Source organism: Bradyrhizobium ontarionense, from assembly GCF_021088345.1.
Classification (GTDB): domain Bacteria; phylum Pseudomonadota; class Alphaproteobacteria; order Rhizobiales; family Xanthobacteraceae; genus Bradyrhizobium; species Bradyrhizobium ontarionense.
This window is the reverse complement of sequence record NZ_CP088156.1, coordinates 7599398-7655898: the sequence shown is the minus strand read 5'-3', so window position 1 is coordinate 7655898 and position 56501 is coordinate 7599398. Positions and strand designations below refer to the sequence as shown.

General features: G+C 65.0%; 52 protein-coding genes, 1 pseudogene and 1 riboswitch (2 of these 54 running past the window's edge). Of the genes and pseudogenes, 24 read left to right on the top strand and 29 right to left on the bottom strand.

What is annotated here, in order from left to right; all coding sequences use genetic code 11:
- The 3 genes from LQG66_RS33620 to LQG66_RS33610 all read left to right on the top strand — a co-directional run.
- Positions 1-1294, top strand: the 3' portion of a protein-coding gene (locus tag LQG66_RS33620) for a hypothetical protein (protein WP_231320090.1). Its footprint begins 185 nt before the window's first position; the window shows 1294 of its 1479 coding nt (coding positions 186-1479); its start codon lies beyond the left edge, outside the window; the stop codon is at positions 1292-1294.
- A 386-nt stretch (positions 1295-1680) separates the two neighbouring features.
- Complete coding sequence (locus LQG66_RS33615; RefSeq protein WP_231320089.1) at positions 1681-3228, top strand: serine hydrolase domain-containing protein; 1548 nt, start codon at positions 1681-1683, stop codon at positions 3226-3228.
- A gap of 246 nt (positions 3229-3474) precedes the next feature.
- A complete protein-coding gene (locus LQG66_RS33610) occupies positions 3475-4152 on the top strand; it encodes a PAS domain-containing protein (protein WP_231320088.1) in 678 nt (225 codons plus the stop codon).
- A 184-nt stretch (positions 4153-4336) separates the two neighbouring features.
- On the opposite strand, the gene LQG66_RS33605 is transcribed toward LQG66_RS33610, so the two are convergent.
- The 3 genes from LQG66_RS33605 to LQG66_RS33595 all read right to left on the bottom strand — a co-directional run bounded on the left by LQG66_RS33605 (position 4337) and on the right by LQG66_RS33595 (position 5863).
- On the bottom strand, positions 4337-4516 hold the full coding sequence (locus LQG66_RS33605; RefSeq protein ID WP_231320087.1) for a hypothetical protein: 180 nt from the start codon (positions 4514-4516) through the stop codon (positions 4337-4339).
- A 60-nt stretch (positions 4517-4576) separates the two neighbouring features.
- Positions 4577-4768, bottom strand: coding sequence for a hypothetical protein (locus LQG66_RS33600; RefSeq protein WP_231320086.1), 192 nt, complete (start codon positions 4766-4768; stop codon positions 4577-4579).
- Between the two features lie 204 nt (positions 4769-4972).
- Positions 4973-5863, bottom strand: coding sequence for a gluzincin family metallopeptidase (locus tag LQG66_RS33595; protein WP_231320085.1), 891 nt, complete (start codon positions 5861-5863; stop codon positions 4973-4975).
- Positions 5864-6388: 525 nt separating this feature from the next.
- On the opposite strand from LQG66_RS33595, the gene LQG66_RS33590 reads away from it, so the two are divergent.
- The 3 genes from LQG66_RS33590 to LQG66_RS33580 all read left to right on the top strand — a co-directional run bounded on the left by LQG66_RS33590 (position 6389) and on the right by LQG66_RS33580 (position 11915).
- Positions 6389-7936, top strand: coding sequence for a serine hydrolase domain-containing protein (locus LQG66_RS33590; protein ID WP_231320084.1), 1548 nt, complete (start codon positions 6389-6391; stop codon positions 7934-7936).
- A gap of 406 nt (positions 7937-8342) precedes the next feature.
- A complete protein-coding gene (locus LQG66_RS33585) occupies positions 8343-10649 on the top strand; it encodes a TonB-dependent siderophore receptor (RefSeq protein WP_231320083.1) in 2307 nt (768 codons plus the stop codon).
- Between the two features lie 87 nt (positions 10650-10736).
- Complete coding sequence (locus tag LQG66_RS33580) at positions 10737-11915, top strand: PepSY-associated TM helix domain-containing protein (RefSeq protein WP_231320082.1); 1179 nt, start codon at positions 10737-10739, stop codon at positions 11913-11915.
- 22 nt (positions 11916-11937) lie between these two features.
- On the opposite strand, the gene LQG66_RS33575 is transcribed toward LQG66_RS33580, so the two are convergent.
- Together LQG66_RS33575 and LQG66_RS33570 are read right to left on the bottom strand one after the other, a co-directional pair.
- Positions 11938-12501, bottom strand: coding sequence for an HXXEE domain-containing protein (locus LQG66_RS33575; protein ID WP_231320081.1), 564 nt, complete (start codon positions 12499-12501; stop codon positions 11938-11940).
- Positions 12502-12648: 147 nt separating this feature from the next.
- Positions 12649-12939, bottom strand: a complete 291-nt coding sequence (locus LQG66_RS33570) for a hypothetical protein (RefSeq protein WP_231320080.1) — start codon at positions 12937-12939, stop codon at positions 12649-12651.
- Between the two features lie 160 nt (positions 12940-13099).
- Here LQG66_RS33570 and LQG66_RS33565 point away from each other — a divergent pair, with 160 nt between their 5' ends.
- Complete coding sequence (locus LQG66_RS33565; protein ID WP_231320079.1) at positions 13100-13729, top strand: TetR/AcrR family transcriptional regulator; 630 nt, start codon at positions 13100-13102, stop codon at positions 13727-13729.
- Here the strand turns inward: LQG66_RS33565 and LQG66_RS33560 are convergent, their stop codons facing one another.
- Positions 13730-13960: a hypothetical protein gene (locus LQG66_RS33560; RefSeq protein WP_231320078.1), complete on the bottom strand. Its 231-nt coding sequence runs from the start codon at positions 13958-13960 to the stop codon at positions 13730-13732.
- Positions 13961-14079: 119 nt separating this feature from the next.
- Between LQG66_RS33560 and LQG66_RS33555 the strand changes: the two genes are divergently transcribed.
- Entirely contained in the window at positions 14080-14805 is a 726-nt protein-coding gene (locus LQG66_RS33555) for a Crp/Fnr family transcriptional regulator (protein ID WP_231328050.1), read from the top strand.
- A gap of 17 nt (positions 14806-14822) precedes the next feature.
- Here the strand turns inward: LQG66_RS33555 and LQG66_RS33550 are convergent, their stop codons facing one another.
- Positions 14823-15452 (bottom strand): CAP domain-containing protein, encoded by a 630-nt coding sequence (locus LQG66_RS33550; RefSeq protein ID WP_231320077.1) that lies wholly within the window; start codon positions 15450-15452, stop codon positions 14823-14825.
- 1 nt (position 15453) lies between these two features.
- The gene (locus LQG66_RS33545; RefSeq protein ID WP_231320076.1) at positions 15454-15774 is read right to left on the bottom strand and encodes a YqfO family protein; all 321 of its coding nucleotides are present in this window, start codon (positions 15772-15774) and stop codon (positions 15454-15456) included.
- Positions 15775-15988: 214 nt separating this feature from the next.
- Here LQG66_RS33545 and LQG66_RS33540 point away from each other — a divergent pair, with 214 nt between their 5' ends.
- Positions 15989-17236, top strand: a complete 1248-nt coding sequence (locus LQG66_RS33540; RefSeq protein WP_231320075.1) for a multidrug effflux MFS transporter — start codon at positions 15989-15991, stop codon at positions 17234-17236.
- Between the two features lie 986 nt (positions 17237-18222).
- Here LQG66_RS33540 and LQG66_RS33535 read toward each other — a convergent pair.
- Positions 18223-18903 carry a Crp/Fnr family transcriptional regulator gene (locus LQG66_RS33535; protein ID WP_231320074.1) on the bottom strand — a complete coding sequence of 227 codons (681 nt, stop codon included), beginning with the start codon at positions 18901-18903 and terminating at the stop codon, positions 18223-18225.
- Positions 18904-19153: 250 nt separating this feature from the next.
- On the opposite strand from LQG66_RS33535, the gene LQG66_RS33530 reads away from it, so the two are divergent.
- Complete coding sequence (locus LQG66_RS33530; protein WP_231320073.1) at positions 19154-20506, top strand: transposase; 1353 nt, start codon at positions 19154-19156, stop codon at positions 20504-20506.
- Positions 20507-20691: 185 nt separating this feature from the next.
- Here LQG66_RS33530 and LQG66_RS33525 read toward each other — a convergent pair whose 3' ends face one another.
- Together LQG66_RS33525 and LQG66_RS33520 are read right to left on the bottom strand one after the other, a co-directional pair.
- Positions 20692-21240: a DUF6714 family protein gene (locus LQG66_RS33525; RefSeq protein WP_231320072.1), complete on the bottom strand. Its 549-nt coding sequence runs from the start codon at positions 21238-21240 to the stop codon at positions 20692-20694.
- Between the two features lie 223 nt (positions 21241-21463).
- Positions 21464-23266 carry a ShlB/FhaC/HecB family hemolysin secretion/activation protein gene (locus LQG66_RS33520; RefSeq protein ID WP_231320071.1) on the bottom strand — a complete coding sequence of 601 codons (1803 nt, stop codon included), beginning with the start codon at positions 23264-23266 and terminating at the stop codon, positions 21464-21466.
- A 128-nt stretch (positions 23267-23394) separates the two neighbouring features.
- Between LQG66_RS33520 and LQG66_RS33515 the strand changes: the two genes are divergently transcribed.
- Both LQG66_RS33515 and LQG66_RS33510 read left to right on the top strand, forming a co-directional pair.
- Positions 23395-24672: a FecR family protein gene (locus LQG66_RS33515; protein WP_231320070.1), complete on the top strand. Its 1278-nt coding sequence runs from the start codon at positions 23395-23397 to the stop codon at positions 24670-24672.
- 155 nt (positions 24673-24827) lie between these two features.
- The gene (locus LQG66_RS33510) at positions 24828-27596 is read left to right on the top strand and encodes an EAL domain-containing protein (RefSeq protein ID WP_231320069.1); all 2769 of its coding nucleotides are present in this window, start codon (positions 24828-24830) and stop codon (positions 27594-27596) included.
- Between the two features lie 359 nt (positions 27597-27955).
- On the opposite strand, the gene LQG66_RS33505 is transcribed toward LQG66_RS33510, so the two are convergent.
- From LQG66_RS33505 to LQG66_RS33485, 5 genes are all read right to left on the bottom strand, one after another.
- The gene (locus LQG66_RS33505; RefSeq protein ID WP_231320068.1) at positions 27956-28885 is read right to left on the bottom strand and encodes a polyphosphate kinase 2 family protein; all 930 of its coding nucleotides are present in this window, start codon (positions 28883-28885) and stop codon (positions 27956-27958) included.
- Positions 28882-29598: an NUDIX hydrolase gene (locus LQG66_RS33500; RefSeq protein WP_231320067.1), complete on the bottom strand. Its 717-nt coding sequence runs from the start codon at positions 29596-29598 to the stop codon at positions 28882-28884. Before LQG66_RS33500 ends, LQG66_RS33505 begins: the two co-directional genes overlap by 4 nt.
- A gap of 3 nt (positions 29599-29601) precedes the next feature.
- Positions 29602-30630, bottom strand: a complete 1029-nt coding sequence (locus LQG66_RS33495) for an ABC transporter substrate-binding protein (protein WP_231320066.1) — start codon at positions 30628-30630, stop codon at positions 29602-29604.
- Positions 30631-30851: 221 nt separating this feature from the next.
- On the bottom strand, positions 30852-31637 hold the full coding sequence (locus tag LQG66_RS33490; RefSeq protein ID WP_231320065.1) for an ABC transporter permease: 786 nt from the start codon (positions 31635-31637) through the stop codon (positions 30852-30854).
- Positions 31637-32446 carry an ABC transporter ATP-binding protein gene (locus LQG66_RS33485; RefSeq protein WP_231320064.1) on the bottom strand — a complete coding sequence of 270 codons (810 nt, stop codon included), beginning with the start codon at positions 32444-32446 and terminating at the stop codon, positions 31637-31639. The genes LQG66_RS33490 and LQG66_RS33485 overlap by 1 nt, the downstream gene beginning before the upstream one ends.
- 159 nt (positions 32447-32605) lie before the next feature.
- On the opposite strand from LQG66_RS33485, the gene LQG66_RS33480 reads away from it, so the two are divergent.
- From LQG66_RS33480 to LQG66_RS33455, 6 genes are all read left to right on the top strand, one after another.
- Complete coding sequence (locus LQG66_RS33480) at positions 32606-33400, top strand: ATP-binding cassette domain-containing protein (protein WP_231320063.1); 795 nt, start codon at positions 32606-32608, stop codon at positions 33398-33400.
- Positions 33397-34953 (top strand): ABC transporter permease/substrate-binding protein, encoded by a 1557-nt coding sequence (locus LQG66_RS33475; protein ID WP_231320062.1) that lies wholly within the window; start codon positions 33397-33399, stop codon positions 34951-34953. Before LQG66_RS33480 ends, LQG66_RS33475 begins: the two co-directional genes overlap by 4 nt.
- Positions 34954-35055: 102 nt before the next feature.
- Positions 35056-35511, top strand: coding sequence for a MarR family winged helix-turn-helix transcriptional regulator (locus LQG66_RS33470; RefSeq protein WP_231320061.1), 456 nt, complete (start codon positions 35056-35058; stop codon positions 35509-35511).
- A 54-nt stretch (positions 35512-35565) separates the two neighbouring features.
- Positions 35566-36132: an isochorismatase family protein gene (locus LQG66_RS33465; protein ID WP_231320060.1), complete on the top strand. Its 567-nt coding sequence runs from the start codon at positions 35566-35568 to the stop codon at positions 36130-36132.
- 1 nt (position 36133) lies between these two features.
- Entirely contained in the window at positions 36134-36463 is a 330-nt protein-coding gene (locus tag LQG66_RS33460; RefSeq protein WP_231320059.1) for a hypothetical protein, read from the top strand.
- The gene (locus LQG66_RS33455) at positions 36460-37689 is read left to right on the top strand and encodes an MFS transporter (RefSeq protein ID WP_231320058.1); all 1230 of its coding nucleotides are present in this window, start codon (positions 36460-36462) and stop codon (positions 37687-37689) included. The genes LQG66_RS33460 and LQG66_RS33455 overlap by 4 nt, the downstream gene beginning before the upstream one ends.
- Before the next feature lie 2 nt (positions 37690-37691).
- Here the strand turns inward: LQG66_RS33455 and LQG66_RS33450 are convergent, their stop codons facing one another.
- From LQG66_RS33450 to LQG66_RS33440, 3 genes are all read right to left on the bottom strand, one after another.
- Complete coding sequence (locus tag LQG66_RS33450; protein WP_231320057.1) at positions 37692-38087, bottom strand: rhodanese-like domain-containing protein; 396 nt, start codon at positions 38085-38087, stop codon at positions 37692-37694.
- A gap of 126 nt (positions 38088-38213) precedes the next feature.
- On the bottom strand, positions 38214-39920 hold the full coding sequence (locus LQG66_RS33445) for an LTA synthase family protein (RefSeq protein WP_231320056.1): 1707 nt from the start codon (positions 39918-39920) through the stop codon (positions 38214-38216).
- A 204-nt stretch (positions 39921-40124) separates the two neighbouring features.
- Positions 40125-41069: a DUF2380 domain-containing protein gene (locus LQG66_RS33440; RefSeq protein WP_231320055.1), complete on the bottom strand. Its 945-nt coding sequence runs from the start codon at positions 41067-41069 to the stop codon at positions 40125-40127.
- Positions 41070-41265: 196 nt separating this feature from the next.
- On the opposite strand from LQG66_RS33440, the gene LQG66_RS33435 reads away from it, so the two are divergent.
- Both LQG66_RS33435 and LQG66_RS33430 read left to right on the top strand, forming a co-directional pair.
- A complete protein-coding gene (locus LQG66_RS33435; protein WP_231320054.1) occupies positions 41266-42696 on the top strand; it encodes a sensor histidine kinase in 1431 nt (476 codons plus the stop codon).
- Positions 42693-43334: a response regulator transcription factor gene (locus LQG66_RS33430; RefSeq protein WP_231320053.1), complete on the top strand. Its 642-nt coding sequence runs from the start codon at positions 42693-42695 to the stop codon at positions 43332-43334. The genes LQG66_RS33435 and LQG66_RS33430 overlap by 4 nt, the downstream gene beginning before the upstream one ends.
- 31 nt (positions 43335-43365) lie before the next feature.
- Here the strand turns inward: LQG66_RS33430 and LQG66_RS33425 are convergent, their stop codons facing one another.
- Positions 43366-43665 (bottom strand): hypothetical protein, encoded by a 300-nt coding sequence (locus LQG66_RS33425; protein WP_231320052.1) that lies wholly within the window; start codon positions 43663-43665, stop codon positions 43366-43368.
- Positions 43665-44522: an SDR family oxidoreductase gene (locus LQG66_RS33420; RefSeq protein ID WP_231320051.1), complete on the bottom strand. Its 858-nt coding sequence runs from the start codon at positions 44520-44522 to the stop codon at positions 43665-43667. Before LQG66_RS33420 ends, LQG66_RS33425 begins: the two co-directional genes overlap by 1 nt.
- Here LQG66_RS33420 and LQG66_RS33415 point away from each other — a divergent pair.
- Together LQG66_RS33415 and LQG66_RS33410 are read left to right on the top strand one after the other, a co-directional pair.
- Positions 44506-44694: a hypothetical protein gene (locus LQG66_RS33415; protein WP_231320050.1), complete on the top strand. Its 189-nt coding sequence runs from the start codon at positions 44506-44508 to the stop codon at positions 44692-44694. The genes LQG66_RS33420 and LQG66_RS33415 overlap by 17 nt on opposite strands.
- A gap of 363 nt (positions 44695-45057) precedes the next feature.
- Positions 45058-46170, top strand: coding sequence for a DUF2336 domain-containing protein (locus LQG66_RS33410; RefSeq protein WP_345778969.1), 1113 nt, complete (start codon positions 45058-45060; stop codon positions 46168-46170).
- Positions 46171-46566: 396 nt separating this feature from the next.
- On the opposite strand, the gene LQG66_RS33405 is transcribed toward LQG66_RS33410, so the two are convergent.
- From LQG66_RS33405 to LQG66_RS33390, 4 genes are all read right to left on the bottom strand, one after another.
- Positions 46567-47226 (bottom strand): hypothetical protein, encoded by a 660-nt coding sequence (locus tag LQG66_RS33405; protein WP_231320048.1) that lies wholly within the window; start codon positions 47224-47226, stop codon positions 46567-46569.
- Positions 47223-47798 carry a histidine phosphatase family protein gene (locus tag LQG66_RS33400; protein ID WP_231320047.1) on the bottom strand — a complete coding sequence of 192 codons (576 nt, stop codon included), beginning with the start codon at positions 47796-47798 and terminating at the stop codon, positions 47223-47225. The genes LQG66_RS33405 and LQG66_RS33400 overlap by 4 nt, the downstream gene beginning before the upstream one ends.
- Before the next feature lie 21 nt (positions 47799-47819).
- Positions 47820-48590 carry a CbtA family protein gene (locus tag LQG66_RS33395; RefSeq protein ID WP_231320046.1) on the bottom strand — a complete coding sequence of 257 codons (771 nt, stop codon included), beginning with the start codon at positions 48588-48590 and terminating at the stop codon, positions 47820-47822.
- Positions 48591-48657: 67 nt separating this feature from the next.
- Entirely contained in the window at positions 48658-48867 is a 210-nt protein-coding gene (locus LQG66_RS33390; protein WP_231320045.1) for a CbtB domain-containing protein, read from the bottom strand.
- Between the two features lie 217 nt (positions 48868-49084).
- A riboswitch (cobalamin riboswitch) is annotated at positions 49085-49301 on the top strand.
- A 188-nt stretch (positions 49302-49489) separates the two neighbouring features.
- Here LQG66_RS33390 and LQG66_RS33385 point away from each other — a divergent pair.
- Together LQG66_RS33385 and LQG66_RS33380 are read left to right on the top strand one after the other, a co-directional pair.
- The gene (locus tag LQG66_RS33385) at positions 49490-51493 is read left to right on the top strand and encodes a TonB-dependent receptor plug domain-containing protein (RefSeq protein ID WP_231328049.1); all 2004 of its coding nucleotides are present in this window, start codon (positions 49490-49492) and stop codon (positions 51491-51493) included.
- Between the two features lie 75 nt (positions 51494-51568).
- Positions 51569-52144 (top strand): hypothetical protein, encoded by a 576-nt coding sequence (locus LQG66_RS33380; protein ID WP_231320044.1) that lies wholly within the window; start codon positions 51569-51571, stop codon positions 52142-52144.
- A gap of 321 nt (positions 52145-52465) precedes the next feature.
- Here the strand turns inward: LQG66_RS33380 and LQG66_RS33375 are convergent.
- From LQG66_RS33375 to ilvC, 4 genes and pseudogenes are all read right to left on the bottom strand, one after another.
- Positions 52466-52639, bottom strand: a pseudogene (locus LQG66_RS33375) (ketol-acid reductoisomerase); the annotation flags it as partial.
- A 1-nt stretch (position 52640) separates the two neighbouring features.
- Positions 52641-53213 carry a pentapeptide repeat-containing protein gene (locus LQG66_RS33370; protein ID WP_231320043.1) on the bottom strand — a complete coding sequence of 191 codons (573 nt, stop codon included), beginning with the start codon at positions 53211-53213 and terminating at the stop codon, positions 52641-52643.
- A gap of 4 nt (positions 53214-53217) precedes the next feature.
- Positions 53218-55416 carry an NACHT domain-containing protein gene (locus tag LQG66_RS33365; RefSeq protein WP_231320042.1) on the bottom strand — a complete coding sequence of 733 codons (2199 nt, stop codon included), beginning with the start codon at positions 55414-55416 and terminating at the stop codon, positions 53218-53220.
- Positions 55417-55868: 452 nt separating this feature from the next.
- Positions 55869-56501: the 3' portion of a ketol-acid reductoisomerase gene (gene ilvC / locus LQG66_RS33360; protein WP_231320041.1), read on the bottom strand. The gene runs 387 nt beyond the window's last position; only the last 633 of its 1020 coding nucleotides appear in the window; its start codon lies beyond the right edge, outside the window; the stop codon is at positions 55869-55871.

Here is a 56501-nt window from a genome sequence, read left to right as displayed (position 1 = left end):
TCGCAACAGGCCCGGCGTGGCGCTGACCAGCCGCTTCGCTGGCCTGAGCTACGAGAAGGACAAGCTGCGAGAGCCGATGTTCACGCCGGGCAACGGCGCCCTGCTCAGGCTGTACCAGCTGCTCGGCCCGGGCGTCCTGCGCATCGGCGCCAATGCGGTGGACCGCTGCGCCTGGCTCGGCGGGACGCCCGGGCTCGCGCCGATCCACCCCGAGATGGTCGACGCGCTTGCCGCCTTCGCCAGACGAGCCGACTGGCAGGTGATCTACGGCATCAACCTCGCCAACAACACCACCGCGCTCGCCGCCGCCGAGTCTTCCTACGTGGCCCGCGCCCTGGGCGACAACTTGTTGGCGTTCGAGATTGGCAACGAGCCCGACCTCTATCCCCACAACGGCCATCGCCCGCGCAACTGGGGCTACGGCGACTATCTCACCGAGTGGCGCGCGATGGCGAGCGCAATCGCGGCGGCGGCGCCGATGGCCCGCCTGGCCGGCCCCGTCTCGGCCTCCTTCGCGACCGGCTTCACCCTGCCCTTCGCGCGTGATGCCGCCGGAGAGATCAGCCTGCTCACGGGGCACTACTACCGCGCGGATGGCCGCGACCCTGGATCCACGCTGGATCTGCTGCTGCAGCCCGACCCGGCCCTGCCCGAGCAGCTCCGATCGGTCAGCCAGGCCGTGCGCGACAGCAGGCTGCCGCTGGGCTGGCGGATGGGCGAGTGCAATTCCTTCTTCAATGGTGGCGCGCCCAACATCTCGAACACGCATGGCACAGCACTATGGGTGATGGATTTCATGTTCCGCTGCGCGCTCGATGGCTGCAGCGGCGTGAACCTGCATGGCGGAGGACATGGCCCCGGCTACACGCCGATCGCTGATGACAGCGGGCAGATCGTCGAGGTGCGCCCGGTCTACTATGGCCTGCTGCTGTTCGCGCTCGCCGCGCAAGGGACGAGCGTTCCCGGACTGATCGACGGTCCCGTGCGCCCGCGCTTTTCTGCGCATGGCGTGCTGCGAGACGACCGCGGCGTCAACGTGCTGATGATCAACAAGGAGGCCGCGACCACCGTCGATGCCGAGCTGCAGCTCGGCCAGGCCGTCTCGGGACTGGAGCCGTTCTGGCTGACCGCCCCTGATCTGGCCGCCACCAGCGGACAGGCTATCAATGCCGCAACCGTTGCCGCAGACGGCACCTGGGCGCTGGAGGCCCAGGCCACCGTGCCAGTTCGTGCGGAGACGGCGGCGATCCGCCTGCCGCCCGCGAGCGCGGTGCTGCTGCGCTCGCGCCCGTGATATTTGGCGTTCGACGAGCCACAGGACGACGCGCGAACGTCCGTCGTGGTTCCACTCTCACCTCCGTCGCATCTATGCCCCGTCGAAATTGACGCCGTGGCATTGCCGGGCGGAAGGCGTCGCGAAGCAATCACGTTACGATCTCGATCAGCCGTCGAGATCGACCAAATACGCATATCTTGTCGCGCGAAACTGCCATTAGGGCTCGGGGCTCTCTTCCATGCACCCGACGGCACTTCATCGGACCTCTCGCCCGTCAACCAGTGATCCGTCACCCCGGCTCAGCTAGACGTGATCGAACGTAAGGCTGTTGGCGCTGACACAATCCTTGATAGTCTCCCGCGGCGTGCGCGCGAGACCCTCATTCCCTGCGTTGGAGATCACGGATGTCGAAGACCGGACCGAACCTCTTTCGGCTCGTACTGTGCGGCTTTCTTGCGCTTGCAGCTGGCAGCGCATGGGCCGATGAGAAAGTCTGGCCCAAGCCCGACTGGCAGACGGCCACGCCGGAAGACGAAGGGATGGATTCCGCGGCGCTGGCGAAGCTGGTCACTTCCGGCAAGACGCTCCGGTTCGACAGCCTGCTGATCGCGCGTCATGGCCGGATCGTGCTCGACGCCGCCTACGATCCCTACAAGACGGACGATCTGCACATCATCAATTCGTCGACCAAGGCGGTGGTCAGCACGCTGATCGCGATGCTGCACAAGGATGGGACGCTCGACAGCCTCGATCATCCGGTGCTCGATTTGTTCAGCGATCGCAAGGTCGCCAATGTCGACGAACGCAAGCGCGCGATCACCGTGCAGCACCTGCTCAACATGACCTCGGGCCTCGACTGGGACGAGGGCTACAATGGCGGCGCCGAGAGGTCCATCGTCGAGATGACCGCGAGCCCCGACTGGGTGCAGTACATCCTCGACCGGCCGATGGCCCATGCGCCGGGTGAGACCTTCTACTACGACAGTGGCAACTCGCATCTGCTCTCCGCCATCGTCACAAAGCTCACAGGCCGGAGCGCGGAGGAGTTCGCCAGCGAAAGGCTGTTCGCCCCGCTCGGCATCACCAACCACGCCTGGTTCAAGGATCCGCAGGGCGTCTCCGGCGGCGGCTTCGGGCTGGCGCTGAAGCCGCGCGACATGGCCAAGATCGGCTATCTCTATCTGCGCCGCGGCCGTTGGGGCGAGCAGCAGTTGCTGCCGCCCGACTGGATCGAGGCCGTCAACCACGCCACGACCAGCATGGAGGCGACGTTCGATCCGGGCCTGAGCTATGTGGACCAGTTCTGGGCGCTGCCGGACCGCAACGTCTTCATGACCGTGGGCTATCACTGCCAGGTCATCATGGTTCTGCCCGATCCGGATATCGTAGCCGTGATGACCGCGCGCGACTTCTGTTCGTTGCGCAAGCTCGCGAACGAGATTTCGGCAGCCGTCAAATCCGACAGTGCCCTGCCCGCCGCGCCGGAAGCCGCGGCGAATCTCGCAACGGCCGTCAAGGACGCGACAACGGAGGTTCCGAGCCCGGTCGGCGCGGTGCCGGAAATCGCGGCAGCCATCTCAGGCAAGACCTACACTTTCCCGCCCAGCCCGGTCGGCATCAGGGCGATCACGCTTTATCTGGACGCCGATCCTCATGTTGCATGGGACATCCCGGAGCGGGGCTCGGAGAATGGCATTCTGCACCTGCAAAGCCCGATCGGCCTGGACGGCATCTTCCGCAAGACCGCCCAGAGCCGCCCCTGGCAACCCTTCGCCTATCGCGGCATGAAAGGCAGCTGGATCGACGCCACGACATTCGCGATCGACGTGCAGTTCATCGGCCAAGGCGAAGAACGAAGTTGGCTCCTCACCTTCGCCGGCGACAAGCTGACGATGAAGACCCGGGGACGATACGGCAAAGATGTGACGGTCGAAGGCAACGTAGTCCAGTAGCCGCGAGAACGTCACGTCGTCCGCCGCGCGAGGTAACACCAGGGTGTCGCCATCCATCGGGACGGCCCTGACCGTCTGTCGGGGCGCCTACGGATCGCCAGCGACGATGAGATCACAAGCTCGGCGCTGCAGATCGGCCGACTTGAGATGAGGCCGGTTCGCCCATCTGCGAGAGAGGCTCAGACCGGATTGGCCGCGCAGTCTGCACCGAACGGTGCGGCATTCGGCGCCACGTCGGCACCACACATGACATCGAAGCTGCGTCCCGCTAGACCGGTCTCCCGTACAAGGAACGCGCTCAGAGCATCCGGAATGATGAAACGGTTCATCTGCGAACAGAATGTCGCCCACTTCGAAAGACTTTTGGCCGAATCGAAAGACGCTGCTCTGTTGCGCACGCTCCGGGTCCTGCTTGCGAGCACCAGGCGCGAGCTTGCCTTGCTCGAAGCCACGGACTTGGGTGCCGACTCCTCGCTGCCGGAGCCGCACCGGCGGCCGGTTGCCGATGCGGTCGCGATCAAGCGGCATTTCCAGCAGGGGTTCGATGCCTCGCATCACCCCTACATGCTGATCGATCCAGGCCCGGGGCTGTACATCGCCGACATCAATGCGGCCTACGCCGCCGCGACATTTACGGATCGCCAAGCGATCGCGGGCAAATCGCTGTTCGACGTGTTTCCGGACAACCCCGACGACCGTCTCGCCGACGGCGTCAACAATCTCTATGCCTCGCTGCGAACGGTGGTGCAGACCGGGCGCCCCCACGCGATGGCGGTCCAGCGCTACGACATCCGCGATGCGGACGGCGTGTTCGTGGAGCGGCACTGGCAGCCCATCAACACGCCTCTCCACGACGATCAGGGGCGCCTCGCCTTTATCCTCCATCATGTCGAGGACGTCACGCAGGACGTCAAAGCGGGCTAGGACTGCAGCTCCCGCGACCGCTGTTTCCGGCTTCGTGATTGACGATTCAGCCTCAGAGCCAGCTTCAATTTAAGACAAAGGCGGCGGCTCCGTCACGGACCGAAGGTGCGAGCCGCCGTGATCAGCAAGGCCGCGACCGAAGACCGCCAACGTAAGGCAGGCGCGACGGAGATAAGGCGCTCTATCAGGGACCGAAGCTGCGAACCGCCGTGATCAGCAAAGCCGCCAAGACGGCAAGCGATACCGACAGGGCCAGGCCTTTCGCCAAGCCCGTCATCCGGCCGCCTGGGAAGACGGCGAAGTTCGTTGCGAACAGCGCCAGGCCGGCCAGAATCAGCGCCATCCGGAAAGCGGCTGAAGACATCTGCATGTCCTTCGATCTGCATGTCCGTCAAAGGCCGCGCTCAACGCCGCGGCGACGGACTTAGACCCTCGTCTCCTCGCGCAGCCGAGGCATTAGCGCCAAGGCGATGTATGGCAGAGGATAGAACAAGGCGCCCCAGATGAACCAGGCCAGCTTGGAACGCCCCCTCTGCCCGGCGTAGTCCGCCGTGTAGTAGCCGCATGCGCACAGGAAACTGAGATAGAGGAGTGCAGCCAAGATCAGCGGAAGCATGAGACGGCTCCAACCACTGCCGTTCGATAACATATGAGATGAGAGTGCCGGCGCAAGACACGGTCTCGTCAGCGGGTCGATCCTCGGACGCCTGGCGGGAGTCTGCCCGAGATCGGCACGCAGTTTGCCGCGGCGCAAACGTGGACGGACCGGCCAGTCGACCCGCCGGCCCTCGGATTCGTGAGCCGACCGACATGCGAAAGATCAGGGCGGGAGATTCGGTTGCGACCCGAGCTCAGCCTTTCGATGAGGGCTCGACTCGACGAACCGCAGCCAGAGCGACCGAACGTCATCATGGTAGGCAACGGTCACCGCATCCGCGAATGCGCGACCGTCCAGGATTGCGTTCATCATGCGGTCGAACGCCGCCTCATCCGATGCGCGAAGATAGGTCACGAACATGCCGGCCTGGCGATACGCGAGCACGACGGGGTACCAGGACGGATCCTGCCTGGCAGGCGCCGTGGCGAAGCGGATCTCCCAGCTGAGCAGGCTGCCAGCATCGTCGATGGCGATCTGCCCACCGTCCTGGATGGCGGCCCAGGCCTCGTCTGCGCCGACCAGTTCGGCGCCTCCGCCTCCGGACACCATGACCGCCAGCCCCTCCTTGAACCAGTTTGGCAGCAGGACGTATCGGTTGCCGATCCATCCCTCGATGTGCGCATGCGAAAGCTCGTGGGTGAGGATGGCCGGCAGCCGCCGGTGCTGCGGCCACGATAGCTTGGGAGAAAGATTCACCCGGCCGAAGATCGCGGTGCCAACGGGAGCCGTCGAGCCTGTGCCGTTGGCTGCGACATAGGCGTCCATGCTGTCATAGACGCCGAGAGTTACAGGATGCGCGAAAGGCCGACCATGCGTGGCTTCGACCCGCGCGAGGGCGGCCGGCAACAGCGTCGCGACGTCTCGCGCATAGTCTTCCGCACCTGGCTCGTAGTGCACGAGGCCGTTGTCCGAGAGCGCCGGCAACCGATCGGGGAGATACCACCAGGCCGAGACGATATGGCGTGTCACCGGCCAGGACAAAGCTGCTCCGGTGCCGATGGCGAACAGCGCCGGCGGAATGCAGATGATCACCCAGAGGATACGGCGCAACATCCCGCAAAGCTCCCGTCGTGGCCTTCGTGACCGCGCGCCCGGCGGACCATGCTCGGCGACGCGCAATGACGTGTGCCGATGGGCTCAACCGGTGCCTATCGTCCATCGTAGCGCTACAATCCGTAGCAGTCAACGGCGATCGATGCGACTGCGGCGGCAAGGCTCCTAGGGTTATGAATCCCGGATCGGCGCGCGCGTTGAGCGCTTGTCCGGGACCACGCCGAACATGAGACAAACGCCGGCGACAACATAACATCATCAATAGACGCTCAGTCGTGGATGCTCCGTTGGCCCACGACGCCAGCCTATCGCTCGCTGCTGCGCAATCTCGTCTACCAGGCTCTGATCGAGTAGCGGCGGATCGGGAGTTAAGCAGCTGTTCACAAATCGGCGCTGCGCAAAGATCGCTCCCGCAAAACGCCGCTTTTGCGGGCGGGCATCGATCATCACGCAATCTTTGATTGATCGACGCTCCCCGATAGCGTGTCGTCCGCGCCGCGCATCGTTCATCGAGGGGAGTGTGACATGTCCGGAGTCAGGACCAGCGTCTGGTTTGCCACCACCCTGCTGTTCGCCGGCCTGTTCACCAACCACGCCATCGCCGAGGACGCGGGCCGAGCCGGCTTTCCGCAAGCCGACTGGCCGACTGCCGCCCCCGAGGACGAAGGGATGGATTCGGCGGCACTCGTGAAGCTGATCGCCTATGGCAAGACGAGAAGCTTCGACAGCGTCCTGGTCGTGCGTCACGGACGGATCGTGCTGGATGCGTCCTACGCGCCTTATGCCAGCGACCGTCCGCACGTCGTCAAGTCGACCACCAAGGCCGTCATCGGCACGCTGATCGCGCTGCTGCTCCGCGACGGCGTGCTCGACAGCCTCGACCACCCGGTCGTGGATTTCTTCCGTGACCGCAAGATCGAGAATCTCGACGACCGCAAGAAGGCGATCACGGTCCGCCACCTCCTCAACATGACGAGCGGGCTCGACTGGGACGAAGGGCTCGATGGCGGCCACGAGCAGTCGCTGATCGATCTCGGCCGCAGCACCAACTGGGTTCAGTACGTGCTCGACCGTCCGATGGCGCTGGCCCCGGGCGAAGCATTCTACTACAGCAGCGGCGGAACGCATCTGTTGTCCGCCATCATCACCAAGCTGACCGGAAAACCGGCCTCCGACTATGCCAACGACAAGCTGTTCGGTCCGCTCGGCATTGCCCCACCCTTCTGGCAGCGCGATCCGCAGGGCATCACCGCCGGCGGCTTCGGGCTTTCGCTGAAGCCGCGCGACATGGCGCGGATCGGCTATCTCTATCTGCGTGGCGGCCGATGGGGCGATCAACAGGTTGTGCCGCCGGACTGGATCGAGACTGTCAATCACGCCACGGTCGACATGCGCGCGCGCTTCGAGCCGGGCCTGCGCTATGCCAACCTGTTCTGGGCGCTGCCGGAGCGCCATGTCTTCATGTCGGTCGGCTATCACTGCCAGATGATCATGGTGATGCCGCAGCAGGATATCGTCGCGGTGACGACCGCGCGCGACTTCTGCGGCTTCCGCAAGGTCGCCGAGACGGTCGCAAGCGCCGTCCAATCCGCCGACGCGCTGCCGCGCTCGCCGGACGCAGCGGCCAGCCTCGCGCGCGCCATTGCCGATGTCGCCGCCGAGAAGGAGGAGCGCGCCGGCGCAGCGCCGGAGACCGCGGCGAGCATCGCCGGCAAGGTCTACAATTTCCAGCGCAACCCGATCGGCCTGAAATCGCTGGGCTTGACCTATGCCGGCACCGAGCTGCAGCTGGTGTGGGAGGCTTATCGGTTCGACAGGCTGGGCGAGCTTATACGGCGCGAGAGCCCGATCGGGATGGATGGCCGTTATCGCCGCGGCAGTGCCACCGAGCCGGGAACGCCGATGGTCAAAGGCGCCTGGACCGACGCGCGGACATTGCTCGTCGACCTTCAGACCCCGGGCCAGGACGACCAGCGCAAATGGGCGCTCACTTTCGCCGGCAGCAAGGTGACGCTCAAGACCAGGGTTCGCTACGGCCAGGAGCTGACGATCGAAGGCGAAGCTTTCAACTGAGCTCTCGCCGCGAGCCATCATGTCCATCTCGACCGAGCCCGCATTCGGGCACGATCAATCCCAAGCGATGACGTTCGCCGTTCGTAGTCCCGACCGTTCCGAAAACCGGGACTGGCGGCCTTCGCCGCGATTCCCGTGAAGGGCGGTTGCCATGGACGCGCGCATGGCACCCATGCGCATCATTCTGCACAGATTGTCGCAGGCTGTGCCGACGCTGCTGGAAAATCGGTGAATGCACCATCGCGCCGCATTTCTGCGCGGCTTGGAACAACCCCTCGGCGCGTAAACTCCGCGGTGCTTAGAGCAATTCAACACCACCCACCATGTCCTTCGATCCGGCGCGTTGATAGATCGAATGCCGTTCAGGGCGACGCCTGAACGACTCGACGTGGAAGTGAAGTGAACGATGACGAAGTGTGAAGGCCGGCGCGATCCTCGCTGCGATCGAACCGGCATGTATGGCGCCCTTGCCGTTGTGGGTGCCTTGACCGCCGACCTGCTCTGCTCCCCAACTCCCGTGCATGCCCAGGCGACGCTGCCACCGGTGACGGTGGATGCGCCGGCTGCAAAGCGCAAGCTTCCGAGCGCCGCCGCCGCGCAGCAGCGCCGTGCACAGGCGCGGCCAGCACCACGACGCGTTCAGACCGCGACGCTGCCGACGCGCGCGGAACGCGCAGCGGCGGAGGCCGCGGTGCTGAACGCAGCCAAGCTCAACTACCGCGCCATGCCGAGCGCGACGACCCTGCGGACCGGTGCCTCGCCGCTCAATACCGCGCAATCGGTCAACGTCGTGCCCGAGCAGGTGATGAAGGACCAGCTGCCACGCAATCTCGACGACGCGCTCGCCAACATCAGCGGCGTCACCCAGGGCAACACGCTCGCCGGCACCCAGGACGCCGTGATGCGGCGCGGCTTCGGCGACAACCGCGACGGCTCGATCATGCGCAACGGCATGCCGCTGGTGCAGTCGCGCGGCCTCACGGCCGCCGTCGAGAGCGTCGAGGTGCTGAAGGGACCGGCCTCGCTGCTCTATGGCATCATGGATCCCGGCGGCATCGTCAACACGATCGGCCGGCGCCCCGAGCTCTATCAGCACGGCTCGGTCACGCTGCTCGGCTCGGCCTATGCCAACGACAAGACCGGCGCCGACGGTACGCTCGACGTCACCGGTCCGATCGGCGACAACGGCCTCGCCTATCGCTTCATCGGCTATGGCGTCAGCGAGGACTACTGGCGCAATTTCGGCCGCCACCGCGAGATGCTGGTGGCGCCGTCGCTCGCCTGGTACGGCGATACGACGACGGTGCAGCTCAACTACGAGCACCGCGAGTTCATCAACCCGTTCGATCGCGGCACCGCCTTCGTCAACGGCGCACCGCTGGCGATTCCGGCCACGCGGCGGCTGGACGAGCCCTACAACAACACGTGGGGGCAGTCCGACCTGGTCCAGGCCTCGATCGAGCAGAGGCTCAACGAGGACTGGAAGCTCAACGCGGCCTACAGCTACAACACCGAGACCTCCAACGCCAATCAGCTGCGCATCACCGCCATCAAACCGACCACCGGCGCGGAGACGCGCAGCAATGACGGCACCTGGGGCTCGCTCAGCCGCGTCAGCTATGGCACGTCCTATCTGCAGGGCGGCTTCTGGATCGGCGGCCTGCGCAACGAGGTGATGTTCGGCGGCGATGCGCAATATCGCACGATCTACCGCCAGGACCTGATCCGCCAGACAGTCTCGACGCCGTTCAACGTCTACAATCCGACCTACGGACTGCTGCAGCCGGGCACGACGATCTCGCCTGGTGACAGCGACCAGACCGACAAGCTCGGCACCTACTCGCTGTTCCTGCAGGACACGCTGCATCTCACCGACAGGCTCGCGCTGGTCGGCGGCGTGCGCTACATGGATTATGAGCAGATCGCCGGGCGCGGGCGTCCGTTCACGACCAACACGAATGTCGCCGCCGACAAGGTGCTGCCGCTCGGCGGCGCCATTCTCAAGCTCAACGATCAGCTCTCGCTCTATGCGAGCTACACGCAATCCCTGAAGCCGAACTCGACCATCGCCCCGCTCACCGGCGGCGTCGTGCTCGGCTCCAACATCGCGCCGGAGGAAGGCACCTCCTGGGAGACCGGCTTCAAGTTCGATCTCGACAAGCGGCTGTCCGGCACGGTCGCCGTCTACGACATCGACAAGCGCAACGTGCTGGTGTCGCAGACCAACGCCAGCAACGTGGTCGAATACACCACCGCCGGCAAGGTGCGCTCGCGCGGCGCCGAGGTCGACGTCACCGGCAAACTCTCCGAGAGCTGGAGCATGATCGGCAGCTACGGCTACACCGATGCCCGGGTCACCGAGGACCCCGTCTATGCCGGCAAGCGGCTGCAGAACGTCGCGCTCAACACCGCTTCGCTCTATCTGGTCTACGACTTCGGCACCGCCCTGCCCGGCAAACTTCGTCTGGGCGGCGGCGCGCGCTATGTCGGCGACCGCGCCGGCGACGCCGCCAACAGCTTCGTGCTGCCGTCCTATGTAGTCGCCGACCTGTTCGCGACCTACGAGACCAAGCATCAGAACCTGCCGGTGGTCTATCAGCTCAACGTCAAGAACCTGTTCGACAACGTCTACTACCCCTCGGCCAACAGCGCGCTGAACGTCGCCGTCGGCGATTCCAGGCGCGTGTCGTTGTCGGCCACGGTGAAGTTCTAGCATGGCGTTCCGCCAGGGCATGTCTGCGCGGCGCGATGGCGGCGCAGAGATCGGCATCATCCGTTCCACGTCAGGGTCGCATCGCTCATGAGTAAATTCCCGATCAAGCCCCTCCTGCTGCAGATCCACTCCGTCGCGGGCCTCGCCGCGGCGCTGGTCCTCGCCATGATGGGCATCACCGGCGCGATCATGAGCTTCGAGGACGAGATCCAGGCCGGTCTCAACGCCTCGCTGGCGCACGTGCCGCCGGGTGCGGTGGCGCCGCTTGCGCCGGGCGAGCTCGTCGCGCGGCTGCAGGCCGATCCGGACGGCGGCAAGGTGGCCGCGATCACGTTGTCGCGCGATCCGTCGGCGGCGGTGCGCATCCGCTTCGCGCGTGGCGAGGATGGCGCACGACCGTCCTCGGTGTTCGTCGATCCGCGTGACGGCCACGTGCTCGGCACCCCCCGCGGCGAAGCATTCTTCGCGACCGTACGACGGCTGCATCGCTGGCTGCTGCTGCCCGGCGACGGCAACGGCGCCGGCCGGCAGATCACCGGCGCCGCCGTGCTCGGGCTCGTCGTGCTGCTGATCACAGGCCTGGTGCTGCGCTGGCCGCGGCGGGCCGGCAGCGCCGCCCTGTGGCTGAAGCCGCAGCTTGGATTGAGCGGGCGCGGCCTGCACCGCTCGCTCCACACCGTCATCGGCACATGGCTGCTGCCGGTCTATCTGGTGATGGCGCTGACCGGCCTGTCCTATTCCTATGGCTGGTACAAGGACGGTCTCACCTGGCTGCTCGCACCGGCTTCGCCGCCCATGCAGATGTCATCGCCGAAGGCGCCGCGCGACGGCCGGTCGGAATCCAGGCCGGAGCCGCAGCCCGTGGCGCTCGATCTGGTGTGGGCCACCGTGCTGCGCGAAGCCGGCGATCGCTTCTCCACCGTTCAGCTCACCCTGCCGGCCGGCGCCGGCACGGCCGTGCGCGTGCGATCGTGGCTGCACGACGCCAATGACGGCGCGCGCGACGAATTTCGCGTCGACGGCGTGAGCGGCCGGCTGCTGGCGGCCGAACGCTACGCGGACAAGACGCCGGGCGAGCGGGCGCTGGCTCGCATCCTGGACATCCACCGCGGCAGCATTCTGGGCCTGCCCGGCCAGATCGTCTTCATGATGGCGGGCGCGCTGATGCCGCTGTTCGCCGTCACCGGCGTGCTGCTCTATGTCTCCCGCAGACGCCTGCGCCGTCCGCGGCAGGCCCCGTCCATCCAGCTCGTTCCGGGCGAATGACGCCCCCACGCAGGCGGGCGGGTCACGCCGCCGCGCCGGCGTGCGCCGCGCGGCGGATCGCATTGGCGGCGATGATGACGTGCAGCAGCAGCGACACGCCGAAACCCAGAGCATGCTGGGCCGCGGTCGCCGGGATGCTGAGGACCGTCAGCATTCCAAGCGGAATGAACAGGATGACGCCGGTGACGAGACCCGGATTGTAGCCGCGAAAGCGCAGCGCCGGGCCGATATGGCCGATGGCGTTGACCAGCATCAGATAGGGCGCGACCAGCGCCCAGGCGGGACCGGCCAGCCAGGCGACGTAGAGCGCGATGAGATCGATGCCCCAGACCGCGCCGCAATTGACCCAGAGCACGTCGGTCGTGGTCAGCGCCTCGCGACCGCCGAACATCACGTCGTTGACGAAGCTGCGGAAGCGGTCGCCGGTGTGCTCCTCGACCTGGTGGATCATGTAGCCCGGCGAATGCAGGAAGATCAGCAGCAGCGGCCACGGCCACCCGGCCGCGAGCAGCGGCACCAGGACTAGCAGCGCCGCGGCCATGAAGCCTGCGGCGGCGACCCAATGGCGGGTGAGAATGTCCAGCATCACCTATTGATGCGCGAGTCGGACGGGCTTGCCAAGCCGGCCTTCCACGAGCGGAAACGCCGGAAGCCGGTCAGAGCGCGCGGACGACCCCCGGGTGCGACCTCATGTCCGGCCGCGCGCGTTTAACCGGCCGCCGCGTCAGCCGACCTATTTGAGCAGCACCAGGCACTCGCCGGCGGGCGTGGCATTGGTGCGCGCGGTGTCGCGATCGAACTTGCCGGCCATCACCAGCGGCCTGACACGCTCGACGATCACGTCCTTGACGACGCTGTCCGGACCGATCGCAGGCGCCGACACGTCGTAGATCTGCCTGGCCACCGGCGCCAGCTTGGCGGCGCAGGACTCGGCGGCGGCGCGGTTGCCGGCGAGAGCGCTCTGCGACAGAAGACACAGGGAGACGGCGATGAATGTGACAAACGGGAATACGACGCGCAGCATGGCAATCAGTCCTTCGTTCAAATGAGGTTCAGTCGGGTGCAAGCAGGTTCAGCCGTGAACTCGTCGACAAATCACCGGCTTCCCGCTGCGGGCTATGAATTAGCCCGGGATTCCGGGAATGCCTACTCGATTTCCAGAACTGCGAACCGAGAGCCGATCGATGCAGGAAGCTCCTGAGATTCTTCGCAAAAACCCGGTGCAGAGGCGCACGCGCCAGACGCTGGACGTGATCTTCGAGGCGACTGCTCAACTTCTGCAGAGCGGCGGCGGCAAGGGCCTCAGCACCAACGCCATCGCCGAGCGCTCAGGCTTCTCGATCGGCACGCTCTACAGCTACTTCAAGGACAAGACCTCGCTGCTGCGCGCGTTGGCGCTGCGCGAATTCGCCCGCCAGGAGGCGCAGTTCGCGGAGGCCTTGGAAGCGCATCGCGGGCGCGGCCGCGAGGCGATCGTGCGCGCCGCGGTGCGCCAGGGCTTTGCGCCCTTCGCCGGCCGCCACCGTGTGCGGCGCTATTTGCTCGTGCTGTTCGGCAACGACGCCGAATTGCAGAAGGCGCTGCACGACGTGGTCGAACGGATGACCGAGGGCCTGATCGCCGCGGTTGGCCTCGATGGCGAGGCAATGCCGCCGGCGCGCCGCTTCATCCTGATCCGATCAGCACTCGGCCCGATCCGGGCCGCCGTGATGCGCGAGTCGCGGCTGGTCGAGGCACGCGAGCTCGAGGACGAGCTGGTGCGGCTGGTGCTGTTCCTGCTGGAGCCTGACGCCGCACCGGCGCGATCGGTCTAGTCACGAGGGGTTGCGCCCGCCATGCGGCGGACGCCGTGCGAGCCCGTCCGGCGCCGTCTCGGACGATCGATGGGTCCGGAGCTCGCGGATCGCGCGCGACAGCTCCCGATCCGACATCGGATGCACGGGCGGGCCGGAGCGGCCGGCAGCCGGAACCTCGCGGCGCCCGCCAGCGGTATCAGCACCGACGAACAATCGCCGGACCAGATCGAGGAACGCAATGTGGGGCACGACTGTTCTCCCGAAGCGGCGCCCGGCAACCACCCGCATCTCCAGCGTCCAATTGTAGTTCGGAACTGCCGGCCGCGTCGTCTCATTTGATACGCATGAGGACGACGGATACGATTGCGATGGAGGCGAACCGGACCGTCATCACCAAGCTCAAGGAACATTCGCGGCTCGCGAGCGACGACCTCGCCGAGATCAGGACGCTCGGCCTCGCACCGCGCGAGCTATCCGATCATGAGGACCTGATCCGCCAGGGCGACGAGCCGGACAAATCCGCCGTGGTGCTGTCCGGGTGGGTGGCGCGCTATCACCTGCTGCCGAGCGGCGCACGGCAATATCTCTCGTTCCACATGCCGGGCGACTGGCCGGATGCCCAGGCGCTGTTCCTCGACCGCATGGATCATTCGGTCTGCGCGATCGGACCGGCCACCGTGGCCAGCGTGTCGCACAAGGAGCTGATCCGGGCGATGAGCCGGCGCCCGGCGCTCGGCTTCGCGATCTGGCGCGAGACCCTGATCGACGCGGCGATCTTCCGTGAGGCAATCACCAACAACAGCGCGCGCGGCAAGCCGGCGCGCATGGCGCATCTGTTCTGCGAGCTGTTCTACCGCGCGCGCTCACTTGGCCTCGTACGGGACGACCAGTTGCAACTGCCGGTCAGCCTGATCCAGCTCGGCGAGGCCCTGGGCATGGCGATCGCAACCATCAACCGTACACTGGTCGAGCTGCGTGCCAGTCGCGCCGTCGATTTCCGCAGCGGCACGCTGATGGTTCACAACTGGCCGCGGCTCCGCGCGATCGGCGAATTCGATCCCTGCTATCTGCACCTGAAAAAGCAGCCGCGCTGAGACGCGACGTGCGGCTCTCAGATGCAGAGGCCGATCACCTTGATGCTGAGATGGCAGTCCTTGGACGAGGATGCCGGTGGCTTGGCGCCCCAGCGCGTCGCCGGCTTGGCCTCGCTCTTGCTCCCCGCTTTGGATGCAGTCTGCGCGACCACGGCCTTGCCCTTGCTCTTGCCTTTGGGCTTGTCCGTCTCGTAGTCGCCCGCAATCACCATCGCCCAATAGACGCGCTTGCCGCTGGCGGTCCTGGCGCTGGCGATGCCGACCTTGGTCGCCTGGTGCAGCAGCAGGTTCTTGCGATGGCCCGGCGAGTTGATCCACTGCCCGAGCGTCTTGTCGAAATTGTCATAGCCATAGGCAATGTTCTCGGCGGCGCGGCCGGCCTGGGAGGGCGCGACGCGGCGCGTGAACGGTCCGAGCACCTCGTGGCTGAGATCGTCCTTCTCGGCCATCGCGCGCGCCTGCTCCGCCGCGATGCGATCGAGCGTAGTGTCGCGCGTCACGCGGCCCTCGCCATTCTTGAGCCGGAACGCCGAGATCTGGTCGGCCGGCGCGGTGTCCTCGGCAAATGCCGCATGGGCCGACAGCGCCAGCAGCGCTGCGACCAAGACCGCGCGAACGCCGCGCGACGTGAAACGAAGCTCCCGCATGCTAATCAACCACCTCGATCGGATAGACGTCGATCGCCGGCTCCTCATAAGGATGCGCGGCGCGGATCGCCTTGATCACGGCCTCGAGCCTATCCCCGGCGCAGACGGTCTCGATGCGCTCCTCCTCGACGGTCTCGAGCCGGCCGACCGCGCCGATCGTGGGATTGGCCCCGGCGAGCGGGCGAAACCGGCCCATGCCTGTTACGGTAAACGAGCAGTCACCGTACTTGCCGATACGCCCGGCGCCGGCCTCGCCCATCGCGTGGCGCACGGCCTCACCATCCGCTGCGGGGACATAGACGACGATCTTGTAGGTCTTCATCCGCTGCTGATCCGCCAATCGATCACACGGGCGTTACCATCGCGGCCGGAGCGGCGCAATTTTCACCAGGCCACGCGCAGTCACAATTGCGCCAGCGGTGGGCTCTTCGCCGGTGACCAGCCATTCCGAAACGCCCCTTGTGCGGCGCAGCAAGTCCGATACTTATCGTCAGCATCATTCTCCCCGCGTTACAGACCTCACGGAAGGCCCCGCCTTGGCTGATACCAGTGCCGACACCATCGAGATCGTCCGCCACCGGCCGATGGGCTTCACGGAATTCGTCATCGTGATCGCGGCCATCATGGCGCTGAATCCGCTGGCGATGGACATGATGCTGCCGGCGCTGCCGAACATCGGCGCCTCGTTCCATATCGACGTCGCCAACCGGCTGCAGACGGTGCTGTCGGCCTTCGTCATCGGCTTCGGCCTCGGCCAGTTCGCGATCGGCCCGTTGTCGGACAGCTTCGGCCGCCGCCGGGTCCTGATCGGCGGCATGGTGGTGTATGCGGTCGCCAGCCTGCTTGCGATCGCCGCGCCGTCGTTCGAGCTGCTGCTGCTGGCGCGCGCGCTGGAAGGGCTCGGCACCGCCGCGACGCGCGTGATCGCGACCTCGATCGTGCGCGACTGCTATGCCGGCCGCCGCATGGCGAGCGTGGTCTCGCTCGCGATGATGGTGTTCATCGCCATTCCCGTGATCGCGCCCGCATTCGGCCAGGCCGTGATGCTGCTGACGCAATGGCGCGGCATCTTCGTCGTGCTGACGATCTATGGCATCGTCGCGCTGCTGTGGACCGCGGTGCGGCTGCCCGAGACGCTGCCCGAAAACGAGCGCAAGCCGTTCTCGGTCGCCGCGATCAGCACCGCCTTCCACGCCACGCTGACCAACCGCCAGACACTTGGCTACGCGCTGGCCGCCAGCGGCATCTTCGGCGCCGTGCTCGCCTATGTGCTGTCGTCGCAGCAGCTGTTCACCGGCGTCTATCATCTGGGACACTATTTCCCGCTGGCGTTCGCAGCGATCGCGGTAACCATCGCAGTGGCCGGGTTCCTCAACGCCCGGCTGGTCGGCCGGCTCGGCATGCGCGTCATCTCGCATGGCGCGCTGATCGGATGCGTCGTGATTGCGCTCGTCAGCTTCACCGCGGCGCGGCTCGACATGCTGCCGCTGTGGCTGTTCATGACCCTGTCGGCCGGGATGATGTTCTCGTTCGGACTGATGTTCGCGAACTTCACGGCACTGGCGATGGAGCCGCAGCGCGCCAATGCCGGCACGGCGTCCTCACTGTACGGGTCGATCACGACCCTGCTCGGCATGGCCGCCGGCGCGGCGGTGGGTCAGGCGTTTGACGGCACGCCGCTGCCGTTCGCAACCGGCTTCCTGGCCTGTACCGCCAGCGCGCTGGTCATCGTGCTGATCACCGAGAAGGGCCGGCTGTTCCACGGCCATGGCAAGCCGGTCTAGATCTGATGCACTTGATCGACCCGAGCGCCAGCCGCGGTCTCGTTTCACCTCACCCGTCGGGAGAGGTCGGCGCGTAGCGCCGGGTGAGGGGCCTAGTACCTCAGCACAGAGATTTTGATCGGTCGCACGGGCAGACTGCGTTGCAGTGCTGTCAGCCGAAAATCAGACTGGTGGAGCGCGCAGCCTGCTTCGCCCGACTCCACCAGCTCGCGCATTGCAACAAGTCGGCAGCTATCTTGGGGCGCCGCAGTCGAGATGCCAACCTCATCGGCGCGGCGGCTTATGATCTGCGCGCGCAATGTCGGCTTCCGGACCTCGACCGAGTAAGCAGTTCAGGGACCGATAGGCCGCTTTTGACCCACTATGGACTTCGGAGTGAGCGCAATGCCCAGATTCAGGAGTTGTTCTCGACCCACTCATGGGCAGGAGGGTGGTGTCCGTATTTGCCGTCCCGGTGTCCTGGGTTGAATCTGGGAGCTTCCTGATTCGTTAAGTTTTCGATAATGAGCAAAATGAAACAGCACGGGAACGACGAAGGTTCCACAGTCGCGGCATCACCGCCCCCATGACGGCATCGATCGGTGACTGAGAGTTCTGTAGTGCTCCCGCCTAGTAAAGGCGTGCATCATGTTCACCTATCGACCGACAAAATGCCCTCGCTGCCGGAAGACAGCTATGCTCGCGCGAACTACCGCCGGCGCCTCATCTGGCTTTGAGATCCAGACATTTGGGTGTCCTGCGTGCGATCATGTTCATCAGCGGGTAGCCGAAGTCGATCCAATGAAATGCAAGAGAAACGCGGGATGGCTCAGAGGCGAATTACGCTCACCAACGTGAGGCCGCTGAGTTGGCGGCCTCTTTCGTTTGGGTCACCGAGTCCCGTAGTGCGGCTCGGTGAGAGGCGTTCGAGGCGCCAGCCTGCCGCAGAATCAACCGTCCGCAGCGAGAGCACCATTCGGAGCGGAAATCAAATGCGATCAGCAGAGCTACTTGGTTGAGGGTCGGATTTCCTGTTTCTCATCTAGAACGAGATTCAGTAGAGAAGGGTGGACCTCAATTTGACCATTGTAATTGATAAGACCCAATTTTCGGAATTTATTCATGAAGAAACTGACGCGAGATCGCGTCGTGCCAATCATTTCCGCGAGTGTCTCTTGGCTGATATTCGCGATGACGGGCTGCGCCTGCTCCCCTTGGCCAAATTTTGCCAGAAGCAGAAGGATTCGTGCCAAGCGCTTTTCGCTGGAATTGAACAATTGATCAACCAAATCCTCCTCCACTCGGACGTTCCGAGCCAAAAGGTGGGCGATAAACAGCTCGGCAAACGCTGGTTCTTCGTGGATCACGCGGGTGATGTCTGTCTTTGTGATTCTTACGAGCACGCACTTGGTCATGGCTATGGCAGTGGACAGACGCAGCGATTGTCCAGTCAGGCATCCTTCGCCGAAGAAGTCGCCGGTTCCTTGAAGCGCGATCACGGCTTCCTTCCCTTGCGTGGAGAGCACCGTACTCTTCACCTTACCTTCCTGAATGTAGAAAACAGAATCAGCAGGATCGCCCTGAGCATAGATGATTTCGTGCTCTTGATAGTTAGCTTTGGTTCGTCCGCCATCTACTTTCGATAGAAAGATTGTAGGGTCGAACGGCGGCTTCTCTTCGAACTTCATGGCGGCGGCCTTTCGTGCCAAATAGAATAAGCACTTTTGGCACTCCTTGGCTCTTTGATCCGTTCCAGCCCAATTGTGTTGATTTCGATCAAAGGCCAAAAAACTATGTTGGCTAATGTCAACCATTTCGAGTTGGAGGCCGCCGTTCGTTTCAGGATGTCCCTTCGTGGCCGATTCCGTTGAAAAAGTTGGCAGTTGCGACGCAGGGATATCGGTGATTCAGTCTGTCTAGTTGGTAGGACTGAAGGTCATGATGGGGCATCGGCAAGTCGAACAGGCTGCGTTGTTCTATGAGTTCTCGCTGGAAAGGCACATCCCAGTCGACCACCTCCTGCGGTCGATCGACAGGTTCGTCGACTTCGAGGACCTGCGACGGGAGATAGCACCGTTCTACAACAACATCGGGCGGCCCTCGATCGATCCGGAGCTGATGATCAGGATGCTCCTGATCGGCTATTGCTTCGGCATACGATCGGAACGGCGCCTCTGTGATGAAGTCCACCTTAATCTGGCATACCGCTGGTTCTGCCGGCTGGGTCTGGATGGAGCTGTCCCCGATCACTCGACGTTCTCGAAGAACAGGCACGGCCGCTTCCGTGAGAGCGATCTCTTCCGTCGCGTGTTCGAGACTGTCTTGCGCCGCTGCATCCGGGAGCGGCTGGTCGGCGGCGAAGGGTTCGCAGTCGACGCGAGCCTGATCAAGGCGGATGCCAATCGGCAGAAGGGAATCGAAGGCGATAAGGGGCTTCCGCCGGAGGCCGCGGGCCGAGCGATCGACGAGTATCTTGCGGTTCTTGACGATGCCGCGTTCGGTGCCGCGACGGAGGTCACGCCCAAATTTGTGTCGCCCTCCGACCCGGCGGCGCGCTGGACGGGAGCGCACGGCGGCCAAGCCTTCTTCGCCTACTCGACGAACTATCTGGTCGACGTCGAGAACGCGATCATCGTCGATGTCGAGGCGACCACGGCGATCCGTCAGGCAGAAGTTTTGGCGGCCAAGCGCATGATTGAGCGTTCACTCGAAAGGTTCGATCTTTATCCAAGCCGGCTTCTCGGCGACAGCGCCTATGGCTCAGCTGAGATGCTTGGGTGGCTGGTCTACGAGCACGGGATCGAGCCGCACGTGACCGTCTTCGACAAGTCGGCCCGCACTGACGGGACCTTCTCGCGCGAGCATTTCACCTATGACCATGCCGGGGACGTCTATCGCTGCCCCGCTGGCAAAACCCTCACCACTACAGGGACGCCGGTGAACAACGATACGACGGTCCTCTACCGTGCGAGCAAACACGATTGTCAAGCATGCTCTCTAAGAAGCAGGTGTTGCCCCAACACGCCGGCCCGGAAAGTGCCACGCTCGATCTACGAGGGCGCTCGCGACATGGCACGCGAGATCGCAAGCTCATGGGAAGGCCGCACTTCACGCCGGCTCCGGAAGAAGATCGAGATGCTGTTCGCGCATCTCAAGCGCATTCTCAAGCTCGATCGACTGCGACTAAGAGGGCCGAACGGCGCACGCGACGAGTTCATCCTCGCTGCAGCCGCTCAGAATCTTCGTAAGATGGCAAAGCTGATCCCGATGCCCGCACCGACGCCCGCGTGAACCCCACCAAGCCAACGGGCCCTCGGAACAGCGCGCGCTCACGACGAAACTACTGCCGACTTTTTCAACGGAATCGGCCCATCTCGGACCTTCCGGTCGCCCCCCGGGTGATGTCGGCTGCTGGGGCTCAACCGGAAGTGAGCCGTCGGACCGTCGGAAGGCCGCTTTTGGCGTAGCAGAAGAATTCAGCGCTCTTGAGACGTCGCCGCTCGATCATACCAATATGTTCCCAGCGCCTCGACGATGCTGCTATCGACGATATAGACGAGGTCTCGCCGATCTCGCAGTACGCGCCATTCAAGATAATGAACTATCGCGACAGCCTGCGCGTGAGTTAGCCGGCTCCAACGGTTGCGACAATATTCGGTCCAAGTCTCCTCGCTTTGTGGCCTGATCCGCTTATTGTGTGATCTTCGGTCAAAGCCGCAAGTGAGCGTGAAAGTTGGATCGACCATCTGCAAAGAGGTCGTCATATCCGCAACAATGTAAGCTGGGATGTAGAAGCAAATGGCTTGATCGGACAGAAAGCTCAAAGCTGATCCAAGCCCGCTTGGTACCATGTCCAGCCATTCAGGCGCGAGCTTTGTCCAGTCATCCTTATCGTCGAATGCTGCTATGACCCGCAGTGGTTCATCGCCTTGGGCACTATTGACCAATGGGAGGAATCGACTTTGCCGGCTTGCGGGAAAGGCTTGCCCTATTTCGTCGATTACAGCATCGGTAGAAATCCTCATCGTTTGCCTGTCTCTAGGATGGTGGCGCAGCGTAACCGCTGCGGAATTTCGCGTTTGCCTGTCTTGACTTGTCGTTCATATCGCAATTTAGACTCGGGGCGCGGCGTTCACACACGAGACGGGTAGTCACGATTAACGCATTGTTGATCGCATCTGACGATGCAATCCGACCTCTCCCAATGGGAGAAGTGGACCTCTGCTGCCGCACCAATCCCGCAATTACTTAGATGCACGGCCCCTGCCCGCGCTGCGGGCACAGCTTCAATGTGCTGGACAGCGACAGCAGCAGACGTGCGCTGCGCGTCGAATTGTCGGGCGCGCGGTAGCCGAGCGGGACGGCGACGCCGAGATCGGCGCGCCAGTCGTTCGGGAAGGTGAAGCGCACGCCCGCCCCCGCCGAGGTCAACGCCACGCCGTCGGACGGCCGGAAGCCGTCGTTCCAGGCGAGCCCGGCATCGAAGAAACCATAGAGCTGATAGCTCTTCAGGTAGGTCCAGTCCGGCTTCTGCTCGAAGCGGACCTCGAACGTGCCCGCGACGCCATTGTCGCCGCTGATCTCGGCGCTGCCATAGCCGCGGCCATAGGCAAGGCCGCCGAGATAGAACTGCTGTGAATTGTACAGCGGACCCGAGGCGACCTGGCCGGCGGCCGCGAGCTTCAGCGACCACGCCTCCGGCAAGGTCTGATAGCGGGTGAACCAGCCGTTGAACACCGAGAAGCTCGGCGACGCGCCGGCGCGTGATGCCAGGGGATCATCGGTCGGCGTCGCGCCGAACACGCTCAGCCCCTGCTTGTAGGCGACCGTCAGATAGCTGTCGCCGCCGGCATCATCCTTCCAGCGATAGTCGGCGGTGAAGGTCAGTGTCCGGATGTGATCGCGATACCAGATGCCGAACAGGTCGCGCTCGGTGACGTCGCTGAAGGCCGCCGCCAGCGCCAGGTTGAGCGAGGCCCGCTGCGACTGGATCGGCGCGAGGCCGCCGCGCAGCTCGAACGTCTCGGTCACGGTGCTGTCGTTGAACAGTCGCCTCACGTCGCCGGGCCGCACCTCGCTGTACAGCGCCGAGGCGCCGACATGGACCCCATCGGTGCCGACCGGCACATCATAGGACAGCCGCCCGAAGGCGAGCTGGCGCGGATCGCCCGGCGTGGTCGACATGTTAGCCGTGAGCGTGTCGCCGGGCAGCAGATACGAGTTGAAGGCGGCCGTGGCATAGCTCTGCCACGGGCCGACGGTCGACGATCCCAGATTATCGATCCCGGCGAAGCCGTAGACGTGCCAGGTCTGCAGCTCGATCACCAGGCGGAAGCGGCCGGTCGTGCCGCCGATCTCCTCGAGCGAGGAATCGACGAGGCGAACGCCGCCGCGGCTGTTGATCAGCAGCAGCTGCCGCTCCAGCGTCGCGAAGCGCGACGGCTGCTCGGCGAGCACGGGGCCGAGCAGCGGCCGGATACCGAACTCTTCCGCGCCGGCCCCCTTCAGGCTCACCTCGGTGACGCTGCCCTCGATGATCTGGATCCGCACTCGTCCGTTGCTGATGTCCTGCGGCGGGACGATCGCGCGGCTGAGATGAAAGCCGGCGGCGCGATACTGATCGCTGATCGCGGTTGCGATGGAAGCGAGATCGGCCTGCGAGACCGGCTTGCCGAGATAAGGCTGATAGCTGGCTGCGAGCTGCTCGGCGGGCAGTGCCGTAGCTCCCGTCAGCGTGACACCGCGCATGGTAAACAAAGGCTTACGGTCGCCACCACCCTCCTGGGCCGCGAAGTGCGGCGCACGCGGCGGCGGGGGGGCCGGCTGTGACGAGCGGGACTGCTGATCGTCGAAATATTTCTCGGTCTGCCGCGGATCGAAGCCGGGCTGGCTGACCTGCTGCGCATGGGCCGTGGCTGCGAACAGGAATGCGGACAAGCAGAGGCTGACGGCGACAACGGTCCCATTCAGCCGCGGCAACGCGTGCGGTGCGGTCGCCCTGTCGCGCCGGCCCGCAGTCCTCCCAGTTCCCTCGACACAAGAAGCACGCATGCTTCGTTCTTAATTTGTTAAGGTCAATGAAGCGTAAATGCGTGAAGAAAACGCGGCCGCAACTCCTAAGGGTCTCTTGAAACATTTCGATTAGTTTCGCGATCGGCCAAACCGACGCGAGCAGCACCATGTCATCCAAGCGTTTCCTGTTGCCGGCACTGATCGCCGCGTGTGTTCTCGGCGCCACGCCCGCCGCATTCGCCGCCGACGGCGAGCCGTGGCTGGTGAGCAAATCGTCCGGCGATGTCTGGGTCGCAAGCCAGGGCGCTGAACGCGTGTCGCTTGGGCAGGAAGATGCGCTGAAGCCGGGCGACACGATCCGCACCGGTCCGAACGGGCGCGTGCGACTGACGCGCGGCGCCGAGACCATCGTGGTCGCGCCGAACTCGGAAGTCGGCCTGCCGACTGCTGCCAAGGACGGCATGGCGACGACGATCCTGCAGCGCGCCGGCTCGATTCTGCTCGATGTCGAGAAGCGCAACGTTCAGCATTTCGAGGTCGAGACGCCTTACCTCGCTGCCGTTGTGAAAGGCACGCAGTTCAGCGTCACGATCAGCGGCCGCAGCACCAAGGTCGAGGTCAGCCGTGGCCAGGTGCAGGTGTCCGACTTCAAGACCGGGCAGATCGCCCAGGTCCTGCCCGGCCAGGCCGCCACCACGTTCGCCAATGGCGGGTCCGGCCTCAGCCTGTCCGGCGCAGGCACGTTCAGCCCGATCGAGCAGGGCCGTCCGCGCACCCCGACCATCGATCGGGTTCCGGTGCCCCGGGACGGATTGCATGCGCCACGCGAAACCAAGGGCAGCGTGATCCACGCGCTCAATGCCATTGGCGCCGCGCCCCGCACGGCGGCGTCAGCGTCCCCTCAGCAGCACTCCGCCACGACCTCCGCCGGAGCGAAGCCGAACGTCGTGCGGATCTCGACCTCGATCGGCGAGGTCAATCTGAACATCCAGAAGGCGACGCGCGGTCTCGCCCATGGCGCCCACGCAGCGTCCGGCGGCACCGGACGCAGCACCGCCTGGAGTGAGGCGAGAAGCGGCAACGGCAACACGCCGAGCAACGCGGCGACGAGCAACGGCACGTCGGGAGATCCCTCGGTCGCGGCCGCGGTCACCGCCGCAATCGGTTCGCCGACCGCATCGGCCACCACCAGCCTCGCCACGGTCAATAGCGGCGGCGACAGTGGAAATGGCAGCAGCGGCGGCAAGAGCAGCGGTGGCGGCAACAGCGGCAATAACGGTAACGGCGGCAACGGCGGCAACAGCAACGGCGGTAGCGGCAACAGCGGCCATGGCAACGGAAACAGCGGCAACAACGGCAACGGCAACGGCAACGGCAATAGCGGCCATGGCAATAGCGGCCACGGCAACGGCAACGCCTACGCTTACGGCCACAACAAGAATTGATGGGACCATCTTCGAGCGTGGCGCCGCGCGTCGCGCTTCGTCATGCGGCGAGCGGAGACCTGCGGGGCAGCTGATGGTCCTGCAGTCGGAGGCAAGGTGAGTTTGGGATCGCGAGCGCGGACGGAAGCCTGGCACGCGAACATTCGGGAGAGGGCATGTTCAGGCGGTTCATGCCGCATATTCTGGTCGTCGTCGCACTGCTGACGGTCGGCGTATCCGGCTCCTACGAGCTGCTCAGCCATGCGCTGGTCGATCTGCGCTTTCGGCTGGATGCGCGCCCCGCCAGCGGGGAGATCGCGGTCGTCGCCATCGACCCGCGCTCGATCGAGGCCATCGGCGTCTGGCCGTGGCCGCGGACATATCATGCACGCCTGCTGGAACAGCTGCAGCGGGCCGGCGTCCGCGACGTCGCCCTCGACGTCGATTTCAGCACGCCGTCAGATGCGGCCTCCGATCAGGCCTTCCTGAACGCGCTGCAGAATGCCAAGGGCTCGGTCGTGCTGCCGGTCTTCAAGCAGCTGGACGCCGCGGGAAAGGGAACGGCCATTCACGTGAACCGGCCGTTGCCGCAATTCGAACGGCTGGCATGGTCGGCCTTCGTGAACATCGAGGTGGCACGGGACGGCCGCGTCAGAAGCTACGCCTTCGGCGAATTCTGCGAGAACGACCATGAGAAAACATTCCTGCAGTCGATGGGAACGTTCCTCGCCGGCAGCGATGCGGTCAAGGACAGCTCGTTCCTGGTCGACCACGGCATAGATCCATCGTCGCTGCCGAGGGTGTCGTATGTCGACGTACTCCGCGGCAACGATGCGGCGCTGGCCCAACTCAAGGACAAGCGGGTGATCGTCGGCGCAACCGCCATCGAGCTCGGCGACTATTACAGCGTGCCGAATGGCCGGGTTCTGCCCGGCGTCGTGGTGCAAGCGCTGGCGGCTGAAACAATCATTCAGCATCGCACCTTGCTCACGACCACGACCGCGGTCACGGTGGCCGGCCTGCTGCTGATCGTCGCGATCATGCTGGCGAGCTGGCAGCATCTCTCTGCGGCACGGCGCGGCCTGTTGATCGCGTTTCTGAGCATCAGCATCGAGGCGATCGCGCTGGTGCTGCACGACCGCTATGCCCTGGTGCTCGACACCTCGCTGCTGCAGATCGCGCTCGTCGCCTATCTCACGGCGACGGCGCTCGACGAAATCGACTTCCGTGGCCTGCTGCGGCACGTCGCCGAGAGCCGCTTCGAGCGGATCGCAATGTCGATCGGCGACGGGCTGGTGTGCACCGACCAGGACAAGCGGATCACCGTCTGGAATCCGGGCGCGGTCGCGATCTTCGGCTACGGGGTGGACGAGATCATCGGCCAGCCCTTCGCGCGCCTGCATGCCGACGGCGTCGGAACCGACGATCTGTTTCCGCAGCAGGAGGCCGCATTGCCGGCGACATTGCTGCCCGGCGGCGCGACCGTCGAGTTCGAAGGCCGCCGGAGGGATGGCGAGGTGTTTCCGGTCGAGGCGAGCTTCTCCGCCTGGCACGGCGCCGACGGCCTGCAATATGGCGTGATCCTGCGCGACATCTCGGTGCGCAAGCGCGAGGCCGAGCGCATCCGTTACCTCGCCGAACACGACACGCTGACCGCACTGATCAATCGCAATACGCTGCAGATCGAGCTCGCCGCCATGATCGCGGCGGCTGATGCCGCCTCCGACCATGTCGCGCTGCTGGTCATCGGCCTCGACGGCTTCCAGCACATCAACGACATGCTCGGACACGCCTATGGCGACCGCGTCCTTTGCGCGGCGGCCGAACGGCTGCGGGCTCAGATCGGCAGCATGGGCTGCGTCGCCCGGCTCAGCGGAGACGAGTTCGCCATAGCCCTTCCCTGCTCCGCCATCGGCAGCACCGTGACCGAGCTTGCCGAGCAGCTTTCGCGCCTGTTCGACGCACCGCTGGAAACCGGCGCGCGGCAGCAGCGCGTCAAGGTCAGCCTCGGCGTCGCGGTCCATCCCGAAGGCGGACAGACTGCGGACGAACTGCTCAGCAACGCCCACCTCGCCTTCTGTCGCGTGAAGACGGACCGGCGGGGCAGCCACGTGATCTTCGAGACCGCGATCCGCCACGAGCTCGAGCAGCGGCTGACCCTGGAGGCCGAGCTCGCGCTCGCCGTCGAGCGCAAGGAATTCGAGCTGTTCTACCAGCCGCAAGTGGACCTGTTGAGCGGCCGCGTGATCGGCGCCGAAGCCCTGATCCGATGGCGCCATCCGAGCCGCGGCCTGGTGCCCCCCGGCGATTTCATTCCTGTCGTCAACACCTCGCCGCTGTCCGAAGCGGTCGCGACCTGGGTCATGACGACCGCCTGCCGGCAGGCACGGGAATGGCAACTCGACGGCCACGACATCCGCGTCGGCGTCAACCTGTCGCCGTCACAGTTCCAGTCGGGCGACCTCGCGGCCTTCGTCGGCAAGCTGCTCACGGCGACGGGCCTGTCGCCGGGCCTGCTCGAGCTCGAGGTCACCGAGGACATCCTGCTGCACGACGAGCCCGGCGTGCTGCAGACATTCAACCGGCTGCAGGCGCTCGGCGTCAGCCTCGTCTTCGATGATTTCGGCACCGGCTATGCGAGCCTGAGCTACCTGAAGAAGTTTCCGCTCGACGGCCTCAAGATCGACCGTTCCTTCGTCCGCGATGTGCTGACGCAGGCCGACGATGCCGCGATCGTCGGCTCGACCGTGAGCCTCAGCAAGCAGCTCGGGCTGTCGGTGATCGCGGAAGGCATCGAGAACCAGGCCACGGCCGACTTCCTGCTCCGGCTCGGCTGCGAGCACGGCCAGGGCTATCATTTCGGCAGGCCGATGCCGGCGGCCGATTTCGCGCGGCAGTTCCTCGCGGTGGACGCTACCGACAGGCGGCAGGCGGGCGCGGCGTGAGGCTGGAAGATTGGGAACAAATTCGCGACCCGTTCAGACGAGGTCCGTGCGTCACGAATATGAGCGCCGGTCTATCCCCGTCATTCCGGGGCGTGCTTCCGCCGTAGCTCGAAGAGCGGAGGCGGAAGCGCGAGCCCGGAATCCATAACCACGACTGCCTTTGAGGCGGGAGGTGCCAGCAACAGCGACCTCGCTCACCAATACCCGCCTGTGGTTATGGATTCCGGGCTCATTCGCTCAGATCAAAATGGCGTTGCCATTTTGATCTGAGCGAATGCCCCGGAATGACGAGTGGAAGGATCGCGCTCCGGGTTTGGTGTCGTAGCGAGAACCATTGCTCGGGAGGGCGCGCCCTCACCTCACTTGCGGCTCTTCTTGCCGCCCGTGGCTTCCTGCTCCAGCGCCTTGCGCACCGCCTTGAACTCCTCGCGCGAGCCCGGGTCGACGCGCGGGAAATGCAGGTCAAGGCTTTCGAGCGCGGCGACGATGGTCGAGCCGATCACGACGCGGGCGAACCATTTGTGGTCGGCGGGCACGACGTACCACGGCGCAAACGGCGTCGAGGTGTGGCGCACGATGTCCTGGTAGACCGCCTGGTAGCGGGGCCAGCGCGCACGCTCGGTGACGTCGCCCATCGAGAACTTCCAGTTCTTCGCCGGCTCCTCCAGGCGGTCGAGGAAGCGCTGGCGCTGCTCCTCCTTGGAGATGTTGAGAAAGAACTTCAGGATCACAGTGCCGTTGCGCGTGAGGTAGCGCTCGAAGGCGGAGATGTCCTCGAAGCGCTCCCGCCAGATGTGCTTGGTGACGAGCCTCGGTGGCAGCTTCTCCGCCTTGAGGATGTCCGGATGCACGCGCGTGACCAGGCATTCCTCGTAGTAGGAGCGGTTGAAGATGCCGATGCGGCCGCGCTCGGGCAGCGCGATCGCGCTGCGCCACATGAAGTCGTGGTCGAGTTCCTTCGACGTCGGCTGCTTGAACGAGGTCACCTCGCAGCCCTGCGGATTGACGCCTTCGAAGATGCTCTTGATGGCGCTGTCCTTGCCCGAGGCATCCATGCCTTGCAGCAGCACCAGCACCGACCAGCGGTCCTGCGCATAGAGCTTCTCCTGGAAGTCGGAGAGCCGCTTGCGGTTGTCGGCGATGAGCGCCTCGCCCTTCTCCTTGTCGAGGCCGCCCTTGGCATTGGTCTTGTACGACTTGAGATGAAACTTGTGCCCGCCCTCGACCCTGAACGGCGAGATGAAAGGCTCGAGCTCGTCGGCAAGCGTGCGGACCGTCGTCTTGCTCATGAGGATGGCTCTTGGTCGCTGAACTGGGTTTCGAGGAAGGCGGTGACGAACCGCGGCATCGCCGCAGTCAGATCGCCCCTGCTCCGAACCAACTGGATCGCCGAGAGTTCCGGCTCGGCCTGGGCCGCCAGATTGGCCTCGATGCGGCGTTGCAGGACGACGCCCGTTTCGGGCGCGTCGAGCACCCGCATCAGCGCGATCGAGGCGCCGGTCACGACGCAGTCCCAATGCGCCGACGCACGATAGTCCGCCGGCGTGAGGCCCGTCTCCTCCTCGACCTCGCGTGCCACATTGGCGGCAAGATCGAGCATGCCATCGGCCACGTCGGCGAGATCGGGCGTGCCGGCCGGAAAATACAGGCGCCCGGCATTGGCCGTATGCGCGCCCATCTCGCCAAGCACGAAGGCGCCGTCGGCCGTGCGCAAGGCGCCCATACCGAAGCCGTTGAACACCGCGCGGTCGGGATAACCCCAGTCGCGCCACGCCAGCAGGCTCGCAAAGTCGGTCTCGAAATAGCGCGCCGACATCCGTCCCTCCAGGAACGCAGCGTCGCGCCCGAGCAGGATGCGGCCGTTCCACAACGCCGGCTTCTCGCGCTGCTTGTCGGCGAAATGCGCGTCGATCTCGGCGCGGCGCTGCACTGAAAACGGCCAGTCCCACGGCTCGACCGTGAGGTCGAGCGTGGTGACGCGGTGGATGACGACGTCGGTCATCCCCTATTTCGTGCCCGTGCCGGTCGTGCCCTTGACCTGCTCGACGAACTTGTTGGTGAAGGTCTTGCTGACGTCGACATTGGCCTTGGCGACCTCGGGCGAGCCGGTCGAGAACACGGCGAGCACGGCATCCGCGCCCTTCGGATCCATCTTGCCGGTCTGCGAATACATCGGGATCGTGTTCTTCAGCGCGGCGAGGTAGAGCGCCTTGTCCTTGCCGACCAGTTCCTCCGGCATCTTCGCCATGATCTCTTCCGGCGTATGCGCATGGATCCAGGCCAGCGTCCCAACGATGGCGTTGGTCAGCGCCTGCGTCTCCTTCTCGTGGCCCGCGATCCAGGCCGAGGTCGAGTACAGCGCGCCGCCCGGATATTCGCCGCTGAACACCTCGAGCGTGTCGTGCTGGGTGCGGGTGTCGCTGAGGATTTTCAAATCCGCATGATTGCCCTGCAGCACCGTCACCGAGGGATCGAGCATCACGGCGGCATCGATCTGGCCCTGCTCCATCGCGGCCACGGCCGTGGCGCCGAGACCGACGCCGATCACCGCGGTCGCCGTGGGATCGACGCCGTTCTTCTTCAACATATACTTCAGGAAGAAGTCGGTCGAGGAGCCCGGCGCGCTGACGCCGACCTTCTTGCCGGCGAGATCCTTGACCGAGTTGATCTCCTTGTTGTGCGACGGCGCCACCACCAGCACGAGGCCGGGATAGCGGTCATACACGACGAAGGACTGCATCTCCTGCTTCTTGGCGGCGAGATTGACGCAGTGGTCGAAATAGCCGGAGACGACGTCGGCGCTGCCGCCGAGCACGGCCCTCAGTGCATCCGAGCCGCCCTTGAGGTCGACCAGCTCGACCTCGAGCCCGGCCTTCTCATACTCGCCGAGCTGCTTGGCCAGCACCGTCGGCAGATAGCACAGGCAGGCGCCGCCGCCGATTGCGATCGTGACCTTGCTCGCGGCCGTGGCCAGACCGGTGCTCAGCGTCAGCGCGAGCAGCGCGCCGGTGACCCGGCCCAACATCTTGTTCATTTGTTTCCTCCGTTCATGTCGTCGATCAGATTAGGCGCGTATGCCGTGAATGAGAAGGCCGCCACACACTCGCTGTCGTCCCTGCGAACGCAGGGACCCATACCGCGTGATGTCGCGGTTGGAACAAACTGGTCGTTCCGCGTGCCACGAACCACGCCCAGTGGGTATGGGTCCCCGCGTTCGCGGGGACGACAGCGGTGGCTGTGGCGACACCGCGCCCATCATCGTCCATCCGCCGCATCCGGCCGCCATACCAAGAGCCGCCGTTCAACCAGGGTGACGCAGATGTCGATCAGGATGACGAACGCCGACAGCACGAACATGCCGGCGAACACGCCGGCGACGTCGAACACGCCTTCGGCCTGCTGGATCAGATAGCCGAGCCCGGCCGCGGAGCCGAGATATTCGCCGACGACGGCGCCGACCACCGCAAAGCCGACCGAGGTGTGCAGCGAGGAGAACATCCAGGACAGCGCCGACGGCCAATAGACATGGCGCATCAGCTGCCGCTCGCTCATGCCGAGCATGCGGGCATTGTCGCGCACCACGGTCGAGACCTCCTTCACGCCCTGATAGACGTTGAAGAACACGATGAAGAACACCAGCGTGACGCCGAGTGCGACCTTGGACCAGATGCCCAGGCCCAGCCACAGCGTGAAGATCGGCGCCAGCACCACGCGCGGCAGCGCGTTGGCCATCTTGACGTAGGGATCGAACACGGCAGCGACCAGGGGTTTGCGCGCGAACCAGAAGCCGACCAGGACGCCACCGAGCGAGCCGATCGCGAACGCCAGGATCGATTCCCACAACGTGATCGCAAGGTGCTTCCAGATCGCGCCGGTCGCGAACCACTTGATCACCTGGTCAAAGACATCGACCGGGTTGGAGAAGAAGAACGGTGGCAGCCAGATGCGCCCGAACACCGGCACCGTAGCGAGCAGCTGCCACAGCGCGAGCGCGATGATGGCGACGAGCAGCTGGAGTGCGAGCAGACCGAGGCGCGACATCACACCGTCTCCGCCTGCTTGTAGGTCTTCTCGACCTCGGCCTTGAGCGTCTGCCAGATCTCGCGGTGCAGCTCGTGGAACTCGTGTTTCATGCGCACCTCGAAGATGTCGCGCGGGCGCGGCAGCGTGACGCGCCAGTCGCCGATGATGCGCGAGGCCGGCCCCGCCGACATGATGACGACGCGGTCGGCGAGCGCGATCGCCTCCTCCAGATCATGGGTGACGAACAGCACCGCCTTGCGGTCGGCATTCCACAGATCGAGCAGCAGATTGCCCATGATCTGCCGCGTCTGCGCATCGAGCGGCCCGAACGGCTCGTCCATCAGAATGATGCGCGGATTGCGGATCAACACCTGGGCGAGCCCGACACGCTTGCGCTGGCCGCCCGACAGCATGTGCGGATAGCGGTTGCCGAACGCGCCGAGGCCGACCGAGGTCAGCCATTGCTGTGCCTTCGCCACGGCCTCGGCGCGCGCGGTGCCCGCGACCTCTAGCCCGATCGCGACGTTGTCCAGCGCCGTCTTCCACGGGAACAGCGAATCGGCCTGGAACAGGTAGCCGGCGTCGCGATTGAGGCCGACCAGCGGCTGGCCGAAGATCCGCACGCGTCCAGCGGCCGGCTTCAGCAACCCTGCCGCGACGTTGAGGAGGGTGGATTTTCCGCATCCGGTCGGCCCGACGATGGCGACGAACTCGCCGTCGGCGACGCTCAGATCCGCCGTCTCGACGGCAGTATAGGTGCGCCCACCGGCGAGACGAAATGCGACCGTCGTTCGCTCCAGCGAGACCGCGGCAGTGCCTGCCTGCATAATGTACAGTTCCTCCCCAGAATGGCCGGGACGGCTTAGCCGCTTGCGCGGCGAAGTTCAACGCAAGGGCCGGACGTGCTAGGTGCTATCTGGCGCAGCTTCTGACCCTCCCCCCGGAGGGTGGGCAGCGCACGAGCTTCGAGATCGCCGAAAGGCCGCATGCAGCCCCCGCCCCTCATCACCTACGCCAACGTCCGCAAGTGCTTCCCCACCCCCGCTGGCGCCGTGGTCGCGGTCGATGATGTCTCGCTCGAGATCGCCGAGGGCGAGTTCCTGGCGATCGTCGGCGGCTCCGGCTCGGGCAAGACCACGCTGCTGCGGCTCACCAACCGGCTGATCGAGCCGGACGGCGGCACGATCCGGATCGCCGGCGAGGACATCAGCCGCATCGATCCTGTCGGCCTGCGCCGCCGCATCGGCACCGTGTTCCAGAATGGCGCGCTGTTTCCGCACATGACGATCGCCGCCAATATCGGCATCACCCCCAGGCTGCTGGGGACGCCGCCGGGGGAGATCGCGACGCGGGTCGACGAGCTGCTCGACCTCGTGCAGCTCGACCGCACGGAGCATCGCGACCGCCTGCCGCACGAGCTCTCCGGCGGCCAGCGCCAGCGTGTCGGCGTGGCGCGTGCGCTCGCCGCAGCACCGCACATCGTGCTGATGGACGAGCCGTTCGGCGCGCTCGATCCGCTGACGCGCGATGCGCTCGGCGGCGACTACCGCGCGCTGCACGACAAGCTCGCGCTGACCACGATCATGATCACGCACGACATCACCGAGGCGCTGCTGCTGGCCGACCGCATTGCCGTGATGCGCGGGGGACGCCTGGTCGAGGCCGGCCCGCCGGCCGCGGTCGCGACGAGCCAAGAACCTTATGTCGCGGAGCTGATGACGACGCCGCGCCGGCAGGCCGCGCGGCTGGCGGCGTTGCTGCCCGGGAGCGGCACGGCATGAGCGCGCTGTCAGACCCGCGTTTCGCCGAGGCGCTGTCGCATCTCGCCGATTATCTCGGCAGCCATCTGCGCGTCAGCATCGCGGCGCTGGCACTCGGCCTCGCCTTCAGCTTTCCCCTGGCGCTGCTGGCGCGCAACCGCCCCGCCTTGCGCAACCTGCTGCTCGGATTTGCCAGCGTGGTGCAGACCGTGCCGGGGCTGGCGTTGCTGGCGCTGTTCTATCCGCTGCTGCTGGCGCTCGCCGCCGTGACGCTGCGCTGGTTCGGGCTGTCGTTCTCGGCGTTCGGCTTCCTGCCGGCGGTGCTGGCGCTCGCGCTGTATTCGATGCTGCCGGTGCTGCGCAACACGATCACCGGTCTGAACGGCGTCGATGCCAGCCTGATCGAGGCAGCCAAGGGTGTCGGCATGACCGAGCGCCAGGCGCTGACGATGGTCGAGCTGCCGCTGGCGCTGCCCGTCATCATGGCCGGAATCCGCACCGCAGCCGTGTGGGTGATCGGCACCGCGACCTTGTCGACGCCGATCGGCCAGACCTCGCTCGGCAACTACATCTTTGCCGGATTGCAGACCCAGAATTGGGTTCTGGTCGTGTTCGGCTGCGCTGCCGCCGCAGTGCTGGCGCTCGCGGTCGACCAGTTGCTGGCCCTGATCGAGCATGGCTTGCGCGCGCGCAGCCGCGTCCGTGTCGGCCTGGGCACGGCGGCCATCGCGCTGATGGTCGGCGCGAGCCTCGTGCCGTCGCTCGGCGTCAGCGCACCGCGCTACGTGATCGGCGCCAAGACCTTCACCGAGCAATATGTGCTGTCGGCGCTGATCAGCGAGCGGCTGCAGGCGGCGGGACTCTCGTCCACCTCCCGTGCCGGCCTCGGCTCCAGCGTGATCTATGAGGCGCTGAAGAACCGCGACATCGACGCTTATGTCGATTATTCCGGCACCCTGTGGGCCAATCAGTTCCACCACAAGGAGCAGTTGCCGCGCGAGGCGCTGCTTGCAGCCCTGAAGCAGGATCTCGCCAAGGACAAGGTAACCCTGCTCGGCGAACTCGGCTTCGAGAACGCCTACGCGCTGGTGATGCCGCGCAAGAAGGCCGAGGCGCTCGGCGTCCGCTCGATCGAAGATCTGGCGCGTCACACCTCGACCATGTCGATCGCCGGCGACTACGAATTCTTCTCACGCCCCGAATGGGCCGGGCTGCGCGACGCCTATGGGCTCGCCTTCCGCGCCCAGCGCCAGATGCAACCGGACTTCATGTATGCGGCGGTGGCCTCCGGCGAGATCGACGTCATCGCCGGCTACACCAGCGACGGCCTGATCGCCAAATACGATCTCGTCGTGCTCGACGATCCCAAGCACGCGATCCCGCCCTATGACGCGATCCTGCTGCTGTCGCCGCAGCGCACTGATGACCGCGCGCTGCAGGATGCGCTGCGGCCGCTGCTCGGCCGCATCGACATCACGACGATGCAGCAGGCGAATCTGCGCGCCTCGGGCAGCGACGCGGAGTCCTCGCCGCAGGCGGTGGCGCGCTGGCTGTGGGAGAAGATCCGGAACTAGACCGTCGCCTTTCGAGGCTCTTCAGCGACGCGGGATCGCGCCCATATCTTCAGCTAAACTTATCAGATTGACTTTATAATTCGTCCGTCCTAGCGTTGCCGCATGAGCCGACAGCCGCCCCGGAAAGTCCCCCCGTCCGATGCCCATGCCTTGGCTGGCGAGCTGCGGGCGATCGCCGGGAAGCTGAAGCGCCGACTGCGCGAACAGGCTGACGCGGGCGATCTGCCGCCGTCTCAGGTGTCGGTGCTGCTTCGCCTCGAGAAAGACGGGCCCGCGACGGCATCGAACCTCGCGCGGATCGAGGGCATGCGGCCGCAATCCATGGGGCCGATCATCGCGGCGCTGGAAAGCGCCGGCTTGGTGCGCGGGTTGCCGGATCCGGGCGACGGCCGGCAGACCATCCTTTCGCTGACGGAGGCGTGCCGCGTCTGGATCGACGAAGGACGCGCCGCACGGCAGGACTGGCTGTCGCGCACCATCGCGGCGCGGCTCTCGGCGGCGGAGCAGCAACAGCTCGGTTCAGCCATCACGCTGCTCAGACGGCTGGTCGATGATTGAGGCGTCGCGCACGGCGCGCCGTGCAAACGCGGCTCATACAAAAGGAGGTGATCGATGGCGCTCACACAGCTCGATCCGAACACGGCGCTCATCGTTGTCGACCTGCAGAAGGGCATCGTCGGCGCGTCCATGCTGCATCCGATCGGCGAGGTCATCGCACGCGCCTCCGCCTTGGCGGAACGTTTCCGCGAGCTCAGGCTTCCGGTCGTGCTGGTCAACGTCGCCGGCAGCGCGCCGGGGCGGACCGAGCGGCCGCCACGTCACACCACGCCATTCCCCGCGGACTGGACCGATCTCATCCCCGAGCTGAACCGGCAACCGCACGACATCGTGGTGACCAAGCGGACCTGGGGCGCCTTCGCCAGCACCGATCTGGAGACACGATTGAAGGCGCGCGAGGTGACGCAGGTGGTCGTTGCCGGCGTGGCCACCGGCACCGGTGTCGAGTCCACAGCACGGCAGGCGTATGAGCAGGGCTTCAACGTCACGCTCGCCGTCGACGCCATGACCGACACGCGCCCTGACGCGCATCAGTACAGCATCACCAATGTCTTTCCGCGACTGGGCGAGACCGGCACGTCCGCGGACATCATCAGACTACTCGACGCGAGGACCCCCTGACATGAGCTGGCTTGATCTCGTTTCCTATTTCTTCGGCGGCGCCTTCCTGGCCAACGCCGTTCCGCATGTCGTCGCCGGCCTGATGGGTCAGCCATTCCAGAGCCCGTTCGCGAAGCCCTCGGGGCGCGGCCTCTCCTCGTCGACGGTGAACTTGCTCTGGGGGCTGTTCAACGTTGTCGTCGGCTATCTGCTTGTCTGCCGCGTCGGCGATTTCGAACTGAGGAATACAAGCGATGTCGCGGCCCTCGGCCTCGGCTCACTCGCCATCGGCCTGATGCTCGCGCGACATTTCGGCTCGCTCCATGGCGGCGATCTGCGGGAGCGATCATGACGGGCAAGGCGCCGGGCATGTTCCGGTCGCTGCACAAGTTCAACTATCGGATCTGGGCGGCCGGCGCGTTCGTCTCCAATATCGGCACCTGGATGCAACGCACCGCTCAGACCTGGCTGGTGCTGATCCAGCTCACGTCGCACAACGCGTCCGCCGTCGGCATGGTGATGGCGCTGCAGTACGGGCCTCAGCTGCTGCTGTTGCCTCTGACCGGCTACGTGGCCGACCATTTCAATCAGCGACGGATCTTGATCGCCACGCAGGCGACGATGGGCGCGTTCGCGCTCATCCTTGGTCTTCTCACCGTGAGCGGCGCCGTCCAGCTCTGGCAAGTCGACGTGTTCGCATTCCTGTTCGGCTGCGCGGCAGCCTTCGATGCCCCGGTGCGCCAGACCTTCGTCGCCGAGCTGGTCGGGAACGACGATTTGCCCAACGCGATCGCGCTCAACTCGACGTCGTTCAACGCTGCGCGGATGATCGGGCCTGCAATCGCCGGCATGGTGATCGCCGCTTTCGGCACCGGCTGGGCCTTCCTGATCAACGGTGCGTCGTTCATGGCCGTGCTGGCGTCGTTGAGCCTGCTCCGCGTCGCCGATCTGCGTCCGAACCCGCGGGCGCAGCACGCCAAGGGAAACGTCATGGCGAGCGTGACCGCCGGCTTCCGTTATGCCTGGTCCCATCCAGAGCTCCGCGCCACCTTGATCATGCTCGCCCTGATCGGGACGTTCGGGCTCAACTTCCAGATCTTCGTCTCGACCATGGCGATCAAGGTCTTTCACAGCGATGCGCGCGGCTATGGCCTGTTGTCTTCGGTCATGGCCGTCGGCACGGTTGCCGGCGCCCTGTTCAACGCCAGCCAGCACCGGCCGAGATTTGGCGCGCTGCTCGCAGGCAGCGGCCTGTTCGGAATCGGCTGCACGCTGGCCGCGCTCGCCCCGACCATCTGGCTGTTCGGCGCCGCGCTCGTCGTCATCGGCGTCGCTGCGCTGATGTTCACCAATACCACCAACAGCCTGATGCAGCTCGCGACCGAGCCCTCCATGCGCGGCCGGGTGATGGCGCTGCGCGTCGGCGTCGCACTTGGCGGCACGCCGATTGGCGCTCCGATCGTGGGCTGGGTGGCCGACAGTTTCGGTCCGCGCTGGGCGCTCGGCGTCGGCGCGGCGTCAGGTCTGGCTGCCGCGCTCGTTGCAATCGCGGCCATGCGGACGCCGCAGCGCGCGTGATCTCACATTCCCGGCTCGATCGGCTTCTCGACCGCGCCGCCATTCTCGGCCCAGTCCTTGAACGCGCCGACGTTGAACACCTTGTCGTAGCCGAGATCCTTCAGCGTCTTGCCCGACAGCGCCGAGCGGCCGCCCGAGGCGCAATACAGGATCACGCTCTTGTCCTTGGCGAAATTCTTGTCGTGATAGGGCGAGTCCGGATCGGCACGGAACTCGAGCATGCCGCGCGAGACGTGCACCGCGCCCGCGATCTTGCCGCTCTTCTCGACCTCCGGCGCGTCGCGCACGTCGACCACGAGCGTGTTGCCCTTGGCGATCATGGCCTGCGCCTCGGCCGGAGTGATCTTCGGAACCGCGGCATTGGCGGCGGCCAGCATCTCTTTGACTGATGTGGACATGTCGAACCTCCCATTTGAACGAGCGAACGGGTAGCCCAGCACGGCACCGCGGGCAATCCTGCGATCGGACGATTCAAGGCGTGCGGTGGCCTCATGCGAGCGGCCAGGATTCCGCCTGGGCCTGCTCTACAATCCCCGGATCAGGTCGGCGTCGATCAGCATGCGGTTGAATCGGCGGGCTTCGGCGCCGTCGCCGCAGGCATAGAACACGCCCTTGCAGCGCAGCATGATGTCCTTCTGCTCGGCGAACGACGGATCGAGCGGAATGCCGGCCGCCTCCAAGGTGACCAGCGGCAGGTAGGCGGCATCGATCGTGTCCATCACGACCGCGCTCTGGCGCGGCTCGAAATTGACGGCGTCAACAGCGTAATAGGTTGCGTAGTAGCGCGGATCATAGCTCTCGAGCTTCCGGCCGATGCCGGCCTCGCCGAGCGCGGGATCGAGGATGTGCGGCGAGAACTCCGGCTGATGGTCGCCATAGCGAACGATCAGGAACGGCTGGTCGCCGAAGCGCTTCTTCAGGCTGGCCACGAAGCGCTGATAGTCCGAGGCGCTCATGGCCTGCCGGCGCAGATATTCGTCGATCGCGGGCAGATTGCCCGGCGCGCGCCAGGACGGCGTCAGGTCGGGCCGAAACGTCGTCTCCCAGGGGAAGTGATTGGCGGCGAGATAGACGAACATGAACAGCGGCTTGGACTTCTGCTGCTGCATCAGGTCGAGCGCGGCATCGTAGAAAAATCCATCGGGCTCGACGCCCTTGGCACTGAGATCCCGCGCATCCAGGAAGCGCTCCACGCCCATCGTGGTCTGGAAGCTGCGCGCGCTCATGAAAGCACCATGGGCGGGATAGATCGAAGCGGTGTCATAACCGCATTGGCGCAGCGCGAGCGGCAGCCCGCGCTCGACGCGGCCGGCGGCGATCCGCGTCACGAAATAGGCGAAGCGGCCGAACGAGCGCGACGACAGGCCGGCCAGCACGTTGTACTCGGTGAACCAGCTCGGCCCGCCATTGCTCTCGGCCATGAACCGGCGCGCCTTGCCGTCGAAGGACTTGAAATGGCTGCCGTAGCCGGCGGGCACCTTGATGCCGGGGGCCGAACGGATGTCGAAGCTCGACTCGTCGTGGATCAGCACGATGTTCGGTCGCCGGCCGGCCGGATGGCAGGAGTCAGGGATCGCGGCGGCCAGCCGGCGATCCGCCGTGGCATCCGACTCCATGAAGCCATTGGCGAGGAAATCCGACACCGCGGTGACGCCGGAGCGCGCGAATTTGGACAGATAGCCGTCGTCGTAATAGCCGCGCCAGGCCTCGTCGCGCCAGTTGAGCGAATAGAGCGTCAGCGCGGCGAGGCAGGCGAGCTTGCACGCCAGCGCCGGCAGCCGCGCGATCCGATAGGGATCGACCCACCACAACAGGCCCATCAGCGGCAGCACCACCGCGGCCGCCACCATGACCGAGAGCTTCAGGTTGGGAAAGATCGTGAACAGGAACGCCGCGCTGTCGTGATCGATGATCATCACGTCGACGAAGTTGGCGGTCATCTGGACCACCGCGTGCTTCAGCTGCGACAGCAGCACCAGCACGACGACCATGGTCAGCGCCAGCGCGCCCGACACCGCCGGCCGCCGCAGCAGCACCAGCCAGAAGCCGTTCAGGATGCCCCAGGCCAGCACGAAGCCGAGCCGCGAGCCGAAATCGTTCTCCGTGTGCAGCATCAGCGCCAGCGCCGCGACGTGCGGGGCGGCGACCGCCGACAGCCGTACGACGGCGGAGCGCGCCGCGTTCTCGCCGGCGAGCGTCGTGATCGGTTCGTGATTGGGGGTCAGCGACATGCGGCGGCGATGGTCGGACGGGAATGCCCTTCGCCGGCGCATGCCGGCAGATCAGGGACGCCCTATCCTGTCATCCGAACGTAATCAAATCGTCACAAATAACAACAGCCGGACTCGCGCGGAATGCCGATCGTCCGGCATCGCGGCACGGAGCGGCCCGACCGCCGCTCCAATCCCTGCGGCCGCCACGGCAGCTGCCGCCGATCAGCGTTCGGAGCCGCCATTGTCGAGCAGCCGCTCGCGCACCAGGCGCACCGCGCCGCGGCCCCAGGAATAATTGGCGCCGAGGCGCAGCCCGCTGTCTCCCACAGCGACAGGCGCGCCGGTGTCGGCCTGGCGGACGCGGAAGCCGATGATGTACTCGGTGCGGCCGATCCGCCTCACGATCCCGAGCAGCGACTGCTGCGCGCCGAGCCCGCGTGCGATGTTCGCTTCGCACGCCTCGCAATCGCGCAACGGCTGCCCCGGCGTCACCGCGGCGGCAGCGTCCACGAGACGGTAGCGTCCGGACTGCTCCAGGAGCTGCCGCACCGCATCGGTCGCCGCCTGCAGCTCCTTGCGGTCGGTCTCGGTCTCGCCGAGCGCGGCACCGGCGCTGGTATCGTCGAGCTCGAACGGCAGCAGCGCCAGCCGGATCGGCTGCGGCGTTGCCAGCGCATCGCGCACCTGGCGCGAGACGAACATCTCGGCGCGCTCCCAGGCCTCGTCCGAGTCGCCACGGAAAGTGAAGATCTTGTCGAACAGCACGCGGTTGGACGCGACTTCGATCGCCGATGCCCGCGCCCATTGCACCAGGGTCGAGAGCTTCTGCACGCCGCCGGTGATCACGACGCCGGCGCCGGCGTCTGCGGCCATGTGCAGCCGGGCCGCAGGCGGTGCATCGGCTGCCGGACATGAGGCGCCGCAGGCGGGACTGACGAGGCGCAGGCGCGCGTCGGCCGCGACGTCGCGCCTGAGCGCGGCGATGAAGGCCTCCAGCCGCCGCTGATGCACCGCGGTCTGGTCGGACGGCTCGCCGGAGGTGTCAAGATAGCTGAAATCGTCGACCATCACGGCCGGGCTATCGTCGTCGGCGGCGGCGCGGACGGTGCCGGCGCTCAGCATCAGCGCGGCCAGAGCAAGACGACTGAAAGAGCGAAAGCTTGTCATGAGAGCCCCATGGCGAAGTGTTGCACGGCACAATGCTAGACGCGCTCCGTCACGGCTGAACCGGGCCCGGTCCCGATCAGGCACGGGAAAATTTCACGACGGCGCGGCGATCCGGCGGACACGCTTTCTGCCGCGCCGGTTCTGCCGTTAGATGGCGGCCGGCCTCGCCATCGTCTGCGTTCGAAAGGCGTGAGAGATGTGGACCTTCGCCCGCTACGACCTCAAATACCGCCTGACCCTGCGGATAGCGCTGGTGGCGGCGCTCTGCTTCGCAGCCATCTCCGCCTATGTCCTGTTCGACATCGACCGGTCGGCGCACGCGCGCAACGAACGGATCGCCGAGATCACGGCCCGAACGCTGCAACTGCAGCAGAGCAAGATGCACTGGGTCAACAGCCCGCCGGCCGGCTTCCCGGACCTCGATGCGGTCGCGGCTGCGGCGATGGGGCCCAGCCTGTGCATCGCCTATCGCGGCGTCGACGGCCAGATCGTGCAGCGCATCTGCGGCGGCGCCGAAGCCCGGACGGACGATCCGCCCCGCATGTTCGCGATGCTGTACCGACGGGTGTTCGATCCCGGCCGGGAAGCGGCGCGGCCTGTGCAGCTCCGCGACGGCCGGACCGGCGATGCGGTGGTGTGGATCGACGCCGGCGTGATGACCGCCGACGCCTGGCGCGAGCTCAGCCGGCTGCTGCCCGTGCTCGGAACGGCACTCGTGCTGCTGTGCGTGCTCGCCCACGCGGCGCTGGCGCGCGCGTTGCGCCCGACACGGCTGATCCGCGCCGGGCTGGAGCGGATCGCGGCCAACGATCTGTCGGCGCGGCTGCCGCCGTTCGACCTCGCCGAACTCTCGGCGATCCGCGACGCCTTCAACCAGCTCGCTGAAGGCCTGCAGACGGCGCTGGCCCAGCGCAGCGAATTGACCCGGCGTCTCATTGCGCTGCAGGACGACGAGCGCCGTCATCTCGCGCGCGAACTGCACGACGAATTCGGGCAGTCGCTGGCTGCGATCCGCGCGCTCGCAGCCTCGATCCGCCAGAGCGCCGCGCAGGATTGCCCCGATCTCATCGCCGAATGCGACAGCATTGCCCGCACCGCGACCGGGATGATGGAGACGCTGCGCGGCACGCTGGTGCGGCTGCGCCCGCCCGACGTCGACGAGCTCGGCCTGGCCGCGAGCCTCGAAGGCCTGGTCGCGGGGTGGAACAGGAGGCAGCGCGGACGCACCCGGTTCGAGATCGGCCTGTCCGGCCGCGTCGATCGAGTCCCCGACGCCATCGCCGTCAGCCTCTATCGCATCGCCCAGGAGGCGCTCACCAATGCCGCCAAGCACGCCGGCGCCACCCGCGTCCTGCTGCAGCTCGCGCTGCAGGATGGCGCCGGCGACGGCGCAGCGGCGGACCAGATCGCACTCACCGTCGAGAACGACGGCCCCGCGAGCGAGGCCGTCGGCAAAGCCGGCATGGGCCTGCTCGGCATGCGCGAGCGCGTCGCGTCGCTGGGGGGCCGCATGAGCTTCGAGGCGGCAACCGACGGCGGCGCGCAGCTCCGTGTCGTCATTCCTCTCCCGGCCTCGCCCGACTTCTCGGGCACGGAGACGCAGCCGGCAACCGCGTGCGCGGCATGACGAGCCCGGGCGGCACCATCATGCTGGTCGACGACCATGCCGTCGTTCGCGAGGGCTATCGGTCGATGCTGCAGAAGCAGCCGGGGCTGCGCGTGGTCGCCGAAGCATCGGACGGCGCAGATGCCTACCGGCTGTTCAAGGAGGTCAGACCCGATCTCGTGATCATGGATCTGAGCATGCCGGGGGTCGGCGGCATCGAGGCGATCCGGCGTATCCGGCAATGGGATCGCAGCGCCCGCATCCTCGTCTTCACGATGCATGAGAATGCGGGATTCGCGGTGCAGGCGATCCGCGCCGGCGCCCGCGGCTATGTCACCAAGAGCAGCCCGCCGGAGACGCTGGTGCGCGCCGTCATGGACGTGCTCGGCGGCGCCATCGCGATCAGCCCCGACATCGATCACGAGCTCGCGCTCAGCCGGCTCTCCGGCGAGACCGCCGCCGCCGACGTGCTCACCGCGCGCGAATTCGAGGTGATGCAGATGCTGCTGGCGGAACGGACCACGGAGGAGATCGCCACCGCTCTCCATCTGAGCCCGAAAACGGTCGCCAATCTGCATTCCCTGATCAAGGACAAGCTCGGCGTCGCCACCGACATCGAGCTGGTGCGGCTGGCGCTGCGCCAGGGCCTGCTGACATGAGCCCGGAAGACGCCCGTGGCCGCAAGGGGCGTCAGGAGTCGCCTGACGTGATGTGCGGCAGCTGTTGCGTTTCCAGGGCGTCAGGCTCGTCAACCAGGTGAAACTCCCGCCCCAGCCGGCGCTGCACGCTCATGACGGCGCGGTCGACGTCGCTGATCAGGCTGTCGCCGAGGACGACGTGCGGAATCTCCCAGTTGCGGCCGCTGCGCACGTCGATGCCCTGGATGGCCGGCACGCGCGCGGTCTCGCATCCCGGCTGCTCGCGGATCGCCTCCTCGACCAGGCGGATCAGCTCCGCCTGGGTCTTGCCGATCGTCGTCACTGCCGGCATCAGGCCTTCGTCGCCGGCATCAAACCGAGCCGCTTGGCGATGATGCGGTCGACCGTCCGCTTGGGAAGCGCGCGCACGATCAACTGCCGCAGCGCATCGGGCGCGATCTCGTAGCGCACCTTGGGCGCCGGAGAGGTGAGCGCCTCGTACACCCGCCCGGCGATCGTTTCGGCCGGCAGGCCGGTCTTGGCCAGATTCAGCATGAAGCCGCGAATCTTCTGTAGCGCCGGCAAGAACGGCGAGCTCTGGTACGGCGAGAGGTCGACCTCCTCCGCCTTGGCCCAGATCGGCGTCTTCACCGCGCCGGGCGCGACGATGATGACGTCGATGCCGAACAGCATCAGTTCGCGGCGCAGGCTCTCCGACAGGCCCTCGACCGCATGCTTGGAGGTCGAATACGGCGCCAGCAGCGGATTGCCGTTGCGGCCCGCGACCGAGCTGATCATCACGATCCGCCCCCGCGGTCCCGTCATCGCGGGATCGGTCCCGAGCAGCGGGGCGAAGGCCTGGGTCGCGATCACGGGTCCGATCACGTTGACCTCCATCTGATGACGGAACTGGTCGATCGGCAGCTCGGTGACGGGACCTGCAACGGCGATGCCGGCGTTGTTCACGAGCCCGGCCAATGCCTCGCCATTGAGAGCCGCTCGCACCTCGACGGCCGCGGCCTTGACCGCCACCTCGTCGGTGACGTCAAACAGCAGCGGCGTGAAGTTGGCGCCGAACTCGCTGCGCAGCCGCTCCGCATCGGCTGGCTTGCGAACACTGCCGAACACGCGGAAGCCGCGTGCGAGCAGAAGCTTCGAACAGGCGAAGCCGATGCCGGTGGATGCCCCGGTGATGACGACGGATTTCATGGCGACCTCAATCATTTGCGAAAGCGATTATCGCACGAGATGCAGCATCATGCTGGCGCTGTTTTACCGCGCGGGGATCGCCTCGCCCGCCTGCGACGTGGTGCGCGGAGCATCGACCCGGCGGCAGCGCGTGAAGCGGCACCAAGAATGTGAGTTAGATTTCGATCCTTGAAGGATTACGACTGAGGTAAGCTGGCAGGAAACCTGAAGATTGGATGAAGGAACGTCTCTGACGATTTGAGATCGTTAACCTTTTGCTCTCCGGCAATAGCGCCGTCACTGCCCGCCGAAACGCGGGTGCCGATCCGGGCATCGCCGCGATTGACGAACCGGTCGAGATCCGGCTCCCGCTTATGTTTTCGCTTTAGCCGCTTCGTCTTAATTTTCCGTATCCGTGTTTCTCCGGAGTACTACGCCCCCCGCCCCTAACGCCTTGTTATCGCCCGTGCAGAAAACTGGTGCCGCCGAGAGCCTTGCAGCGGGACCAGACACGCGTCGCTGGCCTCCGGCAATCCGGACCCCGACGAGCATGACCGTGCATCAGCCAGAACAGCTTCCACCTTCCGAACAGTCGATCATCACCGAACTCGAAGCAGCCGTCCGCGGCGGCTCGTCCGAGAAACGCGTGAACACGCTGCGCCAGGTCACCAACCTGTTCCTGCACGACGGCGAACGCCTCAGCGAAGACCAGATCAGGGTGTTCGACAACGTGCTCTGCATGCTGGTGTCCCGTGTCGAGACGCGGGCGCGGGCCGAGCTCAGCAAGCATCTCGCCCCGGTCGACTACGCACCCGTCGACGTGATCCAGCGCCTCGCCCGGGACGACGAGATCTCGGTCGCCGAAAGCGTGCTGATGCACTCGACCCGGCTGTCCGAGCGTACGCTGGTCGAGGTCGCCTCGACCAAGGGCCAGGACCACCTGATGGCGATCTCCAGCCGCCAGCATTTGACCGAGGCGGTGACCGACATCATCGTCGACCGCGGCGAGCGCCAGGTCATCCGCAAGCTCGCCAACAACCAGACGGCGCGCTTCTCCGAGACCGGCTATTCCGGGATGATGGCGCATGCGGAGAACGACGACGAGCTGAGCGAGATCATCGGGCTGCGCGTCGACCTGCCCAACAAGCACCTGCGCGACCTGCTGCGCCGCGCCACCGACGCCGTCCGCGCCAAGCTGATGTCCTCAGCGCCGCCGGCGCTGCAGCAGGAGATCAAGAAGGTCCTCAAGGCGATCGCAGACGTCGCGCGCAGCGATGGCGGCCTGATCGGGCGCGACTTCACGCTCGCCGAGGAGGCCGTGAAGCGCATGAAAGGGCTCAACGAGCTCAACGACCCCGCGATCGGCCACTTCGCCGAGACCCGCCGCTTCGGCGAGATCGCCGCCGCCCTCGGCCTGCTCAACAACGTGCCGACCGAGATGATGGCCAAGGTGCTGGAAGGTCCGCGCACCGACATCGTGCTGATCCCCTGCCGGGCGGCCAGCCTCACCTGGTCGGCGGTCGAGAAGATTCTCGTCCATCGGCCGATCAAGCACGCCATCGACACCGACACGCTCAAGCTCGCCGAGCGCGACTATGGGCGGCTGTCGCTCGACACCGCCCAGCGCACCTTGCGGTTCTGGATGGTGCACAACAGGGTCGAGAAGTGAGCGGGCCGGCGGCCGGCGTGAGACGGTGGTGCATAGATCTACGTGAGACGTGATCAAGCTGCGGTCGCGAAGCGATGAATTTGCCGCTTGCGCGGTGCTAACTAACCTCTCCCCGCTTGCGGGGGCGCGACGAGCTTCGCTCGCGCTGAGAGGTCGGATTGCATCGAAGATGCAATCCGGGTGAGGGGGTACAGGTCTAACCACTCGCACTTTCTGTGCGTCTGCCCCTCACCCCAACCCTCTCTCGTAAGAACGGGGAGGGGGAGCCTACTGTCCACGCCGCGATTGCTCGACTCTCACACGGATCACGGCTCTCTGCATCAAAGCACCAAATCCCACCTACAGATCTCGCCGCTCCAGCGTAGCCCCTCCACTCGGACGAACGCGCCGTCCGAGCTAAGCGGCTCCGGACGAAGTCCGGCGATGGGCCGCCGGAAAGCAGCGCGACAGCAGCCAGGCGCCTGCGACGGCGAGACCCAGCAGGGACAGACAGGTCAATACGGTCGGACCATGAGACGGCGCCAGCCGCCACTCCGGCCCGACGATCACACCGCTGTCGAACGTCTCGCTGCTGTTCGAGCACAGCGCGGCGAAGATCGGATCTGCGGCAATGTCCGCCGCGATCCGGGCTTCGAGCGCCTTCGCTGCGGACTGATCGCCCGGCATCGTGGCCATATGCGCCAGCAGCGCACGCGTTCCGGCCACGTAGGCATGGGAGCACTCGTTGAACGGGCTCGCCTCGTCCGTGAGACTGCCGGGGACGAGGCCCCACAGGCAGGCGAAATATTGCAGGCTGACGAAGCCCGCGAGCCGGCGCAAGGTCGGATCGGTTCGGACCTGACGCTGCGCCAGATCGAGGATGTCAGATCGATAACGCGCAACCACCAGCATCTCGCCATGGCCGATCGCCGGAACGGCAACTCCGATCAGCGCGCCGTCCGCTGGCCGCGGATGATGCGCACGGGCCGGCGCCGCGACCATGATGATCGCGGCCGCGACGATGAGGCAGCACAGCGCTCGGCGCGCGATTGCACGGCACCGGCTGCGCGCCGTCATCGGTCGTCCTTCAACGGGAAGAGGGCTGCGAGCGTCCAATGCCCGTCGACGCCGGACAACCTCGCTCGCGCCAGCGGCGCGACGTCGATGCGCCGGAAAGCCTGCGGGCCCACCCCGAGCACATGCGCGATCGCCGCACGCATCACCAGCGCGTGCGTGACCGCAAGGACCGAGCCATCGACGGCGAGCAGACCCTCCATCCATTCGCCGACGCGCGCCATCACGTCCATGAAGGACTCGCCGCCATGCGGAGCCGCACGGGGATTCTGCAGCCAGTCGGCGACGGCGTCCGGCGCCTCCGCCTGGACCTCAGCGAGAGATCGTCCCGCCCAGCGGCCGAAATCGCAGTCACGAAGTGCAGGCTCCGGCTTGGCTTGCAGCGCCAGGCCTGCGGCGGTCTCAGCGGCGCAGCGCGCCGGGCTGCGCAGCACGACGTCACACGAAGGCAGCCGGCCGGCCAGCCTGACGAGGCTGTCTCGTCCGCGCGAATCGAGCGGCTCGTCGGCCGCGAAGGCAACGGCAGCCGTCGACGAGGTCGCGGCCGAGCAGATGAGATGCAGGCGTGTCGTCATGCCCGCCGACACCGAAGCCGTTCAAGCGCGCGCGCCATGCTGCGCCATCTGACGCTCGGCGAAGACGCCGAACAACAGCCCGAGCGTCGCCCACATGATCGCCTGTCCGCCGAAAGACGCGAGGCGGAACTGCCAGAGCACGGCAGCCGGAAAGCCATCAGGCACCTCGTCCACGTTCGGCAGCGCGAAGCCAACTCCGCTCATGAGAACGATATAGATCCCCGCCGCAATCAGCGCCGCATTCCACGCGCCGACACGCGAAACCAGGCGGATGCGCAACATGCCCGCGGCGACCATCGCGGCGAGCGAGATCAGGATCATCGCGAAATACAGGCTGGTCCGCATCCCAATCGTTTCGGCCAGTCCGACCGACGGGGGATTGGCCGGGTATTTGAGCATGGGCGTCACGTAAACGGCGATGAAGCCGGCCGCGGCGAGCAACGCCGAGCTGGCCCGCGCACCAAGATCGGCCATGCGGCGGTAGGCAAGCGCAAATGCCAACGCAAACAGGCCGCCGAACGCCGTGCTGTAGACGACAACGCCGGTCAACAGTCCGACACCGGCCTGGACGGGCCGGCTGACGAGCTCGGGTTCGGCCGCCGCGACTGGCGCAGGCTGGCCTTTGGCCGCGGCCTCTTCCGCCCCGGCTTTGGCCTTCGCCTCATCCAGCGTGGTCTCGAAGGCAATCGCGCGCTCGACGGATGATTCGCCGGCCAGCTTGAGAAAGCCGAAGGAAAGAAGTGCGGCGACCAAGCCGGCCAGCATTCCACGCAGGAGCAATCGCCCCGTCATCGATCGTCTCTTACAGATGCGCCGTCCGCGCCGTCACGACGGGCGTGCAACAGGCGGCTCCGACCGTTCAGTGGCAGGGGAACCCGAGCAGATGCCGTCCGTCATGGACGAATTCGTGGACGTACGTGCTGCTGAACAGGGCGGCCGCGCCCTCCTCGACGCCGACGAAATAGATGCCGAGAGCGAGCATCAGGCCGCCGAAGATCGCCCACGGCAGAATCTCGCGCACGGGAATGGCTGTGGGCAGAGTGACTGGAAGGGACGTCGCTGTTGCCACGATGAAGCTCCTTATATTGCCGTTCGGCTCGCCGAGGCCGCACCAAGCGGCGCGCCAACGCGAAAACGATGTCTGGTAACATTATAACCGCGATCTCCGACGGACCGATAGTCGAAAGTGATCCGCATCCCCGGCAAGACCGGCGTGATGCTTCGGCAACAATCGCCGCCGGTCGTGGGAAAGCCCGAGGGATCGATTGACTCCGACTTCGGCCGGCTTCTACGCTGGCGGCGACGGTGCCCCCACCGGGGCTCAAAAGGGAATGCGGTGACGGACGGATCCCCCACGCGGGATCATCCGAAGGCCGCAGCTGCCCCCGCAACTGTAAGCGGCGAATCTCGCGTCATAGGCCACTGGGAAATCTCGGTCCCGGGAAGGCGACGTCGAGGTACTGACCCGCGAGCCAGGAGACCTGCCGTCAGCCGTGGTCACACGCGAGGATGCCGGTCGGGGCGTTTATTGGCATCGTTTTCACGCCGGGCTTCATTGGCCGGTGTGAGACCTCGTTCGCGGTGACGTGCCACTGACGTCATGCCGAGGTTCCCTCGTGTTCTCATTGCTATCTGTCGCCCGGCGCCATCGCGCCGGTTTGTTGTCGTCCAGCGTCCTGTTCTCCATCGCCATGTTCGGCGCGGCTCCGGCCACCGCCCAGCAATCCGCCTCCCCCAACCTGCTGCCCCCGGTCGAGGTCGACGCGCCACGTAAGCCGCCAGGCCCGAAGCCGGCTATGCAGCGCGGGGTACAGACGTCGCGAGCACGCCCATCGCAGCCAGCGGCCTCGCAGGCCCCCGTTGCCCCCGCCCAGGCCAACGCACAACTCGTCGTCAGTCCGACCGGCATCGTGACGCCAGCCGCCCATGTGGCGAACGCGATCACGGTCGTCACGGCTAAGGACATCGCCACGCAGCAGTTCCGCGGGGTGCCCGACATCCTCGCCACCATTCCCGGATTGAACGTCGTGCGGACCGGCGGTCCTGGTGGCCAAAGCTCGGTCTTCACGCGCGGGACCAACGCCAATCACACCAAGATCCTGATCGACGGCATCGAGGTCGGCGACGTCACCAGCGCCAACGGCGCGTTCGACTTCGCCCACCTGCTGACCTCGGACATCCAGCAGATCGAGGTGCTCAGGGGACCGCAGAGCGGCCTCTATGGCTCGGATGCGATCGGCGGCGTCATCTCGGTGATCACCCGCAAGGGCGATGGACCGGCGCGCGCGACCGCCTCGATCGAGACCGGATCGTATCAGACCTTCAACCAGTCGGCCGGGGTCAGCGGCGCGCAGGACAATGTCAACTACGCCGTCAATGTCGCGCATCTCCATGCCGGCGACATTCCGGTCACGCCGCAGCAGTTGCTCCCGGCCGGGCAGAAGGCGATCGGCGACGCCTACGACAACGTCACCGCCTCGAGCAAATTCGGCATCGACCTCAACGAGGCCTGGACGCTGAATTCGGTGGTCCGCGTCACCGACGCGACGTTGCTGTTCACCGGCGACGGCGGCTTTCCCAGCGTCCCGAACGCGGCCCAGAGCACCCATGTCGTGCACCAGCTCGCCACGCGCGAGGAAGCCGTATGGTCACTGCTCGACGGTCGCATCAAGAACTATTTCGCCGTCAACACCGTCAACAACCGGACGTGCGATCTCGCGGCCGGCGATCCCGTCGCCGCAGTCTCGACCGGCGAGCACATCAAATACGACTGGCACGCGGTGACCGAGCTCGCTCCGCACAACAACGTCATCGTCGGGCTCGAGCAGCAGACCGACCGCCTGCGGACCACGGGCCTCACCGCCGAGAACGGCAACAAGGCCGGCTTCATCGAGCTGCAGACAGAGTTCGCAAGCCGCATGTTCCTGGTCGCGAGCCTGCGCAACGACGTCAACGATCGGTTCGGCGGACATGGCACCTATCGGATCGCGCCGGCCGTGATCCTGCCGGTCACGGAGACCAAGCTGAAGGCCAGCTATGGCACCGGCTTCAAGGCGCCGACCTTGAGCCAGCTCTATCAGGACTTTGTCGCGTTCAACTTCTTCGCCAATCCGAACCTCAGGCCCGAGGAGAGCACCGGGTACGACGCGGGCTTCGAGCAGCCGCTGTTCGAGGACCGCGTTCGCTTCGGCACGACCTACTTCCACAACAGCATCACCAACCTGATCAATTTCAACGCGACCTTCACCTCCTACGCCAATGTCGGGCTCGCCACCACCGAAGGCACCGAGAGCTTCGTGACGGCGCGGCTCACGGACCGGATCTCGCTGCGCGCGGACTACACGTTCACCCGCGCGATCGACGCAACCACCGGCCAGCAGCTGCTGCGCCGTCCCAAGGAAAAATGGAGCGCAACGGCGGTGTGGAGGCCTGTCGATGCGCTCACCGTATCGGCCACCGTACTGCGCATCGGCAATTGGCCCGACGTCAGCCGCGACGGCATGACCACCGGACTCGTGGCACCCGGCTATACGGTCGTGAACCTGCGCGGCGACTACGCGGTCTCCGATCAGGTCAAGCTGTTCGGCCGCATCGATAATCTCTTCAACCGCCACACCCAGAACCCGACCGGCTTCCTGGCGCCGGGACTCGGCGTGTTCGGCGGCATCCGGGTGGCAAGCTACGGGGTGGAGTGAACGCTCCCGCCCGGCCAGTGAACCGCTGTCATCGACATCCCGAATGAACTACCATCAACCCGAAGGAGACGACCCATGGCTCTCGACATCATGACATCCCCCGCGCAGGCCCGCCTCACGCCCGTGCCGCAGCGGCTTGCCCCAGCGTTCTGCCTTATGCTGCTGACCGCAGCCTGCGCGCTGGCGAGTTTCGTGTTCGCCTGCGCGACGCCGTTTGCGGCCTTCGCGGTCACAGCGGCTGCCATGCTGCCGCTGCGCACGGCGCTGCCGGCCGTGCTCGGCGCCTGGCTGGTCAACCAGGGCATCGGCTTCGGCGCCCTGCACTATCCGGTCGACGCCAGCACGCTGGCCTGGGGCGCCGTGATCGGCGCTGCCGCGCTCGGTGCCACGATCGTCGCGCGCATTACGCTGGCGAGCTTGCGCGCAGCGCCGGCGCCAGTCGCGTTTGCCGTCGCGCTCATCGCTGCCTACGCCGCCTATGAGATGGTGCTGCTCGCTGCCACGCCCGTGCTCGGCGGCGCCGCGAGCTTCACGGTCGCGATCGTCGCGCGCCTCGGGCTGACCAGCGCGGCCTGGCTGGTCGGGCTCGCCGCCACCTGTGAGATCGTCCGTCTGCTCACGCCGCTCATGTCGCGCCGCGCGATGTCCTGACCGGACCAGCGTCAGCGAGTGAGAGGGTCGCCACCTCCTCGTTCTCCGCTGTCGTCCCCGCGAACGCGGGGCCCCATACCGCGTGATGTGAGTTGGCGGAAACAAGTCCGAGTCACCACCGTTCGTCACCACGAACGACGGTGGTTATGGGTCCCCGCGTTCGCGGGGACGACAGTGTTGTTTGTCGCAAGCAGCCGGGCTGAACCACGCGGCTTCGCCAGCAGTGAGAAAAGAGCCTCCGCCCGACAAGGACGGAGGCTTTCGATTGAGCTCCAGGTCGAGACCGCACGACCCGCAGTCTCGACCAGCCATCACGACCAATCAGTTCTTGCTCTTGTCGACCAGCGCGCCCTTCTTGATCCAGGGCATCATGTCGCGCAGGCGGGCGCCGACTTCCTCGATCGGGTGCTGGGCAAGCTTGGCGCGGGTCGCCTTGAACGAGGTCTGGTTGACCTCGTTCTCCAGCATCCAGTCACGTGCGAAGCGGCCGGACTGCTTACTTCTTAGGTCGCCGTTTGCTTTCCCGCTTTTGCTCCGGTGAATTCGGAACTATGGCACCGGCATCCCTCAACCGCTTGACGTCAACATCCCTGAGAACAGCTTCTGTGAAGTCGGCGCCGGTCATTTGCGCGTTATCTACGCGAATCCCAGCGACATTAGCCCGTCTAAAATCACAACCACTAAAATCACCAAATTCCAAGACGCTTGCCACTAGAGAAGCATCCGAAAAATCTGCGCCTTGCGCATCCATCCCATAGAGGTCTTGAAAGTAGAGCGCCTCCCCAGAAAGGGACAGACCCGCAAAAAGCTTAAGCGACAATACGTGAGGACCAGTTCGCTGCCCGCGCAACCGATGAATGAGACTTCCTATGAGCGCTCTGTCACTCTTGCTCGGCCGAATGTCGACCGGTTCAAAACCAGGCATCCCAATGGACGGCAAAATCGTTGCATTCAAAGCTGCCAACAATGCCTCTTCAGCATTCCGCGCCTGCTCCGCAACTTCCCGAAATGTTTGTGGGCGTCGAATTAACCGGCCATCGGGCAATTGAAACAAGAGGTGGGCCGGCATTCCATCAACAAGATTGGCCCTGCATACAAAAGACCAATACCTCACGCCAGCGCACGACCATCTCACTCGACTGCAAAAAACAACTATAAACCTCATCCCTAAGAAATCGAATTAAATCGAAATCCAACGCCCGCCCTCCCGCAAGGCGGATCCAATCCTTTAGTTGCTCAGACTCATCAAATGTCTTTTTTCTCACACCACGGTGTCTTTTCGCGTCTTCAAACGCCTCTGAAATTGTGGCAACTGCCTCCACTATCCGCCTCGATACAAGATACTCGGCGAAGGTCTTATGCAGAAATTCAAAAGAGTTCGGCGCCTCATGAGGCCGCATGTAAAATGCCAATGCCGCACTTACTGCTGGCTTGTTTCCGCCTATCACCTTCCTAAAGGAATGCGCAACATCCGGACTCCAATTTCCCAGGAGCTTCTCAACCGTTTCAATCGAACCTATTCGTGTGGAGCCATCATACCAAGCGGCAAGAGCCATGGCCTGCAATACTACTTCGTACTCCTCGAACGCTGGAAATTCCGTAGCGAAATTCCTATCTCCTTTGCCGCACTCGCGCTCATAGAAATATCGCAATAATTTCGCATATATCGAATTCCGCGCAAGACTATCGCCGATTCGGCTAGGAACCCAAGGCCGAATTAGCGCAATAAAGTAAAGTAACAACGGCTCGATAGTAACTTCGTACAAGTCACGATGCAGTAACGTGGCCGGCATTTCTTCAGGTACATCTCTCGTCGCCTTCTGCCAAAGCTTCCACCAAGCACGACGTTGATCTTCCCGCAACAGCCCGGCTGGATCATCGTAATCTACCTCCTCCATCTCAGAATTTTGATGGCGCAATTCTTCTGAAAATCTGAGGAGGGACAGGATTTGCTCGCCGGAACATTTTAATACGCGAGCAGCACTCCCTGCTACGGCGACTCGTCCCGTTACCAACGCCAAGACACTGATCGGCGACGCACTCTGAAGTCCGTTTTCCTGATCCAAGAATGAACGGAGATCGATCATAAACTCCCGCGCGATTTCGTCTGCATCTTTTCCAGGCCTAACCAGTTCGTCTAGACCGTCAAATATTATTAGGAACGGCTTTTGCAGACCGACTACGCTTGCCGTTTCGAGGGGGAACGCCGAGAACGGAATTTCCTTCACTTCGATTAAGTACTCTCTCAGCCTTTCCCGTAGAGGCACATCTGGCCTAACCAATTTCTGAAGAGGCACAAAAATGGGGTACGCCACCCCGGATCGCGCAAGCTTGGCTGCATAGGCGCGCATCGAACTTGACTTACCGATGCCCGGCCCTCCGCTAACAACTCGTAACGCATCCTTTCGCGACGCAGCGACAACCCACTTATCAAGCGCATCAAAAACTCGCACGATCTTTCGCTTGATAGTTGGACGCTCCTTTGCCGTTGCTTGAACCGCCAGCGAATCTATCGCTAAATTTGGTTGACTATCTTTCGCCTGCCCCGATTCCACAAAAGCTCTCAAGGGAACGAATACTTGCGCCAATCTCACTGCATTGAGGTCATCTTCGGACTGCCCAATCAACCTAAGTTCCGTGAACTGCTCCTCGATATACTGAAGGTACCCAGAGAGCTCCCGCTGGATCTTCATACTAGCGGTAAATGGAGAATTGAGCGCCTGCTCTAGCGCTTCAAAGCGACGAGCGTCTTTCAACCAAGTACGATGAAGACCAGTCGGAAAATGACTTAAGATCCTCTTCTTAGCTTCCGGCGGCTTATCTTCACCGCCAAACTGTGAGCCCCACGCAGACAGCTCGTGCGAAACATCATCAATAAGTTGAAGCCTGTTTGGCTGCTGAAAGAAATCTGGTTCTACAGTATAAGTCCGACTCTCTATACGAGCTCCAATATCCTCAACAAGCTTGCGAAGGGATTCCGGAGGCGGCCGCGTCTTAAAAGCTGTCTCAGCAACGGCTTTCTCAAGCGCATAGGCGAGTCCACCTGAGACCAGAAGCCAAGCTCGTAGTTCTTGTGTCTCCTCTGACTTGAAACCCTTGAAGACTCCAAACAGTCCAGATATTGCATTAGGAGCGACCGCTATCCAAGCTCCACCCGTCTTTATCGTCGCCAGCGCCCTTGCACCGGCCTCAAGGATACTTCCAAGCATCTGTGAGAATTCAAGCTTGAATGCTTTGCCAGTAAGTCGAAGCTCGATACCGTCGGCGGACATTGATTGGAAATCCAAAAGGTGAGCTGTCTAGCTAGTAAGCAAGGAAGCAGATAGCACCGCTAAAAACTTGGCAATCTTAAGATGAAATTTTCGGTTAAACAATCGAAATTGGATTTTCTTTTGGTTCTATCACATCTTGGAATTTGAAAGTCTGGGATTTAAATCCCAACAATTTGGATCAGTATTGCCGATGTGGAGAGCATTGGCTGAATCTTGCGGAATAGATTCAGGCAGCTTGGGAGACCGGATTGGCCACGTCACTGATCTCGTGCGTCAGCAGGCTCTCGTTCACGTCTACGGTGCGCGCTGTCCTAACCGGACCTGAATCTCCCGCAAAAAACAAAAAACGGCGGGCCCCGGCCCGCCGTTTTCGATTCTCCGGTCGTCCCGCTGGGATCGCCGAGACCGCGGGCTCTCGCCATCGATCTCGGATTCGATCGCGGGGGGCGATCTCAGTTCTTGCTCTTGTCGACCAGCGCGCCCTTCTTGATCCAGGGCATCATGTCGCGCAGGCGGGCGCCGACCTCCTCGATCGGATGCTGGGCAAGCTTGGCGCGGGTCGCCTTGAACGAGGTCTGGTTGACCTTGTTCTCCAGCATCCAGTCACGTGCGAAGCGGCCGGACTGGATGTCGCCGAGCACCTTCTTCATCTCCGCCTTGGTCTCGGCGGTGATGATGCGCGGGCCGGTGACGTACTCGCCATATTCAGCGGTGTTGGAGATCGAGTAGTTCATGTTGGCGATGCCGCCTTCGTAGATCAGGTCGACGATCAGCTTCACCTCGTGGAGGCACTCGAAATAGGCCATCTCCGGCGCGTAGCCGGCTTCGCACAGCGTCTCGTAGCCGGCCTTGATCAGCTCGACCAGGCCGCCGCACAGCACCGCCTGCTCGCCGAACAGGTCGGTCTCGCATTCCTCCTTGAAGGTGGTCTCGATGATGCCGGCGCGGCCGCCGCCGATCGCAGAGGCGTAGGACAGGCCGAGGTCATGGGCGTTGCCGGAGGAATCCTTGGCAATCGCGATCAGGCAGGGCACGCCGCCGCCGCGCTGGTATTCCGAGCGGACGGTGTGGCCGGGGCCCTTCGG

What these genes read in the sequence shown, in the direction of transcription:
- LQG66_RS33500 (WP_231320067.1), bottom strand. Translation starts at nt 29,598, where the DNA reads ATGACCGACGTCGTCATCCACCGCGTCACCACGCTCGACCTCACGGTC.
- LQG66_RS33485 (WP_231320064.1), bottom strand. Translation starts at nt 32,446, where the DNA reads ATGCAGGCAGGCACTGCCGCGGTCTCGCTGGAGCGAACGACGGTCGCA.
- LQG66_RS33495 (WP_231320066.1), bottom strand. Translation starts at nt 30,630, where the DNA reads ATGAACAAGATGTTGGGCCGGGTCACCGGCGCGCTGCTCGCGCTGACG.
- LQG66_RS33475 (WP_231320062.1), top strand. Translation starts at nt 33,397, where the DNA reads ATGAGCGCGCTGTCAGACCCGCGTTTCGCCGAGGCGCTGTCGCATCTC.
- LQG66_RS33515 (WP_231320070.1), top strand. Translation starts at nt 23,395, where the DNA reads ATGTCATCCAAGCGTTTCCTGTTGCCGGCACTGATCGCCGCGTGTGTT.
- LQG66_RS33595 (WP_231320085.1), bottom strand. Translation starts at nt 5,863, where the DNA reads ATGTTGCGCCGTATCCTCTGGGTGATCATCTGCATTCCGCCGGCGCTG.
- LQG66_RS33550 (WP_231320077.1), bottom strand. Translation starts at nt 15,452, where the DNA reads ATGCGGGAGCTTCGTTTCACGTCGCGCGGCGTTCGCGCGGTCTTGGTC.
- LQG66_RS33600 (WP_231320086.1), bottom strand. Translation starts at nt 4,768, where the DNA reads ATGCTTCCGCTGATCTTGGCTGCACTCCTCTATCTCAGTTTCCTGTGC.
- LQG66_RS33440 (WP_231320055.1), bottom strand. Translation starts at nt 41,069, where the DNA reads ATGACAAGCTTTCGCTCTTTCAGTCGTCTTGCTCTGGCCGCGCTGATG.
- LQG66_RS33490 (WP_231320065.1), bottom strand. Translation starts at nt 31,637, where the DNA reads ATGTCGCGCCTCGGTCTGCTCGCACTCCAGCTGCTCGTCGCCATCATC.
- LQG66_RS33460 (WP_231320059.1), top strand. Translation starts at nt 36,134, where the DNA reads ATGAGCTGGCTTGATCTCGTTTCCTATTTCTTCGGCGGCGCCTTCCTG.
- LQG66_RS33450 (WP_231320057.1), bottom strand. Translation starts at nt 38,087, where the DNA reads ATGTCCACATCAGTCAAAGAGATGCTGGCCGCCGCCAATGCCGCGGTT.
- LQG66_RS33585 (WP_231320083.1), top strand. Translation starts at nt 8,343, where the DNA reads ATGACGAAGTGTGAAGGCCGGCGCGATCCTCGCTGCGATCGAACCGGC.
- LQG66_RS33610 (WP_231320088.1), top strand. Translation starts at nt 3,475, where the DNA reads ATGACATCGAAGCTGCGTCCCGCTAGACCGGTCTCCCGTACAAGGAAC.
- LQG66_RS33535 (WP_231320074.1), bottom strand. Translation starts at nt 18,903, where the DNA reads ATGAAGTTCGAAGAGAAGCCGCCGTTCGACCCTACAATCTTTCTATCG.
- LQG66_RS33525 (WP_231320072.1), bottom strand. Translation starts at nt 21,240, where the DNA reads ATGAGGATTTCTACCGATGCTGTAATCGACGAAATAGGGCAAGCCTTT.
- LQG66_RS33590 (WP_231320084.1), top strand. Translation starts at nt 6,389, where the DNA reads ATGTCCGGAGTCAGGACCAGCGTCTGGTTTGCCACCACCCTGCTGTTC.
- LQG66_RS33395 (WP_231320046.1), bottom strand. Translation starts at nt 48,590, where the DNA reads ATGACGGGGCGATTGCTCCTGCGTGGAATGCTGGCCGGCTTGGTCGCC.
- LQG66_RS33520 (WP_231320071.1), bottom strand. Translation starts at nt 23,266, where the DNA reads ATGCGTGCTTCTTGTGTCGAGGGAACTGGGAGGACTGCGGGCCGGCGC.
- LQG66_RS33385 (WP_231328049.1), top strand. Translation starts at nt 49,490, where the DNA reads ATGTTCGGCGCGGCTCCGGCCACCGCCCAGCAATCCGCCTCCCCCAAC.
- LQG66_RS33420 (WP_231320051.1), bottom strand. Translation starts at nt 44,522, where the DNA reads ATGAAATCCGTCGTCATCACCGGGGCATCCACCGGCATCGGCTTCGCC.
- LQG66_RS33365 (WP_231320042.1), bottom strand. Translation starts at nt 55,416, where the DNA reads ATGTCCGCCGACGGTATCGAGCTTCGACTTACTGGCAAAGCATTCAAG.
- LQG66_RS33480 (WP_231320063.1), top strand. Translation starts at nt 32,606, where the DNA reads ATGCAGCCCCCGCCCCTCATCACCTACGCCAACGTCCGCAAGTGCTTC.
- LQG66_RS33505 (WP_231320068.1), bottom strand. Translation starts at nt 28,885, where the DNA reads ATGAGCAAGACGACGGTCCGCACGCTTGCCGACGAGCTCGAGCCTTTC.
- LQG66_RS33605 (WP_231320087.1), bottom strand. Translation starts at nt 4,516, where the DNA reads ATGTCTTCAGCCGCTTTCCGGATGGCGCTGATTCTGGCCGGCCTGGCG.
- LQG66_RS33400 (WP_231320047.1), bottom strand. Translation starts at nt 47,798, where the DNA reads ATGACGACACGCCTGCATCTCATCTGCTCGGCCGCGACCTCGTCGACG.
- LQG66_RS33580 (WP_231320082.1), top strand. Translation starts at nt 10,737, where the DNA reads ATGAGTAAATTCCCGATCAAGCCCCTCCTGCTGCAGATCCACTCCGTC.
- LQG66_RS33565 (WP_231320079.1), top strand. Translation starts at nt 13,100, where the DNA reads ATGCAGGAAGCTCCTGAGATTCTTCGCAAAAACCCGGTGCAGAGGCGC.
- LQG66_RS33530 (WP_231320073.1), top strand. Translation starts at nt 19,154, where the DNA reads ATGATGGGGCATCGGCAAGTCGAACAGGCTGCGTTGTTCTATGAGTTC.
- LQG66_RS33415 (WP_231320050.1), top strand. Translation starts at nt 44,506, where the DNA reads ATGACGACGGATTTCATGGCGACCTCAATCATTTGCGAAAGCGATTAT.
- LQG66_RS33545 (WP_231320076.1), bottom strand. Translation starts at nt 15,774, where the DNA reads ATGAAGACCTACAAGATCGTCGTCTATGTCCCCGCAGCGGATGGTGAG.
- LQG66_RS33425 (WP_231320052.1), bottom strand. Translation starts at nt 43,665, where the DNA reads ATGCCGGCAGTGACGACGATCGGCAAGACCCAGGCGGAGCTGATCCGC.
- LQG66_RS33455 (WP_231320058.1), top strand. Translation starts at nt 36,460, where the DNA reads ATGACGGGCAAGGCGCCGGGCATGTTCCGGTCGCTGCACAAGTTCAAC.
- LQG66_RS33405 (WP_231320048.1), bottom strand. Translation starts at nt 47,226, where the DNA reads ATGACGGCGCGCAGCCGGTGCCGTGCAATCGCGCGCCGAGCGCTGTGC.
- LQG66_RS33465 (WP_231320060.1), top strand. Translation starts at nt 35,566, where the DNA reads ATGGCGCTCACACAGCTCGATCCGAACACGGCGCTCATCGTTGTCGAC.
- LQG66_RS33570 (WP_231320080.1), bottom strand. Translation starts at nt 12,939, where the DNA reads ATGCTGCGCGTCGTATTCCCGTTTGTCACATTCATCGCCGTCTCCCTG.
- LQG66_RS33445 (WP_231320056.1), bottom strand. Translation starts at nt 39,920, where the DNA reads ATGTCGCTGACCCCCAATCACGAACCGATCACGACGCTCGCCGGCGAG.
- LQG66_RS33575 (WP_231320081.1), bottom strand. Translation starts at nt 12,501, where the DNA reads ATGCTGGACATTCTCACCCGCCATTGGGTCGCCGCCGCAGGCTTCATG.
- LQG66_RS33380 (WP_231320044.1), top strand. Translation starts at nt 51,569, where the DNA reads ATGGCTCTCGACATCATGACATCCCCCGCGCAGGCCCGCCTCACGCCC.
- LQG66_RS33435 (WP_231320054.1), top strand. Translation starts at nt 41,266, where the DNA reads ATGTGGACCTTCGCCCGCTACGACCTCAAATACCGCCTGACCCTGCGG.
- LQG66_RS33510 (WP_231320069.1), top strand. Translation starts at nt 24,828, where the DNA reads ATGTTCAGGCGGTTCATGCCGCATATTCTGGTCGTCGTCGCACTGCTG.
- LQG66_RS33470 (WP_231320061.1), top strand. Translation starts at nt 35,056, where the DNA reads ATGAGCCGACAGCCGCCCCGGAAAGTCCCCCCGTCCGATGCCCATGCC.
- LQG66_RS33555 (WP_231328050.1), top strand. Translation starts at nt 14,080, where the DNA reads ATGGAGGCGAACCGGACCGTCATCACCAAGCTCAAGGAACATTCGCGG.
- LQG66_RS33430 (WP_231320053.1), top strand. Translation starts at nt 42,693, where the DNA reads ATGACGAGCCCGGGCGGCACCATCATGCTGGTCGACGACCATGCCGTC.
- LQG66_RS33370 (WP_231320043.1), bottom strand. Translation starts at nt 53,213, where the DNA reads ATGCCGGCCCACCTCTTGTTTCAATTGCCCGATGGCCGGTTAATTCGA.
- LQG66_RS33615 (WP_231320089.1), top strand. Translation starts at nt 1,681, where the DNA reads ATGTCGAAGACCGGACCGAACCTCTTTCGGCTCGTACTGTGCGGCTTT.